Source organism: Paenibacillus sp. FSL M7-0134, assembly GCF_038007865.1.
Taxonomy (GTDB): domain Bacteria; phylum Bacillota; class Bacilli; order Paenibacillales; family Paenibacillaceae; genus Paenibacillus; species Paenibacillus polymyxa_B.
The window spans coordinates 1441786-1499456 of record NZ_JBBOXV010000002.1 but is presented as its reverse complement, the minus strand read 5'-3'; the positions used below and the strand labels follow the sequence as shown (position 1 = coordinate 1499456).

General features: G+C 43.7%; 60 protein-coding genes, 1 tRNA gene and 2 pseudogenes (2 of these 63 only partly in view). 14 read left to right on the top strand and 49 right to left on the bottom strand.

What is annotated here, in order from left to right; genetic code table 11:
* On the top strand, window positions 1-59 hold the 3' end of the coding sequence (locus NSQ58_RS22495) for an MFS transporter (RefSeq protein WP_023987996.1). Its footprint begins 1162 nt before the window's first position; the window shows 59 of its 1221 coding nt (coding positions 1163-1221); its start codon lies beyond the left edge, outside the window; the stop codon is at window positions 57-59.
* Window positions 60-171: 112 nt separating this feature from the next.
* On the opposite strand, the gene NSQ58_RS22490 is transcribed toward NSQ58_RS22495, so the two are convergent.
* A complete protein-coding gene (locus NSQ58_RS22490) occupies window positions 172-816 on the bottom strand; it encodes an O-methyltransferase (RefSeq protein WP_081327428.1) in 645 nt (214 codons plus the stop codon).
* 157 nt (window positions 817-973) lie between these two features.
* Here NSQ58_RS22490 and NSQ58_RS22485 point away from each other — a divergent pair, with 157 nt between their 5' ends.
* A complete protein-coding gene (locus NSQ58_RS22485; RefSeq protein ID WP_316243528.1) occupies window positions 974-2134 on the top strand; it encodes a THUMP domain-containing class I SAM-dependent RNA methyltransferase in 1161 nt (386 codons plus the stop codon).
* A gap of 188 nt (window positions 2135-2322) precedes the next feature.
* On the top strand, window positions 2323-4305 hold the full coding sequence (locus NSQ58_RS22480) for an LTA synthase family protein (protein ID WP_316243527.1): 1983 nt from the start codon (window positions 2323-2325) through the stop codon (window positions 4303-4305).
* A 172-nt stretch (window positions 4306-4477) separates the two neighbouring features.
* Here the strand turns inward: NSQ58_RS22480 and NSQ58_RS22475 are convergent, their stop codons facing one another.
* The 16 genes from NSQ58_RS22475 to NSQ58_RS22400 form a co-directional block, all read right to left on the bottom strand.
* On the bottom strand, window positions 4478-4747 hold the full coding sequence (locus NSQ58_RS22475; RefSeq protein WP_023987992.1) for a hypothetical protein: 270 nt from the start codon (window positions 4745-4747) through the stop codon (window positions 4478-4480).
* A gap of 94 nt (window positions 4748-4841) precedes the next feature.
* Window positions 4842-5063, bottom strand: a complete 222-nt coding sequence (locus tag NSQ58_RS22470) for a DUF1450 domain-containing protein (RefSeq protein WP_007429791.1) — start codon at window positions 5061-5063, stop codon at window positions 4842-4844.
* 23 nt (window positions 5064-5086) lie between these two features.
* The gene (locus NSQ58_RS22465; protein ID WP_013309686.1) at window positions 5087-5389 is read right to left on the bottom strand and encodes a heme biosynthesis protein HemY; all 303 of its coding nucleotides are present in this window, start codon (window positions 5387-5389) and stop codon (window positions 5087-5089) included.
* A 261-nt stretch (window positions 5390-5650) separates the two neighbouring features.
* The gene (locus NSQ58_RS22460) at window positions 5651-5917 is read right to left on the bottom strand and encodes a hypothetical protein (RefSeq protein WP_023987991.1); all 267 of its coding nucleotides are present in this window, start codon (window positions 5915-5917) and stop codon (window positions 5651-5653) included.
* A 135-nt stretch (window positions 5918-6052) separates the two neighbouring features.
* Window positions 6053-7273: a M14 family zinc carboxypeptidase gene (locus NSQ58_RS22455; RefSeq protein ID WP_316243525.1), complete on the bottom strand. Its 1221-nt coding sequence runs from the start codon at window positions 7271-7273 to the stop codon at window positions 6053-6055.
* Between the two features lie 119 nt (window positions 7274-7392).
* Entirely contained in the window at window positions 7393-8202 is an 810-nt protein-coding gene (gene racE, locus NSQ58_RS22450; protein WP_023987989.1) for a glutamate racemase, read from the bottom strand.
* Between the two features lie 208 nt (window positions 8203-8410).
* Window positions 8411-8734 (bottom strand): YtxH domain-containing protein, encoded by a 324-nt coding sequence (locus NSQ58_RS22445; protein ID WP_023987988.1) that lies wholly within the window; start codon window positions 8732-8734, stop codon window positions 8411-8413.
* A gap of 96 nt (window positions 8735-8830) precedes the next feature.
* Window positions 8831-9478 (bottom strand): helix-turn-helix transcriptional regulator, encoded by a 648-nt coding sequence (locus NSQ58_RS22440; RefSeq protein ID WP_023987987.1) that lies wholly within the window; start codon window positions 9476-9478, stop codon window positions 8831-8833.
* Window positions 9479-9486: 8 nt separating this feature from the next.
* Window positions 9487-9927 carry a DUF86 domain-containing protein gene (locus NSQ58_RS22435; RefSeq protein ID WP_023987986.1) on the bottom strand — a complete coding sequence of 147 codons (441 nt, stop codon included), beginning with the start codon at window positions 9925-9927 and terminating at the stop codon, window positions 9487-9489.
* Between the two features lie 24 nt (window positions 9928-9951).
* Complete coding sequence (locus NSQ58_RS22430; RefSeq protein ID WP_013309679.1) at window positions 9952-10239, bottom strand: Dabb family protein; 288 nt, start codon at window positions 10237-10239, stop codon at window positions 9952-9954.
* Window positions 10240-10319: 80 nt separating this feature from the next.
* Entirely contained in the window at window positions 10320-10745 is a 426-nt protein-coding gene (locus NSQ58_RS22425; protein WP_316243524.1) for a phage holin family protein, read from the bottom strand.
* A 206-nt stretch (window positions 10746-10951) separates the two neighbouring features.
* Window positions 10952-12088: a polysaccharide deacetylase gene (locus NSQ58_RS22420; protein WP_341058219.1), complete on the bottom strand. Its 1137-nt coding sequence runs from the start codon at window positions 12086-12088 to the stop codon at window positions 10952-10954.
* Between the two features lie 515 nt (window positions 12089-12603).
* A complete protein-coding gene (locus tag NSQ58_RS22415; protein ID WP_341058566.1) occupies window positions 12604-13122 on the bottom strand; it encodes a hypothetical protein in 519 nt (172 codons plus the stop codon).
* A 325-nt stretch (window positions 13123-13447) separates the two neighbouring features.
* Window positions 13448-13720 carry a hypothetical protein gene (locus NSQ58_RS22410; RefSeq protein ID WP_071558942.1) on the bottom strand — a complete coding sequence of 91 codons (273 nt, stop codon included), beginning with the start codon at window positions 13718-13720 and terminating at the stop codon, window positions 13448-13450.
* A 983-nt stretch (window positions 13721-14703) separates the two neighbouring features.
* A complete protein-coding gene (locus NSQ58_RS22405) occupies window positions 14704-15297 on the bottom strand; it encodes a hypothetical protein (RefSeq protein WP_341058218.1) in 594 nt (197 codons plus the stop codon).
* Complete coding sequence (locus NSQ58_RS22400) at window positions 15294-15623, bottom strand: hypothetical protein (protein WP_341058217.1); 330 nt, start codon at window positions 15621-15623, stop codon at window positions 15294-15296. The genes NSQ58_RS22405 and NSQ58_RS22400 overlap by 4 nt, the downstream gene beginning before the upstream one ends.
* 177 nt (window positions 15624-15800) lie before the next feature.
* On the opposite strand from NSQ58_RS22400, the gene NSQ58_RS22395 reads away from it, so the two are divergent.
* Window positions 15801-16385: a helix-turn-helix domain-containing protein gene (locus NSQ58_RS22395; protein ID WP_007429779.1), complete on the top strand. Its 585-nt coding sequence runs from the start codon at window positions 15801-15803 to the stop codon at window positions 16383-16385.
* 206 nt (window positions 16386-16591) lie between these two features.
* Here the strand turns inward: NSQ58_RS22395 and NSQ58_RS22390 are convergent, their stop codons facing one another.
* The 4 genes and pseudogenes from NSQ58_RS22390 to NSQ58_RS22375 all read right to left on the bottom strand — a co-directional run bounded on the left by NSQ58_RS22390 (window position 16592) and on the right by NSQ58_RS22375 (window position 21376).
* Window positions 16592-18289 (bottom strand): ribulokinase, encoded by a 1698-nt coding sequence (locus NSQ58_RS22390; RefSeq protein WP_341058216.1) that lies wholly within the window; start codon window positions 18287-18289, stop codon window positions 16592-16594.
* Window positions 18290-18401: 112 nt separating this feature from the next.
* Window positions 18402-18582, bottom strand: a pseudogene (locus NSQ58_RS22385) (class II aldolase/adducin family protein); the annotation flags it as partial.
* Between the two features lie 338 nt (window positions 18583-18920).
* A complete protein-coding gene (locus NSQ58_RS22380) occupies window positions 18921-20027 on the bottom strand; it encodes a GntR family transcriptional regulator (protein ID WP_053325140.1) in 1107 nt (368 codons plus the stop codon).
* 197 nt (window positions 20028-20224) lie between these two features.
* Window positions 20225-21376, bottom strand: coding sequence for a sn-glycerol-1-phosphate dehydrogenase (locus NSQ58_RS22375; RefSeq protein WP_341058215.1), 1152 nt, complete (start codon window positions 21374-21376; stop codon window positions 20225-20227).
* A 168-nt stretch (window positions 21377-21544) separates the two neighbouring features.
* Here NSQ58_RS22375 and NSQ58_RS22370 point away from each other — a divergent pair, with 168 nt between their 5' ends.
* Window positions 21545-21748, top strand: a complete 204-nt coding sequence (locus NSQ58_RS22370; RefSeq protein WP_023987976.1) for a hypothetical protein — start codon at window positions 21545-21547, stop codon at window positions 21746-21748.
* A 113-nt stretch (window positions 21749-21861) separates the two neighbouring features.
* Here the strand turns inward: NSQ58_RS22370 and fabV are convergent, their stop codons facing one another.
* Both fabV and NSQ58_RS22360 read right to left on the bottom strand, forming a co-directional pair.
* A complete protein-coding gene (fabV, locus tag NSQ58_RS22365; RefSeq protein WP_023987975.1) occupies window positions 21862-23043 on the bottom strand; it encodes an enoyl-ACP reductase FabV in 1182 nt (393 codons plus the stop codon).
* 168 nt (window positions 23044-23211) lie between these two features.
* Window positions 23212-23568 (bottom strand): winged helix-turn-helix transcriptional regulator, encoded by a 357-nt coding sequence (locus tag NSQ58_RS22360; RefSeq protein WP_075154014.1) that lies wholly within the window; start codon window positions 23566-23568, stop codon window positions 23212-23214.
* A gap of 197 nt (window positions 23569-23765) precedes the next feature.
* Here NSQ58_RS22360 and NSQ58_RS22355 point away from each other — a divergent pair, with 197 nt between their 5' ends.
* A complete protein-coding gene (locus NSQ58_RS22355) occupies window positions 23766-24296 on the top strand; it encodes an NAD(P)H-dependent oxidoreductase (protein WP_341058564.1) in 531 nt (176 codons plus the stop codon).
* A 93-nt stretch (window positions 24297-24389) separates the two neighbouring features.
* On the opposite strand, the gene NSQ58_RS22350 is transcribed toward NSQ58_RS22355, so the two are convergent.
* Window positions 24390-24473, bottom strand: a tRNA-Leu gene (locus tag NSQ58_RS22350).
* Between the two features lie 377 nt (window positions 24474-24850).
* Here NSQ58_RS22350 and NSQ58_RS22345 point away from each other — a divergent pair.
* Window positions 24851-25291 (top strand): N-acetyltransferase, encoded by a 441-nt coding sequence (locus tag NSQ58_RS22345; RefSeq protein WP_341058212.1) that lies wholly within the window; start codon window positions 24851-24853, stop codon window positions 25289-25291.
* A gap of 14 nt (window positions 25292-25305) precedes the next feature.
* Here the strand turns inward: NSQ58_RS22345 and NSQ58_RS22340 are convergent, their stop codons facing one another.
* Window positions 25306-25824 carry a GNAT family N-acetyltransferase gene (locus NSQ58_RS22340; protein ID WP_023987972.1) on the bottom strand — a complete coding sequence of 173 codons (519 nt, stop codon included), beginning with the start codon at window positions 25822-25824 and terminating at the stop codon, window positions 25306-25308.
* Between the two features lie 70 nt (window positions 25825-25894).
* On the bottom strand, window positions 25895-26410 hold the full coding sequence (locus NSQ58_RS22335) for a hypothetical protein (RefSeq protein ID WP_341058211.1): 516 nt from the start codon (window positions 26408-26410) through the stop codon (window positions 25895-25897).
* 307 nt (window positions 26411-26717) lie between these two features.
* On the opposite strand from NSQ58_RS22335, the gene NSQ58_RS22330 reads away from it, so the two are divergent.
* Both NSQ58_RS22330 and NSQ58_RS22325 read left to right on the top strand, forming a co-directional pair.
* Window positions 26718-27215, top strand: coding sequence for a hypothetical protein (locus NSQ58_RS22330; RefSeq protein WP_341058210.1), 498 nt, complete (start codon window positions 26718-26720; stop codon window positions 27213-27215).
* A 346-nt stretch (window positions 27216-27561) separates the two neighbouring features.
* A complete protein-coding gene (locus tag NSQ58_RS22325; protein WP_341058208.1) occupies window positions 27562-28056 on the top strand; it encodes a hypothetical protein in 495 nt (164 codons plus the stop codon).
* Window positions 28057-28234: 178 nt separating this feature from the next.
* Here NSQ58_RS22325 and nspC read toward each other — a convergent pair whose 3' ends face one another.
* The 7 genes from nspC to NSQ58_RS22290 all read right to left on the bottom strand — a co-directional run bounded on the left by nspC (window position 28235) and on the right by NSQ58_RS22290 (window position 35993).
* Window positions 28235-29374: a carboxynorspermidine decarboxylase gene (nspC, locus tag NSQ58_RS22320; RefSeq protein WP_028542859.1), complete on the bottom strand. Its 1140-nt coding sequence runs from the start codon at window positions 29372-29374 to the stop codon at window positions 28235-28237.
* A gap of 8 nt (window positions 29375-29382) precedes the next feature.
* Window positions 29383-30582 (bottom strand): saccharopine dehydrogenase family protein, encoded by a 1200-nt coding sequence (locus tag NSQ58_RS22315; protein WP_013309649.1) that lies wholly within the window; start codon window positions 30580-30582, stop codon window positions 29383-29385.
* A gap of 315 nt (window positions 30583-30897) precedes the next feature.
* Window positions 30898-31158 carry a bacteriocin immunity protein gene (locus NSQ58_RS22310; protein ID WP_023987968.1) on the bottom strand — a complete coding sequence of 87 codons (261 nt, stop codon included), beginning with the start codon at window positions 31156-31158 and terminating at the stop codon, window positions 30898-30900.
* A 156-nt stretch (window positions 31159-31314) separates the two neighbouring features.
* Window positions 31315-33195 (bottom strand): molecular chaperone HtpG, encoded by a 1881-nt coding sequence (htpG, locus tag NSQ58_RS22305; protein WP_341058206.1) that lies wholly within the window; start codon window positions 33193-33195, stop codon window positions 31315-31317.
* 180 nt (window positions 33196-33375) lie between these two features.
* Window positions 33376-33999 (bottom strand): SMI1/KNR4 family protein, encoded by a 624-nt coding sequence (locus NSQ58_RS22300; protein WP_316243516.1) that lies wholly within the window; start codon window positions 33997-33999, stop codon window positions 33376-33378.
* A gap of 155 nt (window positions 34000-34154) precedes the next feature.
* Window positions 34155-35468, bottom strand: coding sequence for a PQQ-binding-like beta-propeller repeat protein (locus tag NSQ58_RS22295; RefSeq protein ID WP_316243515.1), 1314 nt, complete (start codon window positions 35466-35468; stop codon window positions 34155-34157).
* Window positions 35469-35522: 54 nt separating this feature from the next.
* A complete protein-coding gene (locus tag NSQ58_RS22290; protein WP_053325130.1) occupies window positions 35523-35993 on the bottom strand; it encodes a DUF7716 domain-containing protein in 471 nt (156 codons plus the stop codon).
* Window positions 35994-36125: 132 nt separating this feature from the next.
* Here NSQ58_RS22290 and NSQ58_RS22285 point away from each other — a divergent pair, with 132 nt between their 5' ends.
* Window positions 36126-37256, top strand: a complete 1131-nt coding sequence (locus NSQ58_RS22285) for a phosphodiester glycosidase family protein (protein ID WP_316243514.1) — start codon at window positions 36126-36128, stop codon at window positions 37254-37256.
* A gap of 134 nt (window positions 37257-37390) precedes the next feature.
* Here NSQ58_RS22285 and NSQ58_RS22280 read toward each other — a convergent pair whose 3' ends face one another.
* From NSQ58_RS22280 to NSQ58_RS22270, 3 genes are all read right to left on the bottom strand, one after another.
* Window positions 37391-37840, bottom strand: a complete 450-nt coding sequence (locus NSQ58_RS22280; RefSeq protein WP_023987962.1) for a DUF6386 family protein — start codon at window positions 37838-37840, stop codon at window positions 37391-37393.
* Between the two features lie 220 nt (window positions 37841-38060).
* Window positions 38061-38159, bottom strand: a complete 99-nt coding sequence (locus NSQ58_RS22275; protein WP_014599622.1) for a hypothetical protein — start codon at window positions 38157-38159, stop codon at window positions 38061-38063.
* Window positions 38160-38259: 100 nt separating this feature from the next.
* Entirely contained in the window at window positions 38260-38547 is a 288-nt protein-coding gene (locus NSQ58_RS22270; protein WP_316243512.1) for a hypothetical protein, read from the bottom strand.
* A gap of 336 nt (window positions 38548-38883) precedes the next feature.
* Here NSQ58_RS22270 and NSQ58_RS22265 point away from each other — a divergent pair, with 336 nt between their 5' ends.
* Together NSQ58_RS22265 and NSQ58_RS22260 are read left to right on the top strand one after the other, a co-directional pair.
* A complete protein-coding gene (locus NSQ58_RS22265) occupies window positions 38884-39222 on the top strand; it encodes a helix-turn-helix domain-containing protein (protein ID WP_023987960.1) in 339 nt (112 codons plus the stop codon).
* 371 nt (window positions 39223-39593) lie between these two features.
* Window positions 39594-40393: pseudogene (locus tag NSQ58_RS22260) on the top strand (contractile injection system protein, VgrG/Pvc8 family); the annotation flags it as partial.
* A 497-nt stretch (window positions 40394-40890) separates the two neighbouring features.
* On the opposite strand, the gene NSQ58_RS22255 reads toward NSQ58_RS22260, so the two are convergent.
* The 9 genes from NSQ58_RS22255 to garR form a co-directional block, all read right to left on the bottom strand.
* On the bottom strand, window positions 40891-41088 hold the full coding sequence (locus NSQ58_RS22255; protein ID WP_143109547.1) for a hypothetical protein: 198 nt from the start codon (window positions 41086-41088) through the stop codon (window positions 40891-40893).
* Between the two features lie 259 nt (window positions 41089-41347).
* Entirely contained in the window at window positions 41348-42487 is a 1140-nt protein-coding gene (locus tag NSQ58_RS22250) for a 5-methyltetrahydropteroyltriglutamate--homocysteine S-methyltransferase (protein ID WP_023987955.1), read from the bottom strand.
* Between the two features lie 123 nt (window positions 42488-42610).
* Window positions 42611-43513, bottom strand: coding sequence for a LysR family transcriptional regulator (locus tag NSQ58_RS22245; protein ID WP_023987954.1), 903 nt, complete (start codon window positions 43511-43513; stop codon window positions 42611-42613).
* A gap of 180 nt (window positions 43514-43693) precedes the next feature.
* A complete protein-coding gene (locus NSQ58_RS22240) occupies window positions 43694-45103 on the bottom strand; it encodes a glycoside hydrolase family 1 protein (RefSeq protein ID WP_316243511.1) in 1410 nt (469 codons plus the stop codon).
* Window positions 45104-45179: 76 nt separating this feature from the next.
* The gene (locus NSQ58_RS22235; RefSeq protein WP_071558948.1) at window positions 45180-47060 is read right to left on the bottom strand and encodes a beta-glucoside-specific PTS transporter subunit IIABC; all 1881 of its coding nucleotides are present in this window, start codon (window positions 47058-47060) and stop codon (window positions 45180-45182) included.
* 184 nt (window positions 47061-47244) lie between these two features.
* Window positions 47245-48102 carry a BglG family transcription antiterminator LicT gene (gene licT, locus NSQ58_RS22230; RefSeq protein WP_023987951.1) on the bottom strand — a complete coding sequence of 286 codons (858 nt, stop codon included), beginning with the start codon at window positions 48100-48102 and terminating at the stop codon, window positions 47245-47247.
* A 223-nt stretch (window positions 48103-48325) separates the two neighbouring features.
* Window positions 48326-49684 (bottom strand): GntP family permease, encoded by a 1359-nt coding sequence (locus NSQ58_RS22225; RefSeq protein ID WP_028542872.1) that lies wholly within the window; start codon window positions 49682-49684, stop codon window positions 48326-48328.
* 53 nt (window positions 49685-49737) lie between these two features.
* On the bottom strand, window positions 49738-51183 hold the full coding sequence (locus NSQ58_RS22220; RefSeq protein WP_316243510.1) for a four-carbon acid sugar kinase family protein: 1446 nt from the start codon (window positions 51181-51183) through the stop codon (window positions 49738-49740).
* 41 nt (window positions 51184-51224) lie between these two features.
* Window positions 51225-52118 (bottom strand): 2-hydroxy-3-oxopropionate reductase, encoded by an 894-nt coding sequence (gene garR, locus NSQ58_RS22215; protein ID WP_071558949.1) that lies wholly within the window; start codon window positions 52116-52118, stop codon window positions 51225-51227.
* 242 nt (window positions 52119-52360) lie between these two features.
* Between garR and NSQ58_RS22210 the strand changes: the two genes are divergently transcribed.
* Complete coding sequence (locus NSQ58_RS22210) at window positions 52361-52981, top strand: GntR family transcriptional regulator (protein ID WP_076157058.1); 621 nt, start codon at window positions 52361-52363, stop codon at window positions 52979-52981.
* An 88-nt stretch (window positions 52982-53069) separates the two neighbouring features.
* On the opposite strand, the gene NSQ58_RS22205 is transcribed toward NSQ58_RS22210, so the two are convergent.
* Both NSQ58_RS22205 and NSQ58_RS22200 read right to left on the bottom strand, forming a co-directional pair.
* Window positions 53070-53405, bottom strand: a complete 336-nt coding sequence (locus NSQ58_RS22205) for a carboxymuconolactone decarboxylase family protein (protein ID WP_023987946.1) — start codon at window positions 53403-53405, stop codon at window positions 53070-53072.
* A complete protein-coding gene (locus tag NSQ58_RS22200) occupies window positions 53402-53788 on the bottom strand; it encodes a tautomerase family protein (protein WP_254347957.1) in 387 nt (128 codons plus the stop codon). Before NSQ58_RS22200 ends, NSQ58_RS22205 begins: the two co-directional genes overlap by 4 nt.
* Window positions 53789-53899: 111 nt before the next feature.
* Here NSQ58_RS22200 and NSQ58_RS22195 point away from each other — a divergent pair, with 111 nt between their 5' ends.
* Window positions 53900-54775 (top strand): LysR family transcriptional regulator, encoded by an 876-nt coding sequence (locus tag NSQ58_RS22195; RefSeq protein ID WP_316243509.1) that lies wholly within the window; start codon window positions 53900-53902, stop codon window positions 54773-54775.
* Between the two features lie 163 nt (window positions 54776-54938).
* Here the strand turns inward: NSQ58_RS22195 and NSQ58_RS22190 are convergent, their stop codons facing one another.
* Both NSQ58_RS22190 and pfkB read right to left on the bottom strand, forming a co-directional pair.
* A complete protein-coding gene (locus NSQ58_RS22190) occupies window positions 54939-56867 on the bottom strand; it encodes a PTS fructose transporter subunit IIABC (protein ID WP_023987943.1) in 1929 nt (642 codons plus the stop codon).
* Between the two features lie 67 nt (window positions 56868-56934).
* Window positions 56935-57671: the 3' portion of a 1-phosphofructokinase gene (gene pfkB, locus NSQ58_RS22185; RefSeq protein WP_028542879.1), read on the bottom strand. The gene runs 175 nt beyond the window's last position; the window shows 737 of its 912 coding nt (coding positions 176-912); the start codon falls outside the window, past its right edge — the gene reads right to left on this strand; the stop codon is at window positions 56935-56937.

Genomic DNA, 57671 nt, shown 5'->3' with positions numbered 1-57671 from the left:
ACATATTCTGGGTACGCATGAAGCTTTTTGATCGTAAGGCTACGCCTGATTTCAGGTAAGATAACCTTCGGGTAAGACAAGCCTGCCTTAACAGACAAGAACCACCTTGTTCACGCTGCCGTGGACAAGGTGGTTCTTTCTTTATATGTGGCTATACATGGGGAATGAACGCTATTTAACTCGAGCTAGCGCCAATCCATCGTACGCTGGCAAAAGCGTGCTGACCAGCCGTGGATCTGTTGCTATCGTTTCATTAAAACGTCTCACGGCCTGGACGGCAGGGCCGTTCTTATCCGTATTCAGCGTCCGTCCGCGAAGGAAACAGTTGTCTCCCGCAATAATGGCACCCGGATTCGCCAGAGCAATCGCATATTCCAGATACACTGGGTAATTTTCCTTATCTGCATCAATAAAGAAAAAATCGAATGTTCTTCCCTCTTCCTGAAGTTCCTTCAAACTATCCGCTGCGGGTCCGATACGGTATTCGACACGGTCACCGTAGCCGTTGTTTTCCATATGTCGATGTGCCAGCGCTGCGTACGCTTCTTTCAGCTCCAGTGACACAATGCGGCCCTTTTCTCCCAGCCCACGGGCCAGACATAATCCACTGTAGCCGCCTAATGCGCCGATTTCCAATACATGCTGTGCGCCAGATACTTCAATTAGAAAGGTCAACAGTTTTCCGTAAGGATGAGCAACGGATACTTCCGGCATACCTTCTTTAACGATAGCCTCCCTAATACTGCACAGTGCTTCATCTTCTCGTACCAGCTGGTCTACATATTGTTCAGGCGTCATATTTGGTGTAATTTTCACGGTTCATCTCTCCTTCTTGCTTAATCATAGCTCAGGTTGGACGTGGTGTCCTTCGTAAATTTTTCACCTTAATGATTTGTCTCTTCGAGTACAATGACCTATACTATAGGGATTGAACCAAGCTTACATGATTATGGGGACGGAGTGAATACGTTTAATGACTCAACTGCAACTAATTGCAACTGCGCCAATGGGACTTGAAGCCGTCGTGGCCCGGGAACTCAGAGAACTCGGATACGAAGATCTGACCGTTGAAAATGGCCGCGTCGTTTTTACCGGAGATTATATGGATATATGCCGGTGTAACCTGTGGCTTCGCACATCAGACCGCGTGCTTATAAAAATGGGTGAATTTGCTGCAACTACCTTCGACGAGCTGTTCGAGGGTACCAAAGCATTGCCTTGGCAGGATTGGATTCCTGTAGATGGTGAATTTCCCGTAGAGGGACGTTCGCACAAATCACAGCTTAGTAGCGTACCAGCCAGTCAGGGAATCGTCAAGAAGGCGATTGTAGAGAAGCTCAAGGAAACCTACCACACAGATTGGTTTACTGAAGATGGCCCTCGTTACGTCATTGAGGTCATTCTATTGAATGATCGTGCATTGCTGACACTTGATACGACCGGTCCAGGACTGCACAAACGCGGCTATCGTAAGCTCGTTACAGAGGCGCCTCTCAAAGAAACGATGGCTTCTGCTCTTATTCAGCTTAGTCGCTGGAGCCCTGACCGACCATTCTATGACCCATGCTGCGGTTCCGGTACTTTATTGGTCGAAGCTGCCATGCAAGCCTGGAACATTGCACCAGGCCTGAGACGTACCTTTAACTCGGAAGACTGGCCTGTCATTGGCAGAGAATTATGGGATCAGGCTCGCGACGAAGCGATGGATTTGACCCGCGATGACATTCCTTTTGAGATTGCAGGTAGCGATATCGACCCAAATGCCATACAAGTTGCTGAGGCAGCTGTAAAAGCAGCAGGCTTTGCTAAAGACATCCCTCTTAAGGTAATGCCTGTAACTAAAGTCAGACTCGAAGGACAATATGGTGTGATGATTACAAACCCACCTTATGGCGAGAGGCTGAGCGAGCAATCCGAGGTGGAAAAGCTGATCCGTTCACTCTCACGCACGGCAGCCGAAATGAAGACTTGGTCCTTCTTTGCCATCAGCTCCACCAAGCAATTTGAGCATTATTGGGGCCGTAAAGCAGACAAGCGCCGGAAGCTGTTTAACGGCCGTATTGAATGCCAATACTATCAGTATCTAGGCCCTCTGCCTCCGCGCCGCAAAGATACTTCGCCGTTGCAGCCTTAAATATGATGAAGTTTAGGCCAGGAAACGAACCCTCTGTTCGTTCTTCTGGCCTAATTTGTGCTGTATTTTCTTTACTTAATCATTGAAATGCGCGAGATGAGCGCTATAATAATTAAAGGCATTTCGGTTTTAACATTACGTTAATATGTAGTTTATACTAGCCGAACATTTCTGCCGGAGGGGGTAAAGTGTTGGTTATTCGCACGTCCAGTGCAAGTCGCACTGGTAACACGTTCAGCAGAGTGCTGCTGTCTCGATATTTTGGATTAGGTCTGTTTTTTGTACTTATGATCGGCAAGCTCGTACTGATTCACTATAACTTGCATGCCCAAAATATTGACATGAATCCGCTGGATTATGTCATCGCTATTGGTTCTCTTTTACTTGTGAGCTTCTGGACCTTATGGCTACCACGTCGCGGACGTTTGATTGCTCTTGTGGTGCTCGATATTTTGCTCACCGCGCTCATTTATTCCGACATGGTTTATTATCGGTATTTCCAGGATTTCATTACGATTCCCGTCTTACTTCAAGCCGGACAAGTTGATTCTCTGGGCGGGAGTATCGCATCCCTTATGTACTGGTGGGATATTTTCTTTTTTGCAGACTGGATTCTGTTCATTCCGTATGTCATATTTGTGGCTTCGTTACGACGTCGACTTACAACGAATGATACTTATTTAGAAGCATCCCGAAGCTCGTTCACAAGGAGGTTCCTGCTTCGCTTCTCCAAAGGGGCATTGGCCTTCCTGATTGGCTATGTATTGACATTTGGGCCGATCAAATATTATACCTCCACATGGGCAACTGGCATATTTGTCGGCAACTGGTGGTCGATGGCCTTGTACAACGTAACCGGATTGATCGGATTTCATGGATATGACATCTACCGCTATGGTCAGGATCACCTTGGTCCCCAGCCTACATTGGCTCAAGCAGAATCCGATAAGGATAAGGAATGGTTTAATCAGCACCAAAAGTTGCTTCAGGTTAAAAATGATCTATCTGGCAAGTATAAGGGCAAAAACGTGATGGTCATACAAGCTGAAGCGTTCATGAACTTTTTTATCGGCAAACAGGTCAACGGTCAAGCGATTACGCCTAACTTTGACAAACTGACGAAGGAAAGCATGTATTTCAACAATTATTTTCACCAGACTGCGCAGGGTCGTACTTCGGACGCGGACTTCTCTACACATGCTTCGCTGCATCCGCTCCCTACTGGCTCGGTATTTATCCGTTATGCGGACCATAAATTCGATACGTTACCTTCCATTTTGAAGGATACTGGGTATAGTCCCAATGCGTTTCACGTGTACGACAGCAGCTTCTGGAACCGTTACACCATGTATAAGGCAATGAACTATGACAAGTTCTACAGTAAAAAAGATTTTAAAATAGATGAGCCACTGGGCTGGTCCCTAGGAGATAAATCCTTTTTCCGTCAAACGCTCAATGATCTCACCACCGAAGTTAAGCAGCCGTTCTACGCCTATATGGTCGGTATCTCCAGCCATCATCCGTACAACCTGTCACCTGACGCGGTAGATTTGGACGTTGGCGAGTTTGAAGGTACCATGTTCGGAGACTATCTGAAATCTGTCCATTATGTAGATGAAGCACTGGGCGAATTGGTAGATCAGATGAAGAAAGACGGACTGTGGGATGATACGATTCTGATGTTTTATGGGGATCATGACAATTCTATTAAAGACAAAGCACTGTATGAGAAGTTTTTAGGCAAGCCACTTACGGATCTGGACATGCAGAAAATCATGAATCAGGTGCCATTGCTTGTGCATCTTCCTGACGGAAGTCAGGCGGGCACGTATACGGAACCGGCAGGTCAGTTGGATCTGACGCCTTCCGTAATGCACCTACTTGGGATTTCTACAAAACCATATCATTTTATGGGAAACGATCTGTTTAGCGGGAAGCCTCGTATGGTTGTGCTGCGTACTGGTGCTTTCACCGATGGACGAGTGTACTACATTCCATCTGAAGACGGTACATTTTCCAAAGGGACCTGTTACAACCTGAATACAGGCCAGCCTACAGATGTAAACGCCTGCGGACCGGGCTATACCGAAGCTCTCAATCGGTTGAACATATCTGATCAGGTTATCACATACGATCTTATTCGCGAATGGGAACCACAAACAAAGAAGTAACTCCTTCTGTATCTAATAGACTTTCTGTGGGAGGTTGCTAACATAGCATCCTCCCCGAACGCTTTAAGGATGCCGATCGCATACCCACCCTGTATATAACAAAAAAGCACGATCCATCAGCTTGTAAGTGCTATGGATCGTGCTTTTTTATATGGATTGTCACTCGACTGCGCTAGGAACGCAACGTTTTTTTAGCTTGTTCAAGCCGTTGTACCTCTTCACCAAGCATGTCCTCTGCAACTTCTACTGAGTCGTCACCAAGGCTATCCTTTGCCTGCTGTATGGCATGTTCCGCATGAGTGCGAGATTGCTCCGCCTGTTCAATCAGTTGCTCAGCCGGATGTGACAATGCCTGAGAGACGGCATTGTGTAGCCTGTCCACCGAGTTTTGTGTTTGAGCTTCAACACTGTGATTGTCAAGATTAGAATCATATTGGGCCATGAGTCACTCCTCCTTCTGGGCAGTGGTCTACATCCATTAGCATGGATCAGAAGAAGGAGAACTATTCAAAAATTGCGAATGCTGCGTACTGGAACTATTTGATAAAGCGCGCAGCCTTCTCCAATACTTCATCCTCTGTGGCCGCACTCACATAACGTCCGTTCACATATACAAACGCTCGTTTCCCACAAGGACCGCAATACGATTTGCAGCCGATTTTGATCTCGGCATCTGGTGCCATCTTTTGCAACTTGGGCAAGATCGTTTTCAAGCGGATATGATTGCATTCATCACATACGCGAATATCATTGGCCATCTGTCATCCCTCCGAGCTCCGGCTTAGTGGTCGCCGTGATTACCTTGGGAAGGGTTAGTAATGACAAATCCTTCTTCGGGGAAGTACAAGTAATCAATTTTTACACCATCCAGCAGCGGCTGGCCGTTTTCCAAAATTACGTCAATGCCTTTATCTGTAGATACGACAGTATCTGTTTCTTTAGGCGTGTCCAAATCCAGCCCGTAATGAGCATGATCTCCATGAGCATGAGTAATAACAACGCGCAGGCTCTTCCCTTGATTCTCTTCCTTATCCAGTTCAAGTTTCAATACTTTAGCTGCGTTACGAGTAATTTTGCAGTTCATCAAACTTCATCTCCTTCATATTCATTAAATGAAATGTGGTTCATTGGATACATATCCACACCACACAACCTAGCGGGTAAAATCAACAACTCAAATAATTAGCCTCTATCCCAGAGGGAAAGAGGTACTATGGCAGCATAGCTGCGTCTGAAACATCATCATGAGCCAATAGATCACAATTATATTCAGCATAGCAAAAGGCAATATTCCTATTGTAAAGAAAATCGAGAAAAATCGCAATCACGAAATTCATAAGCTTATCTACCGAACACGTACATGCTGCTTTTCAAGCACATCTGGATATTTTCGTTCGGCACGGGTGACAAACCAATTCATAAGCAATAGCGTCACACCAATATCGTCGATGGGCATAAATGGCATGACATCAGGTAATACCCAATAGAGCAATACAGGCACCGCAAAGAGTAACTTTTCTCCCAGCGGAATCCTTGATGAAGTAATAAATCGGGGCATACGACGAAATACATGTGACCATTGACGGAGAGATAGTAATCTTTTCCACTTCATAGTTGTTCACTCCATTTCCAATGCTCCTAAGTATATATACCCCATTGAAGGGACATGTAAAGAGGAACACTTATAAAAAACGTGTTCCTCCTAATACGTGCAAATGATTCGATACGTTTCAGTAGGCCGAATTTTTCACCATGACAGCACTGTTGCCATTAACATGCCCACTTCTGCTGCAATATCATCGTAATCACGCATGGGCAGCGGATTTACACCTAGACCGACTTCAACGGTAAACCCTGGTTTACCAAATCGCTGTATAAACCAATCCTTGTACCCTGCATCGCTCCCACCCAGCTTTACCGCCCGGTACCCTGTTGCGGCAGCTAGCCGTAAGGCCCAATCTCGGCTCTCCTTAGGCTCTAGATCCCGATAATTCCAATAGATCTCCTGTCCCTGACTGTGTATGGATAACACCATGTCGAACTGTTCGCGCTCCGTCAGATCGGCAAGCGCCTTGGACTCTGGTTCAGACAAAGGTGCAGGTCCTGCATAGTCTCGTCGAGACGGACCTATTTTACCGCGTCTGCGTACCTCTTCTTCCCAATATGCCGGAAATTGATCGTTGAGGTCGACACCACGAATATTGGCCTTCCAACCGCGATAATCAGCACGTCCTTCATTCCACTTTTTGAGATCATGATACAACGGATGAGTTGGGAGTACACCTTGTTGCACCAGCTCTACCCCATCCGGGTTGACCATCGGAACCACCCATAGGGATGTATGCTCCAGCAAATCCTGCGGAGAACCTCCATACACCCATTGAGAGGTCCCTATATGTTCTTCAGTCCCATCGATCCCTTGTGCATATTGCTCTATAAAACGCAGCAAACAAGGCGTCGTCAGCCATTCATTAGCATGAACAGAAGCATTGGCATGAATTTTACGCGTTCCCTGCCCAATACGTACATAAGGAATATCCTTCCCCATGACACTGGTGCCAATGCTGCCAACTTCAATAAACGGATATCTGAGGGCCAAGGCCGCTAGGTCTTCCTTTAAATCTTCATATCCATATTCTCCACGTAATCGTACAATCTGATCCTGATGGTCTTCAGGAATAACAATAGTTTTTCCTTCCGTAAAATCATGCTCCGCAAGTCCTGGATTGTCTAGCCGTAACTCATCAAGCTCCACACCAAACTGCTTGGCAATCTGTCTTGCATACTCACCAGGCTGAATAACGTATTTACGATCCGTAGACGGACGAATATATAACACTTGACCACTAATCAGATAGGGTTGCGTGGCGGCCCACGGATTATCTACGATCAAAGTATCCGCCGATAGTTTAAAATCCGAGGCGACCCGGTGCAATGTATCTCCTTTTTGAACGATATATTCCCTCATCTTACTACGCCCCTTCCATCTGCCTTACTGCATGTTATGCAGACGCGGCGTGTCTTGATGTAGCGAAAAGCAAAACAACCGACTTCTTTTGTCCAATGACAAAAAAGTCGGCTGTCTCATTAATCCAAATTGGTGACTTGCCAGACGACAGGCGTTTGGCGAATTTGCTCCCCGAGCCACTGTGCGGCAATGCGCTGGAACAATTCAGGATCGCCGGAACAAAAAAGCTGATGCACCGGCGTTTCGTCCCCAGCTTCCAACTTGCCTTTGTTATACAAAATGGTACTCGTCTCACGCGCCGTTTCATCTGCCGAGCTAATGAGCTTTACTGCAGGCCCCATGACTTCTTGAATCGTTTCCTTCAAAAAAGGATAATGCGTACAACCAAGAATCAGACAATCAATCGGATACGTTTGAATAGGTCTCAATGTCTCCTCCACAACCTGCGATGTCGTCTTGGAGCGGAATAACCCTTGTTCCACCAATGGAACAAGCGCAGGACAAGCATGGCTCACCACGTCTACATAAGGAGACAATTGCTTGAGCGCAGCTGTATACGCTCCGCTTCGAATCGTACCGACAGTCCCAATCACCCCGACATGCCCGGTAGCCGTCGCGCTAATCGCAGCACGAGCCCCAGGGTGAATGACTCCGATCACCGGAATGGATACCTTTTGGCTTATATAGTCCAATGCCGCGGCAGTAGCCGTGTTACAAGCAATAATAATGACTTTCGGATCAAATTGAATCAGAAAATCAACCATTTGCTCTGTAAATTTTTTAACCTCTTCCGATGGTCGGGGGCCATACGGAGTGCGCGCAGTGTCTCCAAAATAAATGATTTTTTCCCGTGGAAGCTGACGCATGACTTCTTTTACAACCGTCAAACCTCCTACACCGGAATCCAATATTGCAATCGCTTGCTGCACGTACACACCGCTTCCTTTTTTGTTCAAATATGAGTTGTTTCATCTCGGAAAGCTATCCGTTGCTACATACCTTATGTTGTATTAATGTAAAAGGTACCCCAAAAGATTACCCTAAAACGAGGAAGTGATCAATAAAAAGGCTCCACCCCAACGGGAGAAGCCACGAATTCAAACCGTATTCAGTGTTTCACCTACGTTTTACAGACCGTTACAGAGCATCTTTTTCCGTATCTTCTTGAACAGTCGCTGATGAAATACTAACCTCAGGAATAATTTCACCCTTTTTACGCCATTGCCCGATTTCATGAATGACGGCTGAGGCTGTCTCCTTAATTTTGTCAGTATACTCAATTGAGGTGTCTGAAATTTTCCCCGCTAGCTCCTGTCCCTTATCACTTACGTTGCGCGCCTGATCTGTAATATTCTGACGCAGCTCACGACCAGACTTAGGGGCAAATAACAAAGCAGCAACCGAACCAACAATGCTGCCTGCCAACGCGCCTCGGATAAAACTTTTGCAGTTCTCCTTCATCATCATCTCTCCCTTGTGCCCGGGCGAATGCCCATCTGTTAGTGCATTATAAGCATGGAGAGCTTGTCATGATACAGGAAACAAGCCTGAAAAGTTTTACTTTTTTTTAGAGCGGATACGATACAGGCAACAACGTCCCCCATCCGCCAAACAATCCTCACGAACAACCTCGGCATCAAGCAGCTCCTCAAACATTTGCTGCTCGCATTCACAAGCCTTGCGGTAACGTCCTGCAATTTGTGAGATAGGACAGTTGTATTCCACAATAGAGTAGCTACCGTCCTCTTCCTCTCGCCACTCTGCCATATATCCGGAAGCATTTTGGATGCCCGAAAGCTTTTCCACACGTGAAGCCAGTGTAGTCTCCCCCTCCATGTGAGGGGCGTAGCGCTTCATCATTTTACGTTTTCTACCATCAAACAGCGAGTAAACAGCTTCCATTCCCTGCTCTTCGTCCAGCTCCTCTAACAGTTCCAGTAACAGATGATCATAATTACGAGGAAACTGCTCGCTTCCCTGCTCGCTCAGGCTGTATAAAAACGTCGGACGTCCCATCGCCTGTCTCACGATCGTAGCCACGATCAGACCATCCTGCTCCATCAATTTGAGATGCCTGCGCACTCCCATTTCGGTAATGCCCAATTGAGCTGCCAAGCTTCCGACGCCCACAGGTCCCTGGGTTTTCAATAATGTCATGATCATGCGCCTAGTGGGCATTTCGGGTACGATATACTTATCCGTCACTTTTGCCTTTACACTCCCTCGGGCTGGGGACCCAATTCCTTATTTAAATAATCATGCACGTTAGATGCAAAAAGCTCCAGCAACCCAGGCAGCTTTGGTGTAAGCGGGTGAAGGCTTGTCCGGTCCCAATGGAAGTACTCCTGTACTAGGGGTTTACGTAAGCCTACCAGCTCTACTAGCGAATGAAATACGGTATCATCCAGTACACCTTCCTCATGAATGATACCGATAATATCCTCATAGCTACTAGCGTCACGCATAATAAATCCGTCGATGATATAGCTTCCTACGTCCGTTACCGTCTCAATTGCCAGATGAAGGCAGCGCTCCTGCACTAGCCCCTGCAACAGATCGCCGTTCCAGGCAGCAGAAGTCTGGCGAAGTCCGGCGACAATGTCGGGAACAGCCCCTAGTCGAAGCTCAATTTGTTCCCGGTTGACATAATACAAGGTCCTGCACCTCCAGTAATCGCTTTAGATTTCATAATCAACTGCGATAGATACATCCTTTACTTCATTCATGTGTACAATAATTTCCTGGTGCACAGGGTGTACCTGATACGTTTGCAAATCCTCCAGTGTTTCGACAACAGCAGTAAGGGAAATATCATAAGAACGTTCCGAACGAATCACATCCGTACCTACTTCGAGTGACAGCAGCTCTTTGATTTTGCCGTTCATGCTGCGCAAAATGGATGCCGTGTGCTCAATGCTTTCGGGGGAGCGGTCTTTCAATTTGAACAAAACAATATGTTTAATCATGCGTATAGGCTCCTTATCTTAAAATGTTCTCTTGAAAATTTTATCATAACGCCCCACATACGGAAAGAAACTTTGTAATTCTAGCGATCTTTTCCGCCATTTTTACCATCAGACTCCTTGTCCTTTAATAGGGCAAAAAAATTCTTGAGCTTCGGTGGGAGCGGCAGACCCATTCGTGAACAGTTTTCCGTAATAGAGATCAATTCATTGGATAAATAAAAATACGTTGTCGCCCCTTTCATGATTTCGGTACCCATCAGGAGATCCACGTGATGCGCCAAAGAAATTACCATTAGCATTAAAGCCTTTCTAGCCAGCCCCCAAAAGCCGGCTTTACTGCTTAAACCTTGCCCAGTCTTAATTGCTGCGGCGACTCCAGTCACATAATCAACAGCCATTGCAACCGTGAATAGCACCATTAGCTGATTCCAGCCGCCAAAGGCAAACGTAATAAAGGCTCCTGCGGTAGCACAAATCATACTAAACATACTCGGATTAATATTCATACCTTCCTCCTCTCGGGGCGGTTACTGTAATATATGCAGCGACGTGATAACCCGTAAAGTCATATGACCTGTGCATAGACATGAATTCATAGATTCATATAAACCATGCTGCAAACTTCACATTTTCGAGCAAATACAACAAAAAGACACCTTCCAAACCACTATACAAATGGTTGAAAAGGTGCCTTTTCTTTCATGCTATTCAATTAACGATGATCATTCCAAAAATTAAGCGGAGTCAGGTTATCATTCAACGGCTCGAACGAATATCCTTCTTTCTGCAAGGCCGCCATGATTTGTGGAAGCACCTTGATCGTAGATGGCTTATCATGCATAAGAACGACTGGTGTTCTGCCTTGCTTTTTCAGTCTCTTAATATCACTCAGGACCGTCTGTACAAAATGCTGTGGATTTTTAGTATAACGCCAGTCATTGGAATCTATGTTCCAGTCCCAAATATGATAACCTGCACCCGTCAGTTGATCACGATATGCTTTCTTCAAATACGGTTTGCTGCCATAAGGTGTACGAATCAAAGAAGTGCGTTTCCCTGTGGCCTTAAATAAAATGTCGTTATCCTGATTCATCTCTGCCAATGCTGCTGCCGGGGATGCATAGATTTTCTTCACCTGATGCGTCATCCCATGCAAGCCCAAACCGTGACCCGCCTCTACCATTCTTTTCATCACTGCGCTATGTTGACGAATTTCAGGTCCCAGCATGAAGAAAGTAGCCTTTGCATTATATTTATCCAAAATATCTAGCAGCTGCGACGTATGCGCCGTAGGACCATCATCGAAGCTCAAATAAATCGTACGACTGGAAGGCTTGGCATTTTCTGTGCTGCCTGTATTGCTAGTTTTGCCTGGCTTGACAGCTGCGTACTGTTTAATTTCCGCCGCGAATGTATTCAAGAACTGAGCATCAGACAAACTAGCGTTTGCATTCTGAATTCGATACAGATTACTTGTAGGAACCGTAATAGTGAAGCCGAATGCATCGGTCAGAGTGCGAATTGGCACCATCGTGCGTCCTCCACGCTCGAACACATCCCCCTGGTTCAAATTCAGCGTAAAGCTGCGATTATGTCCAGTCAGTACCAATGTATTTCCGTTGGCCGAAGTAGAAATCCCCATCTTTTGCCCTAATGTAACGATAGGAACATACAACTTATCATTTTTCATTACGGGCTGAATGGTATTCGAATCTAGCAACACATCATTGACCCCCAGCAAAGGAGCCTTCGCTTGTGCACTCGCCGTATTCGTATGTATACCTAGCAAACCCAAACAACAGATTGCCATCAAGCATACAGCCATCCATTTTGCATTTAAAAGCTTCATTCATTACACCATCCTGTGCTGTATTTTATAATGTGCGGGAGCTATCTCTAGCTTGTCTATGAAGTTATACAGACATGACGATATAGACATGGCAATATAGACATTCACTCAACATATAGAACATAAACGCGTATGAACCGACTGAACCTGACGTCTTTTCGTTCCCCCTATATATATTAATAGATTAACAGACTATAGTAGGTAAATATAGTAAAACAATTTGAAAACAATCTCGCAACCCCCCTGCCAGAGAAGGTTACAAATTTGTGAATAAATTGGCCGGAGTTAATAAGAGTACAAGCGATTAGTAGATTCTTTTGATGGAACTAGAACCTACCAGAAGAAAATGAAGGTAAGGTACTTGGAGCAAGATACAGTGGTATCTGAAGATTCTGGGTTTCTAATAGAAAATGGAATGTCAAAAAGGAGTATTATTTAACCCATTTACTTGATACTAGGTGTTGATATAAAAGAAAGACCTTGAGGATTGCCGCCCCCAAGATCTTTCCGTTTGCCTATTCTATTAATGATACCTCGAACCTCTTTTTAACTTCATCCAGATAATTAGCAAGAAACAAATCCTTATTTGTAAATCCTAAATAATATTCGTAGTCTTCCTCATCAATAGACGAATAATATTCCTGATGGAATAAAACATTGAAATGTTGTTTAAAATCTGAACCCTTCTTAATGACAATACATCTAAATAAATTATCAATTTCAATTGCTTTAATAATTTCTTCTTGTTTCATCGCCGAAAACCACATTATTTTCGGCGGTGTCTGATTCGGTTCATCCCAATGAGGTATAGATTCCCCCCATGGCAATACCCACTCAGAATTCACAAAAACACACCTCTCTAAGATGAATTCCTGTGTATTTACATCAAATAAATCCATATTCCTTTCGTAAAAGGAAAATAATATAATTGAATCCTTTTCAATAAATAAGCTTATCAAGTCAGCAATGTTCTCTGTTGACATATTATGCTTAATCACACCATAAGGCTGTTTAAAATTTATTTTCAAATTCATCATCCTATTCATTCGAAATAATAGTAATCCAATGTGGTTCTACCTGTCTTCGGGTCAATGAATTAAAAATGCATTGGAACATATTGATCAGGATCATAGATTTATTATCAGTCAAGAAGTTTTAATAACAAAGACCACAACACGAAACTATCTGGTATTGTGTACAGGCATACTAGGGGAATATTATACGGGAGCAAAGAGGGTTAAGTTCGTTTGGACTTAGCCGCCCCATTCATTTGGCACCGGGTGGCGGTAAAAGAAAGACCTTGAGGGGATTTACTCCTCTCAAGGCCGTAAACTACAGTGGGTTCTAAGTCAAATTATACTATTTAGAAATATCCACATTGATTCTTTTTAGCTGTATCGCCAAGTTCCAATTCAAAGGTTTGGTCTTTGATGAGCTAAACCAGTTAGCCCCCTCACTTAGCCACCTAATCCTATATTCTTCGATTGACTCTGGAATGTCCTTTGCATCATCATCAAATCCAGACTCAAATCCACAACAATTACATATTTCGTGAGTTGGAAAACCATGTTTATCCCATTGAGGATAGTTCAACTCATTATAACTACAGACTGCACAAATAAATTTACTCATAATGGCATACTCATACTCTTTATGGATTGGTTGTTGTAATCCTCATGAAATAATTGTAACCGCATTTTGGTCACTACTTCCAAATTTAGGTTTATAAAGACTCCCTATGTGGTTAAATAATTCAAAATTCCACTTCAATACTTGTGCATTTCCAGCCTCTACATCATTAAAAAAACTCTAGCATCCATACCCTACCTACCGTTGTTATTTTCATCCAATGTTAGACAACTCATATTGATTCGGTACTTTTGTCGGTTTTAAAATCTCCAATCCCAGCCATCGCTACCTCCACCGGTTGACACATTTTTCAAATGCAATTGTTCTCGACTGTTCCTCTGAAAAGGATTGATTAAGTCAATACGATATTCATATCCACTCTTTCTCCCTGAATAAAATCAAACTGTGCAATTCAATTCTTTTATTAACAATATAAAGCAACTACTATGCCACCAACTTATCCAAAAACTATTTATAAAAAGAATAAAAATTACAATATAAAACCATATAGTAAAACAATATCCATTAGTCTTTACGAGAGTTGATCTGAGTCTTGTATTAGTATCACCGGATTAATCGAATAGATTTTACCAGTAATGTTTCAAAAAAAATAATAAATTTAGTGATTTTAGTACATGGCTCGCAAATATTGAAGTTCTGTGGTACTGTCCCATAGCTCACCCGAGTAATGAAATGGATTGGATACCTTCTCCAGTGAAGAAGTTATATCTCGCCAAATGTCTTAGTTATGTTACTAGACTTATAGAATTATACGGGGGCGTAAAAAAGCACCTGAAATCACCATAAGGAATTTCAAGTGCTTTATAATTTAGTTTTAAGTTACTCGTATAGTCGTCCTTTGCAGCTTTGATAATGACATAATATACACGCGTTGAAAACTGGTTACTGCTGAACAAGCGAGAATTAGTCTCGTTTGTGGTTTAATAAAGCCTCTTCTCGAAAAAAGGAATTTTTCATCTTCTTTATTATTTGGTTTCAGGAAAATTATCCTTGATTGGTGGGGTAGAGTCCCAGCTTATCAGTTTAATATGGTACTTATCAAGTAATTCATTTGAATTGGAAAATTGAGTGTTAATAGTCCTTCCATCATTTTCAAAAACTCTTCCATCTTTTTTAATGATAAAGCCTTCTTGTTCAATAAATATAGAGTCAGCAGCAGTTTGCTTATACTCGTCAGTACTATCCAAATCACCCATATAGTACTCTGCAATCCCTGGATGATAGGATATTTCTATTCTACCATTTACTTTTATTAAAGATAGAAATCTACCTCCACTGGATAAACTTTCCTTCCACTTACGATATTTGCCGCGAGCTTCATTTGAACCAATGCCATCATATTCGCATATTAAAGTATCTTGAATAACCTTTCGTTGCCCGTTAATTTCATATTCCAAACGAAATGGAAATTTCCCATATGCGATTTCAGGATGTGAGGGATTGGGTTCTAATTGAATCCCTATGAATATTAGAAGCCAAGGTAAAGCAATGAACGCTATGATTGCAAATGCCAACAACAACGGAATGCTTAGAATTAACAATGTTTTCTTCACTTTCATTTATACCTCTTCTCCTGCAAAGCCTCTATTACTGAGCCCATTTTATGGTTTCTGATCATTTGCCAAGTCTTATATGCTTTAGAGTGCCACCACTTAATTTCATACTGCGTAGGTAAGTAAACCGTTTTTCCAGTGCCTACTTCACCCAAAGTCTTGTTCAAAATTTCGTCCTTAACTACATAATTCGTTGCTCTTGCAGTATAGTTCCTATCACTTAAACCATATTTACCTAGTGAAGGTACTGCAGGATTAATTGTAATGACATTTTTATTAGTCACTATAATCCTTACAATCGTAAGAAAAGAACATATTACCTCCATTTCCATTAATAATGTCACATTTTAATATATCGACACCTTAAACTTCCATTTTTATAGGCCAAATGGACCTTATTTTCCATAAACCGGTTAAGCCCATGGGATTAAAAGAAAATCAGGAGAGGAGTCACTTGCAAACCCCCCTTCGGGTATAGTAGTATGTGGTTAAAAAAAATCGGAGGGTATATGCCTAAACAACAAGATAAACATTCCATTCAGGCGTGGTCTCTGATCAATCGCAAATATTTGGGAAAAGGTGTGCGTGTCAAACGTTTTCGTAAACCAACACGCTGTCAAGTGCGCAATCGCGTTTTGCTTGCCGTTTTGATGGCTAATGACATTAAACTGTCCCAACTTGCCGAGGAGCTTTCCATTTCCTCCCGTAGTGTCAGTGCGTGGGTATATGAAGGTCGCATTCCCGGCAACACTAATCTGGAAAAGACGTGTAATACACTTGGTTATCCGCACCATATTCTATTTAATGAAGAGGTTGTCCGGCGTTCACCACTCATCTGTCAACCAGCGCCGTCCCGTTTTATGAAACGGACTGTGACTCGTTCTCCGGTTAAAAATCGGATCTTGGCGGGTCTATGCATGGTACATGATATTTCGGTGACCGATGTGAGTCATTGGATTGGTGTTCACCCCGGTACATTTCGGAAATGGTTGCATCAGGGTACCGTTCCTTCGCAAACCTTCCAGGATCAGGCGGAACAGTTTTTCCGTATTCCAAAATCCATTTTGTTTGCTGATGCCATGCTGAAAAAGTAAAAATGTCCGTAAAAGAGAAATGGTTGTAATTTTCATGAAAGTCTTTGAAAGGAATGCATTACCATCTTTCATCCGCTGAGACTTTCACATCATGTAATTCACAGAATATAAAAATGCAAAAAAGCACAGTCTGCCGATTCCTCGGCGCACTGTGCTTTTTAGATAACAGACCTTTAAATACTTCTTGCTTATATTTTGTCAGCTTTTTAAGAATGAATGCTTGCCGTTTCAGTTGAACGTTTGGCTTCTTCCTTGATGGACTTTAGCTTTTTCATCATCGGATTGCCTCCACGTCCAAAGTAGTCGTGAAGACGGCTGTATTCCTCGTACAGCTTATCATACACGGCCGCGTTCTCAGGGATCGGCTTGAAGCTCTCGTCCCGTACACGCGCCATATGACGCGCTGCTACGACGATATCGTCGTACCCTCCAGCTTCAGCTCCCGCAGCCACTGCTGCGAACATGGCTGCACCCAACGCAGGAGTTTGGGTAGAAGCAGCGACCTTAATTTCCCGTCCGGTTACGTCAGCATAAATTTGCATCAAAAGACGATTTTTCTGCGGCAATCCACCGCACGCATACAATACGTCTACTGGCACGCCGTTATGATGGAATGCATCGATAATTTTACGTGTTCCGAACGCAGTTGCTTCCAGCAATGTACGATACACTTCCTCTGGCTTCGTCAGCAACGTATATCCGACAATCAGCCCCGTCAGGTTGGTGTCAACCAACAAAGAACGGTTACCGTTCCACCAGTCGAGTGCCAGCAATCCGGTTTCGCCCGGTTTATATTCAGCCGCTTTACGCTCCAGCCATACATGGACGTTCACACCTTCCGCAGCTGCCTGCTCCTTCAATTCGCCCGGAACAGCATGTTCCACAAACCATGCGAAAATGTCTCCTACCGCCGATTGTCCAGCCTCATACCCGTAATAGCCCGGAATAATTCCGTTCTCTACAACGCCACACATACCTTCTACTTCTTTTTCTTCCTCACCGAGGAGCATATGGCAAATGGAAGTTCCCATCGCCATCACCAGCTTGCCTGGTGTGACGACGCCTACTGCCGGAACAGCCGCATGTGCATCCACATTGCCTACCGCTACTGCCGTTCCCGGGTTCAGTCCGAGTTTTGCAGCCATATCCTCTGTTAATCCACCCGCACGGGCACCCAATTCATAAATCTCACCGCGCAGCTTCGTATCCGTCAAATTTTCTAGACGCGGATCGAGCGCTTTGAAAAATTCACGATCCGGATAACCATCGCGATGATGGTAAATAGACTTGTAGCCAGCTGTACACTGATTACGTTTCAGTTCCCCGCTGAGCTGGGAAATTACCCAGTCGGTCGCTTCTACAAAGCGGTCTGTTTGATTATAAATGTCCGGTGCCTCGTTCAGAATTTGCCAAATTTTTGCGATCATCCATTCGGAAGAAATTTTCCCTCCATAGCGGGGCTGAAACGCCTCTCCGCGCTGCGAGGCAATGTCATTTAAACGGTCCGCTTCCTCCTGTGCTGCATGGTGCTTCCACAGTTTCACCCAACTATGCGGGTCATCTTTCAGGTTCTCGTCAAAGCACAACGGTTGTCCCTGCGCGTCAATCGGCAGCATCGTACATGCTGTGAAATCGATTCCGATCCCGATGATATCGTCTGGAGAAATCCCTGTCTCCTTCATAACAGCAGGTACGGAAGTAGTCAGGACTTCAATATAATCAGCCGGATGTTCCAGCGCCCAATCCATATCCAACTTGCGTCCGCTACCAGGCAATACTTCATCAATAACTCCATGACGGTAAAGTGTTACATGTGTAGCAATTTCAGCTCCGTCAGACAGGTCAACAATGACCGCACGGCCAGACTCCGTTCCATAATCGACACCAATTGTATACTTGCTCATTTGTGTGCCTCCTCCTTTATCGTTGACCATCATAAGCGTTCGCCCCATGCTTGCGCAGAAAATGCTTACCCAGCAGCGCCAGATCCACTAAGGTGAATTCTGGATTCCGAACGAAAGAACGGTATAGTGCCAGATGATGTGTAGGCGTATCTGACGAAGGCCGAAGGTCAACCTCGACAATATCGCCTTGTAGAATCAGTACAACCAGTTGCTCCGCTTTCAGTTCTTCATAGGCCACTCCTTGGAAGAGCCAAATTGGCCTCCCATACTTCCTTTTTCAATTGTTCTAATATGTATAAAACACACCTTTTACTATCATTTCTGAAATCTGCAATGGAGGAGGTGACTGAAACTAACTTCAAATGGAAAATTACAGGAAGGTCTTAACGACCCTTTATCCTTGGTTCCGCTTTCATTATATGCTTGTACGTACAACTTAGCTAGTCTTTTTTATGTATTTTCTCGATAGATTTATGTACTCATTTTCAGAAAAAACATAGCAAAAACAGTCTATTTCTGCAATCCAGAAAACAGACTGTTCGGTATGGCGAAAAACATGCCCATCAAATATTAAGCGTTGAAGCTGTACACTTACTAACTTGTCCTTACATCTTAAGACTGATCTCCCTGCCTAGTTTTCTCCAGGCATTACCTGAACAGGCCCCGTAGATTCACGAACGATGAGCTCAGGCGGTAGAATTAACTGACGATCTTCTTCATGGTACCCCTTCTCTTCAATCATCGACAGCATGGTATCGGCAGCACGTAACCCCAATTCTTCCTTTGGATGTCGAATTGTCGTTAGCTTGATTTCCGTTGCTGTCGCCAAAAATGAATCATCAAACCCAACCAGCGATAGATCATTGGGAATGTTCAGGCCCGCCGAACGTACAATATCCAGGAGTCGAACAGCCAACTCATCATTATAGGTCACCCATCCAGTAGGACGCTCTCCCGCCTCCATCGCCAGCAGCCTCGACGCACGTTGTAGCGGAATCTCATTTTTTTCTTCTGTCCGGTAAGTCGTTACTGCGTTCGGGTGTAATGTCACTCCATATTTGCGGTGAGCAGCCACAAATCCTTTCATACGAAGAATTCCTTGCATATCATCGGTTTTGAAAAATCCGGCCAAGCGTCGGTGTCCCAGCTTAATCAGATGCTCGGCCGCCAAAAAACCACCCTTTTCATCATCTACTCGCAGACATGGCGCATCCATTTCCTCATAACGCGCATTGATCATCAAATAAGGGATTTGGCGATTTTCCACGGTTAAATAATAGTTCAGATTGGGGTTACGCTCTCCACTTTTGGTCGGTTCAATAATAATTCCGCTCAGCGGTTGACTTAACAGCATTTCTAGGCACTGACTTTCTTGCTCAGGGTCATTACCTGTGCTTGACAGCAGCATCTTGTATCCCTGGCGACTCAATTTGGATTCAATTCCCTGTACAATGGATGGGAAAATATAATCCGATATATAGGTTGTAACGACTCCAATCGTCTTTGGATCTTCGGGCTGCTTGCTGTCCCGTGTCGCGACAAAGGTTCCCTTGCCCTGCATCCGAAACAGCCAGCCTTCCTGCACCAGCTCACCCAGCGCCTGACGCACCGTTTGCCGACTAACGGCAAATTGTTCAGACATTTCATGCTCAGATGGAAGCTGGCTTTGTGGTTCCAGTTTAGATGAATGAATCCAGGACAAAATTTCTTGTTTAACTTGTATATATTTGGGCGCCATAATTTCCTCCGTACTTGCAATATCGTGTACCTGTTCATATTCCACGATTATAGCATACCGTTCATTTGTACATACAAATGTTACAGGAACAGGATATCGTCGTATTGCTGCCGGAGGTGTAAACCCATTCGCTTATCCCTTCCTTGCCACACATAACTGGCCGAATATCTAAGGACAATTTGTGTAGATGTTACACATTACGAACGAAGCAATTGATGTTCATTCATATACTTGAGTCCAGTATAGCGATCACGCAAGGTATGGGCCGTGCGCAATGCACGCGCAAGCTGTTCCTCCGTAACCCCCAGCTCGGCAATGGTAGATGGGCCTCCGACCTGAGCCAGCCATGCACGCATCTGCTCCGACGTAGGCAAAGCCCGATACACCTTAAAAGCCTCTACATCCTGACTGGCTGCTAAATCCCTGTACAGGTCAGACAGCAATGCGGATGCTACGCCTACTTTGGCACCATGCAAAACTTGCTTGCGTCCCTCTGCAATAAAATCCATTTCAATTCGGTGGGAAATATGGTGCTCTCCTCCTGACGCTGGACGGGAATGATCTATCATCAGCATCGAAATACCAGATGCAATCAGCGCATTCATCAATACCTCGACACCAGCCTTGCTGCCTGCCGCAATCTCGTCGACATGCTCTACACAGTCACGCAGAGCCTCCTCAGTAATGCGATTAGCCACAGGTGAATATGGCTCGTTTCCCAAATCTCTGGAAACATGCCAGTCCGCTAGTGAGGTGAACTTACCGAGCATATCGCCAAAACCGGCCGCAGTCATCGTCTGTGGCGCATTTGCCAGCACGGACAAATCAGCAAAGATCGCCTCTGGCGGAACTGCTTGGAATGTCTGCTTGCTGCCGTCCACAATTAGTGGTGCGCCTGCGGAGGTAAAACCATCCACCGAAGCAGCCGTCGGAACTGACAAGAACGGACGATTCATTTTATAACATACGAAGCGAACCAGATCATGAATCGTGCCGGAGCCTACAGCAAGTACAGCCTGACTATTATCCGCCACACCCAGCAGCACTTTCATAATGTAGGTTTCATCAGCAATCACATCCCCTACAGCATTCGGAGGTAAGCGGACTACATCAACTGTCAAACCTGCCTCACGAATCAGCTCAGCTACTTTTTTTCCAGCCGCCGCCGAAGTATGCTCATCTTCTACCAGAGTTACATGATGATAATCCTGTTGGTTCAGATAAGGAACAACAGACTCCAGTGCTCCATCCCGTACCTCAATAAACAATTCAACCTTTCGGTGAGGATGATCAGCGTTACTAGCCTGCGCCTCTTCGTTCCACAGCTTGATCTGCTCATTCATATTCATTTCATCAGCCTCCTGAAAAAGGAATAATTTGCACAAGAATGATCCATAATGATTAAGAGATTCCGTTTGAAAACGATTACTATTTAATTGTACGCACAAGTGTGTGTCCAAGTCCAGAGAAAAAGTACAAGTTACTTTTTAATTTATATATTCGAAAGGAACATGTTTATGAAATTTGGAACGGATATTGCCTGTGCACTTGGGTTACTGGCAGGTACAACGTTTGGCAGTGGTATTGCTTTTTTGTTCGGCTGGCAAGCTTATCGGGCACTGACTTCTGTTGCAGTCTTTGGCGTTGCGGGGATTGTCATTACCATTGCCGTTTTTCGCTTGCTGCACCGTAAGTCACTTTCCACGTCTAATTCTCGATAAATGCTGTTAGTGAAACGAGTGCAACTTGTTTTTTTGCCAATATACATAAAAAACGGGTCTCTTAAGCAATTGCATCGCTTGAGAGTACCCGTTTTTGTTTTACAAATATTCACTTATAAAGTTGTATCAACCTCTGGATTAACATCTAATTCATAATCAATTTCATCAAACCCGAATCCAAATAATTGAAGGAAATCCAGACGGTATTGTTCAAGATCGCCTAATTCAGATACATTTTCTGTAGTGATTTCGGACCAAGCTGCTTTGACAGCCTGCTGCACATCGTCTCTCATTTCCCAGTTATCCAGACGGATGCGTCCTTCTTCATCCGTTTCCACAGTGGACCCACTGTATAGCGTCTCGAACAGACGTTGTGCCTGCTCAATACATCCCTCGTGCAGTCCCTTTTCTTTCATGACCTTAAACAGCAAAGAAATATACAAAGGCACGACTGGAATAGCCGAACTGGATTGTGTAACCAAAGCTTTATTCACAGAAACATAGGCTTTTCCATGATAACGTTCCAGTTGCTTTGTTAGAGTATGTGCTGTAGCTTCCAAATCATTTTTAGCTTGGCCAATGGTTCCTTTACGATAGATAGCCTCCGTAATTTCAGGACCAATATACGAGTAAGCCAGTGTGGTTACTCCTTCAGCCAGCAGATCAGCTTCTTCCAACGCTTTTAGCCACAAGGACCAATCTTCGCCACCCATTACCGTGATGGTGTTCTCAATTTCCTCCTGCGTAGCCGGTTCTAGCGTAATTTCTGATACGACACCTGTATTGGTATTCACTGTTTTATTAGAAAAAGACTGTCCGATAGGCTTGAGAACGGAATTAAAGGTCTCACCCGTATCGGGATGTGTCCGTCGCGGTGAAGCGACACTATACACAATCAGGTCTACCTTGCCCAGCTTTTCCTTTACCAGCTTCAACGTCTCCTGCTTAATTTCATGAGAAAAAGCATCTCCATTAATGCTTTCTGCTATGTAGCCAGCTGCTCTGGCCGCTCTTTCAAAGGCTACCGTATTGTACCAGCCTGCTGAAGCCGTGCGCCCCTCTGATGCGGGACGTTCATAGGATACCCCTATGGTGTCCGCTCCCAGACCGAAGCTCGCAGCAATACGAGAAGCCAGCCCATATCCAGTAGATGCTCCGATCACAAGTACCTTTTTAGCTCCTTGTATTGATGTGCTATCTTTGATGTAGTTGATCTGACGGTTAACATGAGCCGCGCATCCTGCAGGATGTGCAGTCGTACATATGAAACCACGAATTTTCGGTTTAATAATCATTGCAAGGGTCCCCCTACTTTAGCATTCATTTAATATGGATGTAATGGTTGTCCAGTCATAACTATATAGCAAATCAGCTTGCGGCTCAACACATAACATAACACTTGAAGACAGCCGAAGAAAACTACCGTAAACATCATAGTCTACAACGCTTTTTTACTCCACTATTCATTTTGAATCATTTTCTAACAATTTCACATCTTCTCCTTGCTGTTGTCTTATTTTGATATTAGCCCTCCCCCAAGAACACATTAAGTCAATAATTTCATTTGCTGTAATTCCATATTCCGTTATATAATACTCCACTTTTGGAGGCATTTGATTATACACATGTCTACCTATGATACCATCCTTTTCAAGTTCGCGAAGTTGCTGTATAAGAACCTTTTGAGAAATGCCCGGAATACTACGCTGTAATTCACTTGTCCTTTTTCTACCAGACATTAATAAACAAATGATTAATGATTTCCATTTACCTCCGATGATCTCAAGTGTTGCTTCTATGCCTAAATTATATTGTTTCATAGTACCACCTCTTCAACGCTAAAAATAACAAAGTTTATCTAATTAATTTTATAATTGCGTATCTTCACTCTAAGTCCAATGCACACTTTCAAGTAACTATCTTACTTTATTGTGTGTATTTACTTTTTTTGAAGCATACAGAATAATAATAGAGCATCTACAAAGGCAAATATGTTACGTAAGAAAGGTGATTTATGATGAAAACTCTTGTGATTTTAGCTCATCCCCATATCGAAGATTCTAGAGTAAATAACAGATGGAAACGAGAATTACTTCAATATACCAATGAAATTACAATTCACGAAATTTATAAAGAGTACCCAAACTGGAGCATTGATGTTTTGAAAGAGCAAAAGTTACTTGAAGCACATAGTAATATCATATTTCAATTCCCTTTATATTGGTATAGTTACCCGCCTTTATTAAAAAAATGGATGGATGATGTTTTTACTCATGGATGGGCTTATGGTTCACAAGGTGATAAGTTAAAAGGAAAGAAGCTAGGGATAGCCATGTCCATTGGCGATAAAAAAGAAAATTACTCACCTACTGGTTCCATTTCTTTTACTGTAGATGAAGTTATAGCACCTTTTAAAGCAAGCGCAGTGCATGTTGGCGCGATAACATTACCCTATTTCGCTGTCTTCGGAGCCTCATTTCAAGCAAGCGACGAAGACATTAATCAGAGTGCAAAGGACTATATTAAATATATATTTCAGTATAAATAAAATAGTTATAATGGTACACGCATCTTAACCATATAAAAACAGGCTCTTGGTGGCATCCAGCCAATCCAAGAACCTGTAAATGTTAGGCTATGATGCGGTCGAGAGGACTCGAACCTCCACGGGGGTTAGCCCACACGGACCTGAACCGTGCGCGTCTGCCAATTCCGCCACGACCGCATATTATGTACTCACACCGATGTTTTTCAGTCACCGTAATTAAGATTATATCTTCCATAGAACATAAAATCAAGCCATTTTTATTTTGTATTTTCTATGAATCATTTCCGCAAATATAAGAAAATCACTGGATATCACAATCCATATATGGTAAAATGGGTCCATCAGGAAAGGAGGTGCGTCAACATCAATAATCACATGTTGAGCGTATCCCTTACCCGGTCCGTTATTCTCTAATTTACAGAGTTGACGGAGGCGCGGGATACGGATCAAAGCTTTAATTAAGCGCCACGGGTAGAAAGACCGTCCTCGGACGGTCTTTTTTATTTCAACATCATCTATAAGATTACATACTGCACTGTGAAAGAGGAGATACGATGTCGATTAGACCCGCAAATGTGGAAGAGCTCAACGAGTTGACAGCCATCTGGCTGGATGCTTCCATAGAAGCCCATCATTTTATTGCTCCGCAGTATTGGGCATCACAAGTTACCGAGATGGAAAACAGGTACCTTCCCCTCGCTCAAAACTACGTTATCATACAAGATGATCATAGCATTGGCGGCTTTGTTTCCATGTTGAATGGATACTTGGCGGCTCTGTTTATACGTGTTGATTCTCAAAGAAAAGGCTATGGCAAGTTACTACTAGATTGGATCAAGAAGCAACATGATGAGATTCAATTAAAAGTATACCAGTCGAACACGAAAGCATTTAACTTCTATACCAAAAATGGATTTACCATTCAAGCGGAATCTGTTGATGCCGAAACTGACGAGAAAGAATTTGTGATGGCATGGACAAAACATGAACGATAATGAAGCATCTTTAACTATATAGTCTTCTTATTTAACCTATAGACCTCGGTATATAAAATCTCTTTAAACGGAGCAAAATCCTGTTCAGCCAGCGCACCTGGATAGCTCATTATTTGAAGCCGCAGATCAGCCTGTCCTTCTCTTAAAGGAGGCTGTACATAGTCAAAATGGTTCAGATGAAATCCCAAACGTTCATAAAAACCAATTCTTCTCCGGGTCCATTCATCCACTGGTGGCTCAACCTCCAGTACTACCGGTTTACCGGACTGTGAAATAAACTTGCTCATAAGCTCTTTACCTAACCCGCCACCTCGTATAGCCGAATCTACGGCAATATGCTCTACAAACCGAAAATCTGTAAACTCCCATCCCGCCAAAAAAGCAATTATTTGCCCTTGTTCGTCCTTTTTGGTAAGTAAACGATAACATGGATGATGAAGCAGAGCCCTCTGTGACTCGGATGTTCTGCATTCCGTTTCAGGAAAAGAAGCCTCCATAATCGCATATACTTGAGAGAATTCAAGTTCATTCATTTATACTTTCAACTCCTCTAACGTTAACTTGTTGGTCTACTAATGTCATTTACATTAGGGCCCTAACCCTTTAGACCTTGTTTAATTCCATAAGCGTCAGCAATATGTGTTCCAACAGCTCTGGAATGTCTTCCATCTGATCTTCATTAATTTGTCTGGAAAATCGGAGTTCAATCCTGTTTTGGTATGTAGACGTCTTCTCTCCGTAAATCTGACTAAGGGTTTGTACCGGTCTAAGATCGGGCTTCCAAATTTCGGCCAGTATATTTTCAATCCGGCTGCATTGTGACTCAATCTCACGAATTTCCATGTAAAAACTCAGCAACAAGACACATCCCGGAACTTGATCTTTGATTTCCAAAATTTCCGCAGCCAAGTTGTTTAAATCCGCCTTTAGTTGAATCTCTGCTGTCACACTCGGGTGTTCTCTCAGTCTGAATTGGACAGCAAATTCACGTGACATCACGGACATTTCCAATCTGTCGATCCGCTGTGTAATGTCAATACGTGAATCCAAATTATCCAGATCGTAAACCGTATTTTCCATACCTACTTTTAAATTATCAAAAACCGTCGGGTCGAACATATTTATATTTTTCACCTCCAATTATGGAGTATAACATAACACCTGTTACTCCCAAAATAAAATGCCCCTTTTCACTAAAGCATATTAGGATGGGATTTTATAGGTATACAGTAAGTTGGTCGATTCCTATGTCGAAGTTTAGTGAATATATTTGTAAAAACACATAATTGTAACAAAAAAATATATTTTTTTGATTATTATCCTATATTATATTCCAATATTATGGAATATAATATATAATACTGGATGGGATTGGTTATACATATTCATATAAATCCCAAAATAAAAGAAGGGAAGAGATTATTAAATGAAAAAGGTAGTTTTTTCCGCACTAGGTCTTGCACTTCTATTAAGTACATCCACCGCCGTTGCATCTGCTCAAGAAGCAGCACCCACATTGCAAAAGGAATCTATCCAACTTTCTGGAAATGGGACTGACAGAGAGCCTAATAACTGGTTTGATGAAGCTAGTGAAATACTGGCGGGAGTTGACATCTATGGGGAAATAGGAAAACACATTGATGGAGGGTATGCAGGATATTATGACACTAGCGATTATTATAAGTTTAAAGCTTTTCAGTCTGGTTGGTATCAATTTAATATTCAAGGGGAGATATATCCTAATACATGGCTGAGACTTGGTTTGGCTGACAGTAACGGGCATTTCATTAGATACGCAGAAGATCGCCAATACGCTTTAGGTAAAAATCTTGAAGCTGGCAAATGGTACTACCTGGTAGTAGAGACACCCAGTGCTGAGCAAGGTCAATTGTTCAGCTATAAAATTACTTCTACGATTAAATAGATTAAAAAATAATTGAAGCATAACAAAAAACGGGATCCTCTTTACAAGGACCACGTTTTTATATCTTTGAGCACCTATTGTCTTATGACAAACGCAGCTATATCTCCGTAGTAGAAAACTGACGACGGTTTACGTTCATACCTTCTTTGTACTTGTGGCTCGTTTATACTTCTTCATCTTAGAAAATCACCACCTTACAACAATTTTATTATATACCCTCAATATAACTAATCCTTTTTTGTATATCATATATCTAGAGAATGATATAGAATAATAACCCCATAATTAAATCACCAATATATTCATGTAAATGAATATAAATCTAAAAAAGAGAGGAAACTTATTCATGAAAAAAACATTGTTAGCTTCATTAGGTCTTACACTTATGCTGAGTACTACTGCTGGTATCGCTGCAGCCGAAGAAACAAATCCTGCATCAAACAAGCAACTAAATGCTGTTTTAACCCTTACTGGAAATGAACAGGAACCAAATGACAGTTTTGAAGAAGCTAACTACCAGCTAATAGGAGAATCTGTTCTTGGGACCTTAGGAGAAAGCAAAAACGGGACCTGGGAAGGCTACGATGTTTTTAAATTCAAGTCTTTTAAAGCAGGTACAGTTGAATTTGTAATTGAGGGTGAAAAGTATTCCGATGGATGGTTGCAACTAACTCTTTACGATAGCAATGGAAAAAGAATTAAACGTTCAAAAGACGGTCAATACTTTTTAACAAAAGCGCTTGATGGCGATCAGGAATACTACCTTGTTGTTGAGTCACCGGGCCTTCAACCAGGAGGACATGTATTCTGGTATAAACTTTCTTCTAGAATTGTAGATTAAACAAAAACCTACTGATCAACCTTCTTCATGCCTGCCTACTGTCGTACTAGTATAAACATACAGAAGGCAAATAAAACATAACTACTCCAAAAAGCCTCACCCCTTTCTCAAGGGGCGAGGCTTTTGTAGTTCAGTCATTCTATTCGGTGCACTTAGTTCTTTTACCCCTGTGTAAGTCTTACGACAAACGTGAGCTAAAGTCCTCGTAGGAGAACTGACGGATTACCTTAATGCCTTCTTCGTCGTTGTAGCTGGCGATGGCTGGCAGGTTGACTCCGTTGAACATGTGGTTTTTGACCATCGTGTAATGGGCCATGTCGCAGAATACAAGCTTGTCTCCCGGCTTCAATGGCTCTTTAAAGGAATAGTCTCCAATCACATCTCCAGCCAAGCACGTAAGTCCACCAAGTCTGTAGGTGTAAGCATACTCACCAGGCTTGCCTGCATCAATGATATTCGGACGATATGGCATAGCCAGCACATCAGGCATATGACATTCAGCCGAAGTATCCAGAATGGCAATATCCATTCCGTTTTTCATCGTATCCAATACGGTAGCCACCAGATATCCAGTATTCAAAGCAATAGCTTCGCCTGGCTCCAGATAAACCTGCACACCATATTTATCCTGAAAATATTGAATACAGCGTACCAGCGTGTCCAGATCATAGTCTTCTCTGGTAATATGGTGACCGCCGCCGAAATTGAGCCATTTCATATTCTTAATGTATGGCCCGAATTTCTCATCCACGACTTTAATGGTGCGCTCCAGCGTATCTGAATTCTGTTCACACATCGTATGAAAATGAATACCATCCACGCCATCCAGATCCTCAGGTCTAAAGTTAGCCAGGGTCACACCCATTCTGGAGTTGTTGTAGCAAGGATCATACAGCGGCGTTTCGATTTCCGAATATTCCGGATTAACCCGAATGCCGATGTCGATTTTTTTGGAAGTTACGCCTTGCACTCTGCTTTTGTAGCGTTTCAGTTGATCAAAGGAGTTGAAAACAATATGGTCAACATACTTCAATAGCTCATCAAATTCACTGTCAACATAAGCAGGTGCGTATACGTGAACCTCCTTGTCCATTTTTTCGCGACCAAGTCGTGCCTCGAACAACGAACTGGAGGTTACGCCTTTTAAGTATTTGCCAACCAGAGGAAAGGTCGAAAACATCGAAAATCCCTTAAGAGCGAGCAAAATGCTGCAGCCTGTCCGCTCTTGGACGGAATTTAAAACCTCAAGGTTTTTGACAAGAAGTCTTTCGTCAACAAGATAACAAGGTGATGGAAGTCCTGTAATATCAATATTCATCACAGACCTCAATCAAGCAACGTTGGCGTAAAGTTCTCTTGCCATGGCAATCCGTGTTTATTTAGTGCTTCCATAAATGGATCTGGATCAAATTCCTCAACGTTGTAAACGCCTGGTTTTTTCCAGATACCTTTGATAATAAGCATTGCGCCGATCATGGCAGGAACACCAGTTGTGTAAGAAATGGCTTGGGAGCCAACCTCTGCATAACATTCCTCATGATCACAAACATTGTAAACATAATACGTTTTTGGTTTTCCATCTTTCACACCTTGGATGATGCAACCAATGTTCGTTTTGCCTTTTGTTCTTGGTCCCAGAGAAGCCGGGTCTGGCAAAATAGCTTTCAGGAATTGCAGTGGAATGATTTGTTGTCCTTCGTAATCAATAGGCTCGATAGAAGTCATGCCTACGTTTTGAAGTACATTCAAATGATTCAGATAATTGTCCGAGAACGTCATCCAGAAGCGGATTTTTTTCACGCCTTTAATATTCACTGCAAGAGATTCCAGTTCTTCATGGTACAAAAGATATATATTTTTCGGTCCAATTTCAGGAAGGTCGTATACCTTTTTCTCAGAAAGTGGCTCAGTTTCAATCCATTCTCCGTTTTCAAAGTAACGGCCCTTCGCCGTAATTTCACGAATATTGATTTCCGGATTAAAATTAGTTGCAAAAGGATATCCGTGGTCCCCTGCATTCGCATCCACAATATCAATCGTATGAATTTCATCAAAGTAGTGCTTTTGAGCATAAGCCGTAAATACTCCAGTTACGCCTGGATCAAAACCGCTGCCCAGCAGAGCTGTAATTCCTGCTTTTTCGAATCTTTCTTTGTAGGCCCATTGCCAGCTGTATTCAAACTTCGGCGTATCCGGCGGTTCATAGTTCGCCGTATCAACGTAATGAACACCTGTCTCAAGGCAAGCATCCATTATCGTCAAATCCTGATAAGGGAGAGCCACATTGATAACTACATCCGGTTGAAAGCTTCGAATCAAGTCAATGACCATGTCGGTGTTGTCAGCATCAAGCTGAGCCGTTTGTATCTTCGTACGACCTCCACCCAGCTTCTCTTTAAGCGCATCGCATTTCTCAACAGTTCTGCTTGCGATACAAATTTCTTCAAATACATCTGGGTTTTGGCAACATTTATGCACCACAACGCTGGCCACGCCACCGGCGCCAATAATCAATGCTTTTCCCAAAATAAATAACCTCCTTATTCCATACGCTAATCGCTAATCATTCTTGCAAACAAAATGATTATAAAGACATCCCACCAAATAATCAAGAAAAACGACAATTTGCTGTATCAAAATTCACAGGAGCATGTCACAAAAACTTTACAAATCCCAAAATTAGGAATAAAAACTTCGTAAAGTGAGCAGAAAACAAACATTACCCCGTACACTCCAGGGAAGTCAGCACACGTTTAACGGAAGTTTTTTTGAATCTAATGCTCATAGCCCTAAAGAGTTAATACTATCTTATTTCTAAACAAAAGACCACCCCTCCGCATCCTATGAAGAAGATTCATGTGGGGGTAAAATTATGGGCTGATAGCGTAATGCCTCATCTACGATCTCTGCCGCACTCAAATCACGATCATCCCAGTAGATCAAATTACTGATCCCCGGATGGGGCGTATTTTGCATCACTATGGTCAGCATGCTGTCGATTTCCTCTTCTGTTCCCTCATCTCTGATGATTTTTTCCACCAACTGTATAAGCTCACTTCGGTTTAAATTTTGGAGTTCCTCGCTGGCTCGATCCAGACTCATGTAATCGCCCTCCTTTGTATTGAGTATGATCGGCATTGTGTGGCCCATCCCTTTTTCTGTAAGCGCTATATGACCTATTATGGAGCTTTAAGAAGCGTTTATGATAAATAAAGCCGCCCCCAGTACGGGAACGGCTCTATATAGTAATAAAGCTTGTTAAACCATGATTTTGCAAATATCGTTCGTGAATTCAACCGGATCTTGCAGCGGCAAGCCTTCGATCAGCAAAGCCTGATTATACAGTAATGCCGTATAGAGGTTTACTTTCTCCTTATCCTCGGCAAAAGCTTCTTTCAAAGAGTTGAACACCGCATGGTTTATGTTGATTTCCAGCACTTTATTCGCTTTGACATCGGCGTTATTAGGCATAGCGTTCAAGATTTTCTCCATCTCAATCGTCACTTCGCCGTCTGCGGACAGACATACCGGATGTGTCTTCAAGCGCTTGGAGGCTTTAACACTGGATACCTTGCCTTCCAGCAAGCCCTTCATGTACTCGAACAGCTCTTTGTTGTCGTTTTGTTCTGCTTCTGTTTCTTTCTCGTTTTCGTCAGGCTCAATGCCCAGATCGCCGCTCGATACAGATTTGAATTCTTTCTCTTTGTAGCTTAAGAGCATTTTAATAGCGAACTCATCAATATCATCGGTGAAGTACAGAATTTCGTAGCCTTTATCGGCCACCATTTCGGTTTGCGGCAGTTTTTCAATACGCTCGTTGGACTCGCCGGAAGCATAATAAATATACTTCTGATCCTCTGGCATACGTGATACGTATTCGTCCAAAGTAACCTGCTTTTTCTCTGTAGAAGAGTAGAACATGAGCAGATCCTGGAGAGTTTCTTTATGTCTGCCGTAATCGTTGTAGACACCAAATTTCAATTGTCTGCCAAATGATTTGTAGAATTGATCATATTTCTCCCGGTCATTTTTGAGCAAGGTCAGCAATTGGCCTTTAATTTTGCTTTCGATATTTTTGGCAATCAGCTTCAGCTGACGGTCATGCTGCAGCATTTCTCTGGAAATGTTGAGTGACAGGCTTTCGGAGTCAACCATACCTTTGACAAAGCTAAAATAATCCGGCAGCAGGTCAGGAGATTTTTCCATAATCAGCACACCGTTGGCATACAATTCCAGCCCTTTTTCATATTCCTTGGAGTAGAAATCAAACGGGATATTTTCAGGAATAAACAGAATAGCTTGGTACACTACCGCGCCGTCCGCGCTGACGTGGATATGCTGGAGCGGCTTGTCGTAGCCATAGCGTTTTTCCGCATAGAAATTTTGATAATCCTCGTCGGTCAGCTCGCTTTTGTTTTTTCTCCAGATAGGAACCATGCTGTTGATACGCTGTTCTTCTTCGTAATCCTCGAACTCGTTGTCGCTTCCCTCTTTCAGACGCTTGCCTGTAATATCCATTTTAATCGGATAGCGGATAAAGTCGGAGTATTTTTTAATCAGTGCTTTTAAACGATACTCGTCCAAATATTCGTCGTAGGACTCATCTTCGGTGTTTGCTTTGATTTTCAGAACAATCTCGGTTCCGACCTCGTCCTTCTCAGCTGCTTCAATGGTATACCCGTCTGCACCTGTGGATTCCCATTTATAAGCAGTATCACTTCCCAAAGCCTTGGTAGTCACTGTAACCACATCGGCTACCATAAAAGCTGAATAGAAGCCGACGCCGAATTGACCGATGATATCATGACCATCCTTGGATTCATTTTCATTTTTGAATGCCAGTGAGCCGCTTTTAGCAATAACACCCAGGTTATTTTCTAGTTCTTCTTTGGTCATACCAATCCCGGTATCACGCAGGGTTATCGTTCTATTATCCTTATCGGCCGTTACTTTGATATAATAATTTTCTTTGTCAAAGACCAGTTGATCATCCGTCAATGCTTTGTAATAAATTTTGTCAATCGCATCACTTGCATTGGAGATCAGCTCTCTTAGGAAAATTTCCTTTTGCGTGTAAATCGAGTTAATCATCATTTCTAGCAGACGCTTGGACTCAGCCTGAAACTGTTTTTTCTCCATTCGGATATCTCCTTTCAGATATGAACCTATGTAAGGCCAGCGGATATGAGCTATGCAAACGATTCAACTTTGTTAGCACTCCCATCATTCGAGTGCTAGCCTACCTTTTTTATAACATTCCTCATTTTTTATGTCAATATCTCGGTTGGCTGAGCAGTAAAATTACATTTTAGGAAATCGCTAGTGTCTAATGTGCTTAAACATCACGTTAAACATTTCGACAGAAGATGGAAACAACCCCTGTACATGGGGAAGCAGATTACTCCTGATCCGCAACTCATCCTCATTCAAATGCTGTAGGTCCTCATGAAAGAACCAAACAATAGGATAATCGCCGTCCTTATGTCTGCTGCCTGCATTTAAACAAACGGGGCCCTGGTCGTCCTCTGCTATTGCAAAAGGAATGTAGCCTGCTGACAGCAGAGGTGACCATTGATCGAGCAAATCATAAAATGCCTTTAAGCCCTGACCTACAGGCAGACGTGGAAACTCAACAAACGTACAATCGCTCCAGTATACTCCCGGAATGGATTCATTATCGAATTGTAAAGATACATAATGGTAGGCCATGATAAAACTCCTCAGCAGGGGCGGCAGCTCAAAATGGTATTTTTCCTCCATCTCCCGAACTTCCTGTTCAGTAATCTGTGAAGGGAGAGGCTTCCATTTGATCCATCCCTCCTCGTCGACATTCCCATCACGCATTTCAATCGGTACATTTTCTTCCACATCCATAAAAAAGGCTTCATCCATTTGAGCAAATAGTTCCTTCATGGATGTACGAATATCCGCTTTCTTGTCCATGTCCTCACACCTCTTTCCTCTCTATTCACATTTTGCATCATGGGTTAATGCCAAATGCCCTCTATCTGAAAATAGCATTGTAATCATGTGTTACTACACTTTTTAAGTTCAGCTTATCAGAACTTGCTTTTATCACCATTTGCGGAATATTAGTATTACCAGCGCAATGGCTCATAGTTCCGCCAGATCACCCAACGCGCTGTCTCGTGAATTGGCGCGGTGCCAATGCTATATTCGTCCTTCGTGCCGCTCTGCAAATCAATCAAATGAAGCATACCTCCATACGTTCCAACCGCCAACATACCTTCATCAGGTGTAACTGCCAGCCCGGATAACGTACTGCCGACAAAATAGCGCCAAAGTTCACGACCCTTCCTGTCAATCAGACGGAGATAACCGTAGGCATCACCCAAAATAGATCCTTGTGTCAGCGCTGTTGCAGCGTATACTCGCATTTCTTCATTCATTATCGACCATTCTTCCTTATTCTGAGCAAGACCCTGCTCCACCTCAGCAATCGACACTTGAATGGTGGCACCGTTGTAGAAATGACAGGCATTGTACCAGACGTCCAGATCATCTTTGGAAAATATAGCATAATGCGGATAACTAGAACTTGGCTCCAATGTATGCACCGTCTTATCGGACAGATCCATAAGCATATGCTCACTCATCTGGCTGCCGTAAGCGATCCAGCGTCCATCCCTCGACACAGCTCCATGAGCCATATCCACAATCGTGTCTTCCAGCTCTAGTTTTCTTCGTTCAGACGCCTTGGGATGGATCAAATCCACCTGATCAACACCCAGCAAATAAACACCGTAACCGCAAACCAGCAGAAGTCGCTGTCCATCGCCAAACGGGATCACTTCATCTAATATATCTTCAGGATGCTCCTCATCTCCCAAGCACTCCAGATCAGGAATGGATGCTTTTAAGCGTCCTTGTATATCCTTCCACTGAAAATGTGCTGTCTCTTCTCCTTGCAGATTTCGGTCCGGTTGACGAACAATACGAATCCCCTGTCCATCCACCAACGCAAAATAAGTCCCGTCCGGCGAACAGCCTACTCTATGCAGTCCGGGGATTTGCAAGATTCCATCTTTTCCCGTCACATAGATCGTCCCACGTTCCCGAGGATTGCCCGCATGTACAATGATTTCATTGGCTCCATTCACAAAAGCTATCGGCCTAACGGCTTGCAAAGCCTCCTCGAACGCTGGTGTAAGCGGCCAAGACGCGGCTGGAATTTCTCGACGTAACTGCTCCATTTCACCAGCCTGATTTGCCTCCTGAATCATACGAAAAATATCTTTAGCCATCTTGGGGCGTTCGTCCTGCTTTGGCTCTGATTGCTCCTGCTGCCATTCACTTTCCATGCCGACTCTGATAAATTCATTCACATCTGCGGCATACCTTTTTCCTTCCTGTCGCCACTTTGCTGCCATTTCATGATTCAACCAACTCATTTGCTTCCCCCATCCAGTGTATGTATGCCCTGTTTGTTCTACAGGCTTTGTTCATTATGTAAGGTGGTTTCTCACCTTTGTCAGCACAGACCACAGGTCTGTCACTGCCTTCACCTCTTCATAGTCCAGATAGGCATCTCGTTTGTCATAGTATTTTACCGCCATAATCACCATCTGAAGCGTCACTGGCTGTCCAGCAGCCTTAAGGACTTCTACAATACTTTCGAAGGTCGCCAACTCAAACCAGGTTTGAACCTGACGATCCGGCACCCACTTGGGAATATACTCGTCCTGTTCGTTGGTTACGGCTGTACCCTCCTCTGCACATTCCTCTAGCCAATGCTCATCCCAATAATAAATCGGTGTGTAAACAGGGTCCTGATCCCATTGATCCACATTCACATATAACCAGTTATTATGCAGTTGCCCCACGCTACGCACCAATTCCTGTAATCCTTCAAATACACGATAAGACGGGCGCTCTCTGCGACGGTAATCCTCAAGTCTTGTCTCATACCTGCTCATCTCCAACCTCCCGCTTCCTATATCAGCTAAACACTCAAAATTCGCATAACATACATTTACAACTTATAAAACCCGATATAATTACAAGCACCTCGTAAAGTGTCAAGACTACATAAGGAGATTGATCTATTCATGAAAAGAATCACCGCACTTGTTATCCTGTCCTTGCTATTACTTGTATCCCCGATCTACGCTGCTGCCCCAGCACCTATGCTGGTCTATGTGGACCAGAGTAACCACTCCTTCATCCCGATTCGTCTCCTGAACAGCTATGAAGGGATCACACTCAACATGACGGCAGCGGACAAAAAAATAGAAATTGCGCAAGGCAATACTCGGATTACCCTATTTGCCGGAAAATCTACTGCCAAAGTGAACGATCAAACGGTCCGTTTGCAAAATGCTCCTTTTACCGATAATGGTTCGACCTATGTACCCTTGCAGTTCATCAGCCAATATCTAAACCTGCAAGTCTCATGGCAAAAGGAAACCTCAGCTGTACGCATTAAGCAGGGTACAACGTCCGTAACGCTTCCGGTACTTACCGGTAAGCTACCCGGAAATACTACACCCATTACGACGGCTCATAAAAGCTTCAAGGTCGGATCTCGTACCTTTTCCGCTAAGGTGGTCACCATCTCTATGCTCCATCCCAAGGTAAGCCTGGATGTGGCTCTGGCAGGCGATACCATTGGTAAAGTGGAAGACTTAAGCAGTCTCGCCAAACGTAATCAAGCGGTTGTAGCCATAAATGGTACATTCTTTGACGCCTATACCAAAAGCTCCTACAAAACGCCTTACGGCTACCTAGTCAGTCACGGAAAGATGTTGAAAAAAAGCTCCGGTGACCAACGGACGGTCTTCACCTACGATGCTAACCATTTAGCTGAACTGGTGTCAGGTTCTGCCTTTGAACAAAGATTAAGCCAAGGTAACATCGAAGGTGCCCTGCAAGCTGGGCCTCGTCTGGTCACGAACGGACAGGTTTCCCTAAATGTCAAAGCCGAAGGCTTCAAGGACCCTAAAATATTAACAGGCGGCGGCGCCCGCAGCGCACTCGGAATGAGTCGGGATCATAAGCTGATCCTCCTGACCACAAGCGGAGCGACTATACCGCAGCTCGCCCAAATGATGAAACAGGCCGGAGCTTATCAGGCCATGAATCTGGACGGCGGTGCTTCCAGCGGGCTGTATTACAACGGCTCCTACCTCACCACACCCGGCCGCCAAATCAGCAATGCCATTATTGTAAAGTATCAATAGACGGATAAAGGGCTGTCTTCACGGATGTGTAAGCCGTGGGGATATCCCTTTTTCCATTTTCCCCCGGTTCCGGTTGTTCCTGCTTCCACCTGTTCAGGTGGCTTGTATGGGCCATTACGGGTTGATCCTGCAACCTACAATCGAATCAGACCCGTAAAGCTATTGGTGCCTTCGCTTCCTTTTTTTAAAGAAAGATAAATACGATTGTCTTCTCTGCTCGCCAAGCATTCATAAAGTCCGGGTTGCACAGAAAGGAACGTCCCTCCCCATACACATTCAGGCTCCAGTCCACCACTTGTGGCTTCCTCCCCTGCTCCAATAAATAGGTTACCTGAGGGAACCTTCAAAAACAGTCGTACAGCAGGCTTGTCAATATGATCTGTCATCACAACCTCATAGGTCCCGTCGGCTCCCAGATTCAAAAAAGCTACATTTCCCGCATTCAACTCGCCCAGCTCGTCCTCTTCGATGGACCACCAATCCGGATCATCGTCCAAACGATGTTTAAGTGCTTGCGTATCAAATAGGCAGAGAGTCGCCGTGTCTGTCGTAAATTGAAATGGACTGCTTGCCATATTCATCATCCGATCCTCCTGATTTTGGTCAGCCAATTTCTGTTTTCCCACGTCTTACGCTATCCGTATTGCCATATACTTGAGGGAAAATCTCCCTGTATGTAAAGTATAACAATGCTTGCAGGGCCAGACAACATGTTGGGCTAACACCCATTCTGCATAAAAAAGCCCTCCCTCACGATGTCGTGAAAGAAGGCCGATTTGTGGATTTAAGCGATCTAACCTGCTGTTAGATCAGAAAAGACTTAGTAATAATCACCAACAAAATGAACAATACCAAAATCGCTCCTGTGGATGTCCATGCTCCACCGTAACCTACTTCACCCATGTCTGAATCCCTCCTTGCGTTAAAGCTTACTCTTATCGTATGAAGAAAAGCGGATTACGACAGGGCGAATTGGCAAGTTTATTTGCCATGGAAGGGCTATTCAGAAAATGGACTGATACGTCGCGGATGGATCGCTAATCACTCGGGATGACAACTGGCAGAGAATGTCGTCCGTTCTTCGCAGTAACCTGCTCACATCCTTGTACTTCATTTTTTGAAGGAGCGGGGTTTCTAACTGGGATGAAAGAAATTGAGTGGTACCTATAAATACAACAACATCCAATCCCGGGTTGGTTTCGGTATGTAATAAGTGCAGCAGGTCAGCCATGGACAGGAATCCGGGAGGGAAAAGGCTGTTGTTTTCTTTCATATATATAGCTTTTAACATGGAGGTTAACGCCCAGTCACATAGGATAATGCAGCATTGGACTTGATTGTGCTTGTACAGGATTTGGGCTAGTTTCATGTGGTATTGGGATAGAGTGTGAAAATCAGTTATTGAATTATGTAGGTGTTGTGAAGGTCTGGATGGTTCGGTGGGACTTGGAATAAAGGTAGAAGGAGCTTCTTTCATATCTATTCCTCCAGAGAATTTTAAGAATAGTCTTATTATACTCTAAAATAATACTTATAGATATAATACATGCTGAATATACGATTCTTAATCTCATGTTTACCCAAGAAAATCTTGACTACACTTTTTAGTATAAAGGGGTGTAGATAAATGCAGGACAAAGAAGTACTAAAGCTAGTTGGGGCTAGAATAAGAGTGTTACGCAAAGAAAAAGGCCTCTCACAAGAAGCTCTTGGGGAAAAAGGTGGATTTCATTTTACATACATTGGACAGATCGAACGTGGAGAAAAGAATGTTTCTTTGATAAATGTAGCTAAAATTGCAAAAGCACTAGACGTAAACTTAGTTCAGTTGTTTTCATATGTAAGCGAGGACCCCAAAATTGTGGAGTCTGATGAAGATATTATAGAAATTATTACGATGCTCAAAAAGTCGAGTCCAGAGAAAGTACGTTTGGCGAGGAATGTGATAAGGGAAATTACAAATTAAAAAAGATTTTTTTGTTTTCAAAATTATGAAAATCAAATAAACCCACCCGTTTCTTAAATACAGGTGGGTTCTTCGACTATGGTAAGGATATACTTCCTCCCCTATATCTACTTCCAAAAATACACATAGTAAACACCCCAACCAATGGGTCATTTTGTAAACTCACTCTCTCTTTTAACCAATAAATACATATGATGGCTTGTTTATTAAATATCACCTCTCGTCCCTTTATAGCGTACAAACCTTGTAATACATATCTATCTTGACAGATAGTTGTACTCATCTGCGGTTTGTGTAACCAGAAGCGAATTTTAGATGACGTGCTTCACTTGGAAATACCCATCGCATCTAGAAAGGAGTCATGAACTCACTTGAGCGTATTATCAGATGGGATCGGATATGAAAGCCTACGCTTTTATGGTCCCTTTCAGCCACAATACATCGAACAACTTCAAATAACACGTGCCATTAACGATCATTCCTATTTACATATCAGTGGGTTACTCTCCGAAGAACAAGGAGCTGCATGCATCAGACAGGATATGGAGCAAGAGCAAATTGTGATTCGTCCGTTGAATGATCAGGGACAATCGCTGAGAAGATTGTTCCATGGGATTGTTACGCGTATGTCCGTACATTGTGTACGAGGCGTGTATACGTTTGAACTGGAGGCCGCTTCCCATTCGTACCAGATGGATATTAAGCGTAAAAGGCGCTCCTATCAGGATATTCACCGTACCTATGATGATCTGGTCACTGCGCTGGTTCGAAAATATCAATACGGAGACGCCATTGATACCGTAACTAATTATGCCAAGCTGGATACATTTGTTTTACAATATGAGGAGACGGATTGGGCGTTTTTAAAACGTCTCGCCTCTCGCTTTGGCTCCGTACTTGTGCCAGAGGTAAGCGCAGCCTCGCCCAAGGTTTTCTTCGGGATGCTAGAAGGCAAGCAACATAAGGTAGAGCAGGATGTATTTTATCGTGTACGAAAAACATTTCATGAGCTGGATGTAAAAAAGCCGGGAGAACGTGCTGGCTCGTATGTCACCTACATGATCGAAAGTCTGCAATACTATGCGCTGGGCGACCTCATCACCTTACAATTGGACAAGGCAAAGAACTGGTCGTGGTTCGAGCAGTGACAACCTTAGCGGATGGCTTACTAACTAGGAAAACAATCCCTTCAATATAAGGCCGGCATATTGACCGATCTGATCACTAGAGCATGGAGGCCTCGATGTTTTCCCTTATTTGATTTTTCATAATAAAAATTCACTACATAAAAAGTCCAACGACGACCAGTAAAACGGTCTTCCGTTCATTGCTTACTATTTTTCTTACGAATCATGCCAAATAAAAAAATCAATAATAAAACAGAGAACAAAAATGTATAACCTATTAGCAAGGGTTTTAGATTAGATTCTCCTGTATTGGTATATATTCTTCCTCCTAGAATAAGAAGCATAATTAATGATAGCCCAAAATTTTCACGGTTATATTTCCTTGTCTTATATCTAATAATTCTATAAATCAGAAAAAATAGTAGTAAGAAAGATACTATCGAGATAATAACGAAAACCATATTTGCATGTCCCCCTTTAAAATAAAATTAGCAAAGGTTTAATATCACCTTTGCTAATTTTATTACTCTTCATTCGAAAATTACATACGTTGAATATAATTATATGCTTGTTTAAGACTAGATCTAGCTTGTGAACGATCATTAACCACTCCAGCCGCTGATGCTGCTCCAGTAAGTCCAGAGCCGACTAATTCTACAACTGTTTCCCATGTCAAGTTGGCCAGATTGGTTTCAAGAAGCATTACGCCACCTATGATTTTGTTAGTCCAATATTTCATCTATGCTCATTCCACATTTCAAGGTAAAAACAAAATGCACTGGTGAGAGAATCGTGATCTTCTCCACCAACGCATTAATTAGGTTATCAACAAATTGTTCTAGTATAGCTTGCCGATTGTTTGAAATTTGAATAATCTCATCTACACGCTCCTTGATCTTCGCTTGCTAATCCTCTATCTCTTCTATCCTTTAATATCAGAGTCTGTTGTCGTAGCTCGTTGAGTTCACTGGAAAGCTATATTAACTCCCTATTTACCCTTACTTCCAAATCTCGTCCGCAATCTCTTTAATGAAAGCAAGCTTTTTCCACTGCTGCTCTTCTGTCAGAATATTGCCCTCTTCGGTCGAAGCGAAGCCACATTGTGGGCTGAGGCAGATATGGTTGATGTCCACAAATTGAGTCGCTTCCTTAATACGGTTAATGACCGTCTGCTTGTCTTCCAGTTCACCTGTTTTGGAGGAAACGAGGCCCAGTACGACCTGCTTTTGATCTTTCAGATGCTTAAGCGGTGTGAAATCACCTGCACGGTCGGTATCGAATTCGAGGTAGTAGCCGTCGATGTTGTCGATGCCGAACAGAGTTTCGGCTACAGGCTCATAGCCGCCAGAGGATGCCCAGGTGGAATGGTAGTTACCACGGCATACGTGGGTCGTAACGACCAAATCGGCTGGGAGATCATTCACCGTTTCCTGATTCACGCGAGCGAACAGCTTTTTGGTATCTTCCACATTCTCACCCGCATGCTGTCTAGCTTCCCAATAGTTTTTATCACAGAGCATACCCCATGTGCAATCATCCAGCTGTAAGCTGCGGCAACCCTCATTGTACAACGCTTGAATCACGGATTTGTAAGCTTTGGCGATATCCGTCACCAGTTCATCCAGATTGCTGTAATACGTATCGGTTGTTTCTTTATTCTCTCCGCGCAACAACTCGGCCAGGAATTGCGCAGGTGCCGGAATCGTTTGGCGCGCAATGGCATCCTCACCTGCTACTTGCTTCAGGAATTTGAAATCTTCAATGAAAGGATGACGGGAATGTCCGATTTTACCGGACAAGCGTGCGGTTTCCGCTCTTGTTTCCACACCTTGGAATTGGTAGCCGTTCGAAAGCTGTACCTTTTCCACGCCGTCCAGACCCCACATAAAATCAAGATGCCACCAGGAGCGTCTGAATTCACCGTCTGTCACGGCTTGAAGTCCTACGGATTTTTGCTTTTCCACTAGCTTGATAATTTCGTTATCTTCAATCTTTCTCAGCTCGTCCGCAGAGATTTCATTATTTTGAAATTGAATTCTGGCGTCTTTAATCGCTTGCGGGCGCAAAAAGCTGCCGACCATATCATGTCTAAAAGGGGTCACTTTACGTTGGGATGCATTATCAAGGATGCTGCTCATTAGGGTTATCTCCTTTTTCGCTTCTGTAGTGAAGTTCTTGTAAGAAAGATAACATACATTTTCAGTTATAAGGTAACTCCAATAAACTATAGCTAGTTATAGCCTAAGGCTATACCCAACCTTTTATTCCCCTATCGCCTCATGCAACGCTTCTACATAGACGGTAGCCAGCTTGGAGAGCGCAGCGTTTTTATGGCAAATCCATCCCACATTAATAGACTCATCACATTCCAGAGGGACGGAAATAATGTCGTTACCGTTCAGATCCGCACTGATCACCCCGGTAGAAATAGTATAGCCGTTCAAGCCAATGAGCAGATTAAAAAGGGTCGCCCGGTCATGGACACGAATGCTTTTGGGATGTGACAACGTACTGAGAATTTCCTCGGAGAAGTGAAAGGAATTGTACTCCCCTTGTTCAAAGGACAAATATGGATACGGATGAAGCTGATCAATGGTCACGATGGACTGTCGGGATAGCGGATTATTGGCACTGATAAAAATATGCGGCTTGGCCGTAAACAGGCTATTGAATTGCAGATTCGCATCTTTTAGCAGCTTGTTAATGACCTTGGCGTTAAATTCGTTCAGATACAGGATTCCAATCTCACTGCGCAGGCTTTTGACATCCTGTATGATTTCATGGGTTTTGGTCTCTCGTAAAGCCAATTCATACTCTTCTTGACCATATTGATTTACCAGATTTACGAATGCATTTACAGCAAATGCGTAATGCTGCGTGGACACAGCAAAATGCTGTGGTGAAGGCTTGGCATCCAGATAGCGACTTTCCAGTAACTCCGCCTGCTCAACGACCTGGCGTGCATAACCGAGGAATTCCACGCCTTCCTTGGACAAAGAAATCCCCTTATTGGTACGCTCAAAAATGGTGATATGAATTTCTTCCTCCAAATCACGAATCGCGTTCGACAGACTGGGCTGGGAAATGAACAACCGCTTCGCCGCCTCATTCATGGAGCCACGATTGGCAACCTCAATGACATATTTTAATTGTTGTAAGGTCAATGCATGATGTCCTTTCCGTTTGTGTTTCTTCTATTATATAATACATAATCACACTTCTGGAGAAGGGATAGTTGTTGCTTAAATGAAATTAGCCTCTCCCCCTAAGGTTTAAAAAATATAAACACCTCCCTAAATGGAAATCTTCCATTTCAAGGAGGTGCTTTTTCACGGCTGCTTTAATTAACGAATTTCACCGTTTGTGGAGATCAGCTTTTGATACCAATAGAAGCTTTGTTTACGAATACGACGCAGATCTTTGAGATCAAACTCCTCACGATCCACATAGATAAACCCGTAACGCTTGCTGGAGCCCTGATGGGTACTAACAAGATCAATCGCAGACCACGGACAGAAGCCGAATACTTCTACACCGTCTGTAATAGCCAGTTGAATCTGCTCGATATGTTTCTTGAAAAAGTCAATGCGGTAAGGATCATTCACTACATCCCCTTCTTCAAGCTTGTCAAAAGCGCCCAAGCCGCTCTCTGTCACGATTAAAGGCAAGTGGTAGCGAGAATAAATTTGGCGTAATGTGGTTCTAAAACCGACCGGATCAATCTCCCAACCAAACTCCGTCGTTTGCAGGTTGGGGTTGACGGAACCTCGATATGCTCCGGGTTCACCCACAATTTCATGCTGATCTCCTGTATGTGAAAAATCATTTCCGTCATCTAAACTTTCTCCTACGGTTTGAGAGGTATAATAATTAAATGCGATAAAGTCCGGGTTCCCTTTCGCTAAAATGTCCATATCCCCTTCTTCAATGACAGGCTCATAGCCTTTCTCGACCAAATAGCTCCACGCAATGTGATTGTAACGGCCAAATACAGCCATATCCAGATAGAGCCAGTTACGAATCGCTGCATAGTTATCAGCCGCCAGTGTATCTTCCGGCTTGGAACTGGCTGGATAGATAACCCCGATATTCGGCGCTGGTCCAATTTTCGCGTCAGGTAGCATTTCATGGCACAATACCATTGCTTTCGCTTGCGCGACTAACATATGATGATTTTGTTGATACAATACCTTTTGTGGATTTTCCAGGCTTGTATCTAATGTGCCAATAGAACCGGGATGGAGAATCAGCATGTTCTGCTCATTAATGGTTAACCAATATTTCACCCTGTCTCCAAAGTTCTCAAACAATGTTTTGGCATACTGTTCGAAGGCATCAATCGTCTCCCTCTTCGACCACCCGCCTTGTTTTTCAAGAGCATAAGGCAGATCAAAATGATACATAGTAACAATCGGTTCAATCCCGTATTTAATTAGTTCGTCAATTAATGAGCTGTAAAACGCGATTCCCTTCTGATTAACTTCACCTGCGCCCTGGGGATAAATACGTGTCCAAGCAATAGAGAAACGATATGCTTTAAAGCCCATTTCAGCCATCAGAGCTACGTCTTCTTTGAACATATGGTAATGATCACTGGTTACCTTAAAATCAGTGACCCCTTCGACGTGATTAGCCATGTCAATGACAGAAGGTCCTTTTCCATCTTCGTCCCATGCACCCTCTACTTGATAAGCGGAAGTGGAAGCTCCCCAGAAAAAATTTTCAGGAAATGCCTTCAATTGATTATGTTTCATGATCTAGTCCCTCCAGTTATAGTTATATCCTTCTGATGTTCGCAATTCATATATGTGATGATGATGCTTGCCAGTATCACACAACCAAAGTTAACAATACTTCATTTTTTTGAATCTGCTCCTGATTTGTCTCAAATACGTCCACTTTATGTTGCGTAAGTGTGACAATGACAGGCGTCACGATTTCGTATCCTGCTTCAATAATCTGCTCCCTGTCAAATTGGATTAACAAATCGCCCTGTTTCACGCTGTCGCCCTCTTTAACCACTGGATTAAAATGCTTCCCTTTCAGCGAAACGGTGTTAATTCCGATATGAATTAATATCTCTGTACCTGCACTGGAAGTCAATCCTATGGCATGTCCTGTGGGGAACAGCGAGGTTACGACTCCATCTATTGGCGCTACAACCTCGCCGACAGACGGTTCAATGGCTAACCCTTTTCCCATAGCCCCTGTAGAAAATGCAGAATCATTCACTTGACTCAGTGGTGTGGTCCTGCCTGTGATCGGGCTGTAGATTGTTTCTTTCTTGATATCAACGGCCTTGGTTGCTGTAACAACAGACTCTGGTTCTGCTGTTTTCACGGATTCAACTGTTTCTGGGGCCTCCCCCTTCACCTTGCTTTCATATCCAAAAATAAGGATCAGCATCGTTGCAGCTATAAATGAACATGCAATGGCGATAACATAAATTAAGGTTGGCGTATATACTGGAATCGCAAAAATGTTGTGAAAAACATAAGCCGTCATTTTCACCCCAAAATGTCCATTGATGGCACCGCCTATAGCCCCTGCAATAATAACGATTGGAATGACACGTTTAAAGCGAAGTACAAGTCCATACACAATCGGCTCTGTCACACCAGCCAGCAATCCTGTAATACTCGTGGAACCAGCAAGAGTTCTAAGTGTTTTATCTTTTCTCGCCTTCAGGAAGATACCAAATGCGACACCAATTTGAGCAAATACAGCTGCTGCTGCCATCGCCTCAATCGGATCACCGCCAACACCGATATTTTGAATCGTAATGGGTGTAAAACCCCAGTGAAGTCCGAAGACGACCATAAAGGTCATAAAACCGCCAAGAACAATCCCTGACAAAATTCCACTTACACCGATTAACCATGTCACACCTGAAGAAATCCAATCTCCTACCCCTGTACCGAAAGGTCCGAAAGCCATCGCAGATAGCGGAACCATAATCATCAAAGCCAACATCGGAACTAAAAATAGTTGTAAATCCTTAAGAATGATCTTCTTCAAAAACTTATCCACCAACGCATATATGCTAATGGAAATGAAAATCGGGAAAACACTGGCGGAGTAGTTCATCATGACCACTGGTATTCCTAAAAACGATACATCAGAGCCTTTGTCCATCAGCCCCGTAAAGTTGGGTTCCATGAGAGCCGCACCGATCACACCAGCTACATAAGGATTCGCCTTCAGCTTTATACCAAGCGTGATCCCAAGCAAAATCGGCAAAAAGTAAAACACAGCATTCCCTGCAGCAGACAGGATCATATAAGTATCACTTGTTGCAGACATCCATCCCAGCAAGGTCAAAACCGTCAGGAGTGCTTTTATCATTCCCGAGCCCGCCATCGCCGGAATCAACGGGGAGAAACTGCCGGAAATGACTTCAAAGATTGTGGATATGACCGATGTTTTTTTACCACTGGATTCACTGGCTGTAGAGGAATTCGATCCAAAATTCCTGTTTTTCATGATCTCCGCATATACATAGGCAACATGGCTGCCAATAACAACTTGAAATTGTCCTCCGCTTTCAACAACTGTAATGATCCCCTCGTGCTTCTCAAGCGCTTCTCTTTCGGCTTTTCGTGAATCCTTCAGGTCAAATCGGAGTCGTGTAGCACAATGGACAAGCCCATTGATATTTTCTTCTCCTCCAACGAGACGTACGATGTCTTCGCCCATTTTCTTATGGTCCATGTTCATTCTCCTCTTGGGCAGATTGCCTGAAAACAAAAAAATACCTAAACGAAAGGCCCATATGATCAAAGAACATGATCACTGCCATTCATTTAGGTATCGCCTGCTTAACCAGTAACAATCCTTATATTTAAGTTGTGAGCCTACTATAAATCACTTAGAAATCGTTTGCAAGCTTTTTTTTCTAAGAAGTAGCCATATCGTTTCTGGAGGTTACACGCTGTATATGAATTGTCAAATACACTTTTTCGTCAATCGACATAGCACTTTCATGCTTTAATTCCAAATATTGATTGATTAATTGGGTGCATTGAAAAGCCCTCGCATATTTATCTTTGACCTGATCATACAAGAAATTGTCACCTGAAGCCAGTTGCTCTTGTTCATTGCTCAGCAATCGTTGGGCAAAGTACTGCAAATGAGTAATAAACCGGGAATAATTGAATGAAGTTTCATCCAGTGTAATCTGATAGTAATCGGTTACAATGTTGAAAATGTCATCAATGACCTCGGTAATCTCAACCGTTTGTTTCATTCCCTGACCGTCTTGTCTTGCATTTACAAAATGCATAGCAATAAAGCTGGCTTCATGCTCATCCATTTGGATGCCAAATTGAGCATGGATGATATCCAATGCATTCATTCCAATCATAAATTCTTTCTTGTAAAATTTTTTAATTTGCCATAACAGTGAATTTTTAAGTCCCACGGATTTTCTGTATCGAGAGATGGCAAATTGAATATGGTCAATCAGAGAAATATAGATATTATCACTAAAAATATCTCCCATTTCCCTTTTCGCGCTGCCTACAATTTCATCCGCCACCTTTAAATACTCTACAGATGTTTCTCCAATGAGATCAATTAATTTTTGCGGAATTTTATCAGACTTTAATACAAAGGTTTTTTCTATTTTTTCCTCATCAACCCTCTGACCATTTTTCTTTTTAAAGCCCAGACCATTCCCGATGACAACAAATTCATGACCCACCTGATTTTCGGCCCGGATGACATTGTTGTTAAATATTTGCCGGATGATCATTTATCTGCTCACCTCATTGATGTAATGACAAAGTTTGTAATAACAAAAAAAACCAAATAACGACTAAATCAATTAGTCATTATTTGGGTATCGCCTGCTAACCAGTAACAATCCCGAAGGGCACTTGACCCTTCATTCAATTACTCTTACTATACCGCTTTCAAAGCAGAATAACAATACAATCATGCTGAAAAGTCTTCTGGGAAGATCGTTTATGAACAAATCAGATAAAAATACTGAGTATCATCACGATACCAAAAGCACTGAACCCGAGAATGGTTTCCATGACTGTCCACGTTTTCAGCGTTTGAGGTACGGACAGGTTCATGTATTCTTTAACAATCCAGAAGCCGGAGTCATTCACGTGGGACAAAATGATCGAGCCTGCTCCGGTAGCCAACACCAGTAGCTCCGGGCTCACCCCCGGCATCGTGACTGCAATCGGAGCGACAATACCTGCCGCCGTCGTCATGGCTACCGTGGCGGAACCAACGGCGGCCCGGATAAGACCTGCAATCACAAAGGCCAATACAAGCGGAGACAAATGTGCATGCTGGGCAAAACCTGCAATCGCATCTCCTACACCGCTGGCAGTCAGAATCTTGTTGAAACCACCGCCTGCACCGATCAGCAGGATGATAGAAGCAACCGGACCCAGGCAATCGTTCGTAAACTTCAATAGCTGCTTGCTATCGAAGTTGCGTGCATAACCAAAAGAGTAAAGCGAGAACAGCAAAGCAATCAGCAACGCAATAATCGGACTGCCGATGAAATCAATGACCTGTCTGAAGACGTTGGCTTCTGGCAAAATCAGATCGACAATCGTCGCCAGCAGCATCAGGATAACGGGAAGCATAATGGTGAAGAGTGTAATACCAAAGCCCGGCAATTCTCTTTCTTTCGTTTCTGTAAATTGTTCCATCAATTCACTCGAAGTCTCCACCTTGATACGTTTGGAAATCCAGCTTCCGTAGATCGGACCCGCAATCGCTGCGGACGGCAATGCTACGATAAGCGCAAGGAAGATCGTTTTACCAATATTCGCGTTAAAGATACCTACTGCCAGCATCGCTGCCGGATGCGGAGGGATAAGACTATGCACAACCGCCAATCCAGCCACGAGAGAAATTCCGATTTTGATCAGCGAAGTTCCGGTATGCTTGGCGATTACGAATACGAGCGGAAACAACAGTACGATACCTACCTGAATGAATACCGGGATACCACAAATAACAGCGACCACCATCATGGCCCAGTGAACATTTTTCTCACCGAACACCCGCACCATGGTCTTGGCAATCTGCTCCGCACCACCAGACTCAGCCATCAGCTTACCCAGCATCGTACCCAGACCAAGAACAATGGCGATAAAACCGAGCACACTGGCCACACCTTCTTGATAAGCTGTCACAATACTTTTCAGCGGCATACCTGCAATTAGACCCATGAATACAGCACCGACGATGAGCGCGACAAATGGGTTCATTTTGACTTTAGCGATCAGCACAATCAGTCCAATAATAGAAATAAGTGCATACAATAACAAACTTGCATCATGACTGAGTCCGAATACGGAATACATGTTATAACCCCCTCATTAAGTAAGCGCTCTCTAAGTTTGTTGAAAAACAGGGGTTAACCCTGCTCGTTTTCAATTTTCTCTACGGTTTCCAGCAATGTTCGTTCTCCGCCCACATTACCAGGGAACACAATATACGGAATGCCGCTGAATTTGGCTTCGTTTCCGGTCAGCCACACAGGGATGCCTGCCGCAACCTGGCCGAGTACACGTGCTTTTCGGATAGCAAGACCTTTGGTTGCCACATCACTGGAAGTAATGCCGCCTTTGGCGATGATAAACTTAGGCACCGTCTCAAGCGACTGTACGATTTCGACCAGTGCACCGGATACCGTTTGACTAATTTTGAAATTATCAGCTTTATTATCTACCGCAATGAGTTTGCGGCTACTGTATACCACCACATTGTTGCCCGCAGCCAGTTGTGTATTGGCTTCTGCGATAACGCGGTTTAATTCCTGTGTGTAGCCCTCAGAATCCAACACCCGTTCCACATCAATTTCAAGACCCACAATTTCAGGGTACGTAAGTAACTGTTTCAGCTGTTTTGTTGTTTTTTGAACATAGGAACCGACGACCACAATACCACCGTGACCTTCCTGTCCACTTGCAATCAGTCGTTCCTTTGGCAAATATTCCTGGTCAGATATCCCGGCATACGATTTCACAAAAGAAGCAGCTGTGCGGAAAATAAACGTTTTCCCTTGCTCCTCTGCTTTCAGCAGCCCCAGTGATACTACATCCATATCCGCATACGAAAGCACGTTGACGATGATTGGTACGTTATCCTTCGCTTGTAGCAATACTTCTTGCACAGCGTCTGGTCCCTTGCGAATCTGTTCCAGTGAAATAACAAGACATTCCGAGGCATGAATACGGCCTTCTGTCTTTTCTTCCACCCAAGCGGTTAAATCGCCGTTTTCATAGCCAAATACCTTATCCTTGGCAAACTCCGACTCATGTACGGGGATTAGCGTATCATCCTCCACCATATAGTGGGTGTTGCCTCCGGTTACTCGTCCAGCTTCGAAAAAGGCTGGAATGATCAAATGACCGTCGTAGCTCCGTCCACTTTGACGCGATCCTTCTTCTGCCAGTACGTCCGTTTCCAGCGGGTAATACCCACGCAACATGGAATCACTACGGCTGACAAAGGTAAATGATTTGCCCTTTTCGGTGGCGACAGCCTGTACGTTGCGAGCAATCTCGCGGTTAATCCGTTCTGCGGTTTGCGCATCAAGTCCGCGTGTATTGGTCAGGATATAAAAAAGCGTTTCCGGTGAGTCGAATGCTTCACGAAGCAATGCTTCATCCCACTGCGTCAAAACATCAATATCATGAACGGTTTGTACCCCAGTCGGATCATCGTCTAATACGATAATTTTCCGTCCTCTGGCGTCATTAATCCGGCGAATTTCCTGACGCAATCCTTTGCTGTCCCATTCAGGAGGCAATTCTGCTTGAAGAGCTAACAACGAAGTATATCCTGCATTTACATTCATGTGATCTCCACCTTATTCAAATTCTTGATTAGCATGCTCTACTACTCTGCTTTTACCTGTACGCCTGCGAGTTTTTCAAAATATTGCACGATTCCGCCGTGATCATCCGCCGCTTTACCATCCACTTTGAGTGCGTGGAATATTTCCAGCAGTTGGCTACTAAGTGGCAACGGTACACCGATGTCATGCGCGGTTTCCATAACGTTCGTGATGTCCTTGAGGTTAATATCAATCCGACCCCCAGCTACAAAATTCCGTTGCAAGATCAGAGGAACTTTAGCATCCAGTACCGCACTGCCTGCCAATCCACCACGAATTGCTTGCACCATTTTTTCAATATTAATTCCTGCCTTGGCTGCAAATACAAGCGCTTCGGACATGGCCGCGATATTCAGGTTCACCATGATCTGGTTAGCCAGCTTTGCCGTTGTGCCGCAGCCGTTATCACCAACCAAGGTGACATCCTGACCCAGCACATGCAGAACATCCAAGACATGCTCAAACACTGATTCTTTGCCACCAACCATAATCGCCAATGTCCCATCAATTGCTTTCGGTTCGCCACCACTGACAGGGGCATCCAGCATGTGCAGACCAGCCTCAACGGCTTTCACCGACAGCTCTTTGGAGACGACTGGAGAAATCGAGCTCATATCTACGATAACGCTTCCAATACTAGCCCCTTTTAAAATCCCGTTCTCGCCCAAAATGACTTCTTTCACATGATTGGAATTCGGCAACATCGTAAAAATGATTTCACTGCGCTCTGCAACTTCCTTCGGGGATGCCGCTGCATGTGCGCCTGACGCAACCAAAGCAGTGACGGTTTCCTGATTAATATCAAATACGGTCAGCTCATAATCCGCTTTCAAAAGATTTAACGACATCGGACGACCCATAATACCTAATCCAATAAATCCAATTTTCTTTGTCATGTAAATTCCCTCCATAGCTTTTCGAATTCGATTTCCTATTCAGGATTTTTAGATAAATCCATTTGTAAACGCTTTTCATCACATGTAAGCGCTATTAATTCGTCTTTATATTTGAGATTGTACACAATAAATTCATTTTTGTATACAAAAAATTAAAATTTGTATCAATTTTTATCAAATACATAGGAAAGACATTGTTTAACCTCCATCTTTTCGCTAAAGTAGACGTAGAGGTGAATGACATGCAGTACAGCAGCAATAACTCTCGAACGGCGCACCAGCAATCTTATGAAACACTGCGTGATATGATCCTGAACGGAACCATCCCTCAAGGAACCAAGTTGGTCGAGGAAAAGCTTGCCACGCAGCTCGGTGTAAGCCGCACGCCTATCCGTGAATCCATCCGCAAATTGGAGCAGGAAGGGCTTATCGTCAATAAACGTGTAGTCAAGCTATCTGAAACCGACCTGCGCAATACCTTTGAGCTACGGATGCTGCTTGAAGGACATGCGACGCGCAGCGCGGCTGCCTACTTGTCCGAGACAGAGCTACTGGCTTTGGAGCAATGTGTGGACATCGGGCGTTCCGGCTCGCTGGATGAGGTGATGCAAGCGAACAAAGAGTTTCATGAGATCATTATGAAGGCCAGTAATAATTCGATGATGATTGATTTGTTTGATCGGATGCAATCCGTTATTTATTTATTCCGTCATACGGTCGTCTACTATCATCGTCCCTTTCTGATTGATGAGCACCAGCATATTTGTGAGGCTATCCGCGCACATGACGGCGATACAGCAGAACGGCTGATGAAGGAGCATCTCCAGGCTGATCTGGACTTTTGCCTGCATCTGATCAGATAGTCCTTCGCTTCTCCATTTGTATGCCATGCCAAAAAAACCGCCAAACACTCGGAATCCCTTGTGCTTAGCGGTTTTTTTAGGTTCATGTTTAACTCTCTTTCTCTTTACAAAATACCTCTTTGGCAACCTGAATAGCTGAGGCTGCCCGGGGCCATCCTACATAAAAGGCAAGCTGTGTAATGACCTCAACCAGTTCTTCCTCCGAAATCCCGTTCTCCTTGGCCAGTTTCAGATGATAAGGGAGTTGATTTACATGCTCACCCGCTACCAATGCGGAGACGGTGATGAGACTCCGTTCTCTGAGAGATAGCTCACTTCTTCTCCATACATCTCCAAAAAGAACATCCTCTGTATAACCTACAAAAGCGGGAGCAAAATCACCGATGGTTTCTCGAACACTCGATTTGATCAATTTATGCTTCATACAATCATCTGGGCAAGTCCGTTGCCAAAGGACCAATCCTCTAATTCAGTCTCTACCAGTGTTACAAATACATCCTCCGGTCTAACCTTACATTCAATAGATAAGAGTTCCGCTAACTTTTGGTAGAAACTCTTTTTTTGTTCCGTAGTTCTACCCGTTCCCATTGTAATTTGGATATACAGCAGCTTATCTGTTCTGGGTATATTCAAATAATCGGGACTATAATAAAACTCGCTTTGCTTATGAGCATGAAAAACCTGAAAGTAATCTTTTTCCGGAACCAGAAAATGTTCAATCAAAGCGTTCATGATACAACGACTAATCCAAGGCAACTCTTGCTCTGTGTATTGCTGCTCCATGTAGCCAACTCGTACAAATGGCATGTTCAACTCTCCTATCCGTTGGGATAATATAATTGTACTCCCCTTACTTTCATCTGTATAATTGAAAATAATCATAAATATATTCAATTTCACCGATGGAGATGAGCATGCGTGGATCTAAAAGAATTAACTACATTTCGTACCATAATCGAAGAAGGAACGTTTTCAAAAGCTGCTGCCAAATTAAACTACGCTCAGTCTACAGTCACGAGCCAAATCCAGAGATTAGAGAAAGAGCTGGGATTTCAGCTTTTTAAAAGGGGTTGGGATGCGGAGTTAACGTCCCCAGGCAAACTATATGCCGAGGAGATAGACGGGCTTATTCAGCATTGGAATTTTGTAATGGACCAGGCGAAGTCTCTGAAAAAGGAGGAGATTGGCACGCTTCATATCGGTGTGATTGAAACGGTGGCGGCTACCGTACTGCCCTTGGCTCTACAGCAGTTTCGAGAGCATAAACCGAATATTACGTGCCATTTTACAGTTGGAAACACGGATGCACTCGCAAATGCTTTGGTGGACGGTAAGCTGGATTTTGCAATCTCTGGGGAACCTCACTCGATTCCTTCCTTACACTTTGAACCCATATATCACGAACACATCGCCTTTATTGTGTCCCGTAATCACCCTTTTGCGGTAAAAAGTGAGCTTCATCTCGAAGATCTGTACGAGTACCCGCTTATCGTCGGAGGTAAGAACTGCTTGTACCATATACGACTGGAAAAAGAACTTTCCCGCTTCCCGTCGATGCCGTTTTTTTATACTGTCAGTCAAATTTCGTCGATCCCCACATTTGTAAAAACGATTCCTTCAGTTGGAGTGATTCTATCATCAATGCCTATGCAGGAGGAACTGGTCACCGTCCCCCTCCAGTTAACAGACCCGAATATTCCTATTGGACTCCTACAAAACAACCATCACCAGCAGTATATGTCTTCGGCCCGAAAGCTGTTTATACAGCTGGTTAAGGAGCTTTGTAGGCTATAGCTCCAATGCAATAACTACTAATAAGCTATATAGGCAAAGCCGACACCTTTGCATAAAGAAAAAGCCGCCAAACACTCAGAAACCTGGTGTTTAGCGGCTTTACTATTTTGAAGGCCTAAGGAAATGTGACCCTCTTTTTATTTTTTCACTCCTGTGATACCCGTTATTTCGCTTCGAGCGGTTTTTTCCACAATCCCAGAATGAGCGCGGAAATCACGGAACCAATCGCCACTGCAAGCAAGAACAACAAAGCATGATTGGCAAGAGCTGCTACAAAAATTCCGCCATGTGGAGCTGGAAGATTGATTTGCCAGAACTGCGTCAGACCACCAGCAATCGCTGAACCTACAATACAAGAGGTCAGGACACGCAGAGGATCAGCAGCTGCGAATGGAATGGCTCCTTCCGTAATGAAGGACAATCCAAGTACATAGTTCGTCAAGCCAGACTTGCGCTCTTGCTCAGTAAACTTATTTTTGAAGAACGTCGAAGCTAATGCGATCGCCAACGGAGGTACCATACCACCTGCCATAACAGCCGCCATCATAGCTCCGTTCGTGTTACCACTGGAAGTAAAGACACCGATCGAAAATGCGTAAGCTGCTTTGTTAAAAGGTCCACCCATGTCGATCGACATCATTCCGCCCAGAATCAGACCCAAAATAACTGCATTACCTGTTCCCAAATTGTTCAGAACATTGACAAGCCACGTATTAATACCACCGAAAATCGGATCGAACAGGTAGAACATAATCGCGCCTGAAATTAGGAGTCCAAATACAGGGTATAACAAGATTGGTTTTAAACCATCCAGCGCTTTCGGCAGACCTGCAAAAGCTTTACGCAGGAAGATCACCACATAACCAGCCATGAAACCAGCTGCCAGACCGCCAAGGAAACCTGCATTAGAGTTTACAGCCATCAGACCCCCAACCATACCTGGCATCAGTGCCGGGCGGTCTCCAATGCTCATCGCGATAAATCCGGCCAGTATCGGAATCAGGAAGTGGAACGCACCTGTTCCACCGCCAATTGTCTGCAACAGTTGGAACAATACATTGTCTTCTCCTGCCACTTGTTCAATCAAGAAGGAAATTGCTAACAAAATCCCCCCGCCTACAACGAATGGCAGCATATGAGAAATACCGTTCATTAAATCCTTGTAGATTTTGCTGCCCACGCTGCTCTTCTCCGCTTTCGACTCTTCAGCACTGCCTTTACCTTCACTACGATAAATTGGGGCATCGCCATTCAGCGCTTTGCGGATCAGTTCCTCAGATTTACGGATACCGTCGCTTACCGGTCTTTGCAATACAGGTTTACCGTCAAATCTGGCCATTTCAACCTTCTTGTCAGCTGCAACGATTACACCTTTGGCACGGCGAATTTCATCCGCTGTCAGTACGTTTTGTGCGCCTTCCGAGCCGTTCGTCTCTACACGGATATTTACACCCATTTCTTTCGCTTTCTTAATGAGAGCATCTTCTGCCATAAACGTGTGTGCAATGCCTGTAGGACAAGCGGTCACTGCAACCACAAATTCGTCAGAATTCGGATTGCCAACGATAACGTCTGGCGTTTGCTGTGCTTTGGCATCCTCTTTCTTAGCCTCTTTTGCTTTCTTGGCAGCTTCTTCTTCCGCCTGCTTGGTATCAAACAGCATAGATACTTCATCCGGTGTTTGCGTTTTCATAAGGCTCCCGATAAAATCGGTATCAATCAACAGCCGGGAAAGGGCAGCCAATGTGCGAAGATGCGTATTTGCTGCTCCCTCCGGAGCCGCAATCATAAAGAATACTTTCGCCGGCTCACCGTCCAACGATTCGAATTCTACGCCTTTACTGCTTTTGGCGAAAACGACGGTCGCTTCATTCACGGCTTTGGTCTTGGCATGCGGCATCGCAATGCCGCCGCCAATTCCAGTGCTGGATTCTGCTTCGCGTTTGTAAATCATTTCTTTAAACAACGCCCGGTCATTAATACGTCCACTTGCTTCGAGACGAGCGATGAGCTCCTCAATCGCCTCGTCTTTTGTCGTCGCCTGCAGGTCCATGATCATCGTTTCTTTAATCATCAGGTCTGTTATTCTCATTTTTCACACTCTCCTAAGTTCGATCAGCGTGTTGACACACGCATAATAAGCTCATGATGCAGCTGGATTACTGTTTTGAAATCGTGACTTGCGGCCGTAATTGTTCAATCTTCTCTCTAGTAGCCAGATCATCGGAGAACGCAGTTGCGCTTCCGGATGCCACCCCTGCACGGAATGCTTCGATCGGATCGCCATGAAGAGCCAGCGTACCCACGAATCCAGCAATCATTGAATCACCTGCGCCTACAGAATTTTTCACCGTTCCTGCTGGTACATTTGCGTGATACACTTCATCTGCCGTAATGAACAAAGCCCCTTCTCCTGCCATGGAAATCAGTACATTTTTTGCACCTGCTTCCAGCAGCTTACGACCGTAAGTGACGATCTCCTCCTTTGAATGAATAGTTACGCCAAACAACTCAGCCAGCTCATGGTGATTCGGCTTGATGAGCAGCGGTTTATGAACCAGTGCCTTCATCAGCGCCTCACCTGTGGTGTCGATGACGAATTCAGCTCCAGTTTGCTGGCATACGCTAATCAGTCGATCATAGAAGTCTCCTCCAAGTGACGGCGGGATACTTCCCGACAAGACGACAATGTCATTTTTCTGGAGTCCCGCCAGCTTTTGCACCAACGCATCGGCCTCTTGCTCACGAATCGCAGGTCCCAAACCGTTAATTTCCGTTTCATTGCCATGCTTGAGCTTAATGTTAATCCGTGTGTCATCTTCGATAATTACAAAATCAGTTTTAATGGATTCTTCCCGCAATGTATCGTCGATAAACCTGCCTGTGAATCCTCCGA

What these genes read in the sequence shown, in the direction of transcription:
- NSQ58_RS22485 (WP_316243528.1), top strand. Translation starts at nt 974, where the DNA reads ATGACTCAACTGCAACTAATTGCAACTGCGCCAATGGGACTTGAAGCC.
- NSQ58_RS22475 (WP_023987992.1), bottom strand. Translation starts at nt 4,747, where the DNA reads ATGGCCCAATATGATTCTAATCTTGACAATCACAGTGTTGAAGCTCAA.
- NSQ58_RS22470 (WP_007429791.1), bottom strand. Translation starts at nt 5,063, where the DNA reads ATGGCCAATGATATTCGCGTATGTGATGAATGCAATCATATCCGCTTG.
- NSQ58_RS22465 (WP_013309686.1), bottom strand. Translation starts at nt 5,389, where the DNA reads ATGAACTGCAAAATTACTCGTAACGCAGCTAAAGTATTGAAACTTGAA.
- NSQ58_RS22460 (WP_023987991.1), bottom strand. Translation starts at nt 5,917, where the DNA reads ATGAAGTGGAAAAGATTACTATCTCTCCGTCAATGGTCACATGTATTT.
- NSQ58_RS22455 (WP_316243525.1), bottom strand. Translation starts at nt 7,273, where the DNA reads ATGAGGGAATATATCGTTCAAAAAGGAGATACATTGCACCGGGTCGCC.
- NSQ58_RS22445 (WP_023987988.1), bottom strand. Translation starts at nt 8,734, where the DNA reads ATGAAGGAGAACTGCAAAAGTTTTATCCGAGGCGCGTTGGCAGGCAGC.
- NSQ58_RS22430 (WP_013309679.1), bottom strand. Translation starts at nt 10,239, where the DNA reads ATGATTAAACATATTGTTTTGTTCAAATTGAAAGACCGCTCCCCCGAA.
- NSQ58_RS22425 (WP_316243524.1), bottom strand. Translation starts at nt 10,745, where the DNA reads ATGAATATTAATCCGAGTATGTTTAGTATGATTTGTGCTACCGCAGGA.
- NSQ58_RS22420 (WP_341058219.1), bottom strand. Translation starts at nt 12,088, where the DNA reads ATGAAGCTTTTAAATGCAAAATGGATGGCTGTATGCTTGATGGCAATC.
- NSQ58_RS22415 (WP_341058566.1), bottom strand. Translation starts at nt 13,122, where the DNA reads ATGAATTTGAAAATAAATTTTAAACAGCCTTATGGTGTGATTAAGCAT.
- NSQ58_RS22410 (WP_071558942.1), bottom strand. Translation starts at nt 13,720, where the DNA reads ATGAGTAAATTTATTTGTGCAGTCTGTAGTTATAATGAGTTGAACTAT.
- NSQ58_RS22405 (WP_341058218.1), bottom strand. Translation starts at nt 15,297, where the DNA reads ATGAAAGTGAAGAAAACATTGTTAATTCTAAGCATTCCGTTGTTGTTG.
- NSQ58_RS22400 (WP_341058217.1), bottom strand. Translation starts at nt 15,623, where the DNA reads ATGGAAATGGAGGTAATATGTTCTTTTCTTACGATTGTAAGGATTATA.
- NSQ58_RS22395 (WP_007429779.1), top strand. Translation starts at nt 15,801, where the DNA reads ATGCCTAAACAACAAGATAAACATTCCATTCAGGCGTGGTCTCTGATC.
- NSQ58_RS22390 (WP_341058216.1), bottom strand. Translation starts at nt 18,289, where the DNA reads ATGAGCAAGTATACAATTGGTGTCGATTATGGAACGGAGTCTGGCCGT.
- NSQ58_RS22380 (WP_053325140.1), bottom strand. Translation starts at nt 20,027, where the DNA reads ATGGCGCCCAAATATATACAAGTTAAACAAGAAATTTTGTCCTGGATT.
- NSQ58_RS22375 (WP_341058215.1), bottom strand. Translation starts at nt 21,376, where the DNA reads ATGAATATGAATGAGCAGATCAAGCTGTGGAACGAAGAGGCGCAGGCT.
- NSQ58_RS22370 (WP_023987976.1), top strand. Translation starts at nt 21,545, where the DNA reads ATGAAATTTGGAACGGATATTGCCTGTGCACTTGGGTTACTGGCAGGT.
- fabV (WP_023987975.1), bottom strand. Translation starts at nt 23,043, where the DNA reads ATGATTATTAAACCGAAAATTCGTGGTTTCATATGTACGACTGCACAT.
- NSQ58_RS22360 (WP_075154014.1), bottom strand. Translation starts at nt 23,568, where the DNA reads ATGAAACAATATAATTTAGGCATAGAAGCAACACTTGAGATCATCGGA.
- NSQ58_RS22355 (WP_341058564.1), top strand. Translation starts at nt 23,766, where the DNA reads ATGAAAACTCTTGTGATTTTAGCTCATCCCCATATCGAAGATTCTAGA.
- NSQ58_RS22345 (WP_341058212.1), top strand. Translation starts at nt 24,851, where the DNA reads ATGTCGATTAGACCCGCAAATGTGGAAGAGCTCAACGAGTTGACAGCC.
- NSQ58_RS22340 (WP_023987972.1), bottom strand. Translation starts at nt 25,824, where the DNA reads ATGAATGAACTTGAATTCTCTCAAGTATATGCGATTATGGAGGCTTCT.
- NSQ58_RS22335 (WP_341058211.1), bottom strand. Translation starts at nt 26,410, where the DNA reads ATGTTCGACCCGACGGTTTTTGATAATTTAAAAGTAGGTATGGAAAAT.
- NSQ58_RS22330 (WP_341058210.1), top strand. Translation starts at nt 26,718, where the DNA reads ATGAAAAAGGTAGTTTTTTCCGCACTAGGTCTTGCACTTCTATTAAGT.
- NSQ58_RS22325 (WP_341058208.1), top strand. Translation starts at nt 27,562, where the DNA reads ATGAAAAAAACATTGTTAGCTTCATTAGGTCTTACACTTATGCTGAGT.
- nspC (WP_028542859.1), bottom strand. Translation starts at nt 29,374, where the DNA reads ATGAATATTGATATTACAGGACTTCCATCACCTTGTTATCTTGTTGAC.
- NSQ58_RS22310 (WP_023987968.1), bottom strand. Translation starts at nt 31,158, where the DNA reads ATGAGTCTGGATCGAGCCAGCGAGGAACTCCAAAATTTAAACCGAAGT.
- htpG (WP_341058206.1), bottom strand. Translation starts at nt 33,195, where the DNA reads ATGGAGAAAAAACAGTTTCAGGCTGAGTCCAAGCGTCTGCTAGAAATG.
- NSQ58_RS22300 (WP_316243516.1), bottom strand. Translation starts at nt 33,999, where the DNA reads ATGGACAAGAAAGCGGATATTCGTACATCCATGAAGGAACTATTTGCT.
- NSQ58_RS22295 (WP_316243515.1), bottom strand. Translation starts at nt 35,468, where the DNA reads ATGAGTTGGTTGAATCATGAAATGGCAGCAAAGTGGCGACAGGAAGGA.
- NSQ58_RS22290 (WP_053325130.1), bottom strand. Translation starts at nt 35,993, where the DNA reads ATGAGCAGGTATGAGACAAGACTTGAGGATTACCGTCGCAGAGAGCGC.
- NSQ58_RS22285 (WP_316243514.1), top strand. Translation starts at nt 36,126, where the DNA reads ATGAAAAGAATCACCGCACTTGTTATCCTGTCCTTGCTATTACTTGTA.
- NSQ58_RS22280 (WP_023987962.1), bottom strand. Translation starts at nt 37,840, where the DNA reads ATGATGAATATGGCAAGCAGTCCATTTCAATTTACGACAGACACGGCG.
- NSQ58_RS22275 (WP_014599622.1), bottom strand. Translation starts at nt 38,159, where the DNA reads ATGGGTGAAGTAGGTTACGGTGGAGCATGGACATCCACAGGAGCGATT.
- NSQ58_RS22270 (WP_316243512.1), bottom strand. Translation starts at nt 38,547, where the DNA reads ATGTTAAAAGCTATATATATGAAAGAAAACAACAGCCTTTTCCCTCCC.
- NSQ58_RS22265 (WP_023987960.1), top strand. Translation starts at nt 38,884, where the DNA reads ATGCAGGACAAAGAAGTACTAAAGCTAGTTGGGGCTAGAATAAGAGTG.
- NSQ58_RS22255 (WP_143109547.1), bottom strand. Translation starts at nt 41,088, where the DNA reads ATGAAATATTGGACTAACAAAATCATAGGTGGCGTAATGCTTCTTGAA.
- NSQ58_RS22250 (WP_023987955.1), bottom strand. Translation starts at nt 42,487, where the DNA reads ATGAGCAGCATCCTTGATAATGCATCCCAACGTAAAGTGACCCCTTTT.
- NSQ58_RS22240 (WP_316243511.1), bottom strand. Translation starts at nt 45,103, where the DNA reads ATGAAACATAATCAATTGAAGGCATTTCCTGAAAATTTTTTCTGGGGA.
- NSQ58_RS22235 (WP_071558948.1), bottom strand. Translation starts at nt 47,060, where the DNA reads ATGGACCATAAGAAAATGGGCGAAGACATCGTACGTCTCGTTGGAGGA.
- licT (WP_023987951.1), bottom strand. Translation starts at nt 48,102, where the DNA reads ATGATCATCCGGCAAATATTTAACAACAATGTCATCCGGGCCGAAAAT.
- NSQ58_RS22225 (WP_028542872.1), bottom strand. Translation starts at nt 49,684, where the DNA reads ATGTATTCCGTATTCGGACTCAGTCATGATGCAAGTTTGTTATTGTAT.
- NSQ58_RS22220 (WP_316243510.1), bottom strand. Translation starts at nt 51,183, where the DNA reads ATGAATGTAAATGCAGGATATACTTCGTTGTTAGCTCTTCAAGCAGAA.
- garR (WP_071558949.1), bottom strand. Translation starts at nt 52,118, where the DNA reads ATGACAAAGAAAATTGGATTTATTGGATTAGGTATTATGGGTCGTCCG.
- NSQ58_RS22210 (WP_076157058.1), top strand. Translation starts at nt 52,361, where the DNA reads ATGCAGTACAGCAGCAATAACTCTCGAACGGCGCACCAGCAATCTTAT.
- NSQ58_RS22205 (WP_023987946.1), bottom strand. Translation starts at nt 53,405, where the DNA reads ATGAAGCATAAATTGATCAAATCGAGTGTTCGAGAAACCATCGGTGAT.
- NSQ58_RS22200 (WP_254347957.1), bottom strand. Translation starts at nt 53,788, where the DNA reads ATGCCATTTGTACGAGTTGGCTACATGGAGCAGCAATACACAGAGCAA.
- NSQ58_RS22190 (WP_023987943.1), bottom strand. Translation starts at nt 56,867, where the DNA reads ATGAGAATAACAGACCTGATGATTAAAGAAACGATGATCATGGACCTG.